At 70.4% G+C, this 55991-nt stretch carries 53 protein-coding genes (1 of these 53 running past the window's edge); 33 read left to right on the top strand and 20 right to left on the bottom strand.

The annotated features are described in order from the left end of the window. The 15 genes from VNW53_RS11295 to VNW53_RS11365 all read left to right on the top strand — a co-directional run. Positions 1–1267 (top strand): carotenoid oxygenase family protein (locus VNW53_RS11295; protein WP_325555752.1); only part of this gene is annotated, 1267 nt, incomplete at its 5' end. A 65-nt stretch (positions 1268–1332) separates the two neighbouring features. Continuing rightward, the gene (locus VNW53_RS11300; protein ID WP_325555753.1) at positions 1333–1638 is read left to right on the top strand and encodes a hypothetical protein; all 306 of its coding nucleotides are present in this window, start codon (positions 1333–1335) and stop codon (positions 1636–1638) included. A gap of 361 nt (positions 1639–1999) precedes the next feature. Next, on the top strand, positions 2000–2587 hold the full coding sequence (locus tag VNW53_RS11305; RefSeq protein ID WP_325555755.1) for an XRE family transcriptional regulator: 588 nt from the start codon (positions 2000–2002) through the stop codon (positions 2585–2587). Positions 2588–2821: 234 nt separating this feature from the next. Beyond that, complete coding sequence (locus tag VNW53_RS11310; RefSeq protein ID WP_325555756.1) at positions 2822–4711, top strand: methyl-accepting chemotaxis protein; 1890 nt, start codon at positions 2822–2824, stop codon at positions 4709–4711. Between the two features lie 8 nt (positions 4712–4719). Next, positions 4720–5037 (top strand): STAS domain-containing protein, encoded by a 318-nt coding sequence (locus VNW53_RS11315; protein WP_325555757.1) that lies wholly within the window; start codon positions 4720–4722, stop codon positions 5035–5037. Between the two features lie 4 nt (positions 5038–5041). Next, positions 5042–5407 carry a response regulator gene (locus VNW53_RS11320; protein ID WP_325555758.1) on the top strand — a complete coding sequence of 122 codons (366 nt, stop codon included), beginning with the start codon at positions 5042–5044 and terminating at the stop codon, positions 5405–5407. A 17-nt stretch (positions 5408–5424) separates the two neighbouring features. Continuing rightward, a complete protein-coding gene (locus VNW53_RS11325) occupies positions 5425–7593 on the top strand; it encodes a chemotaxis protein CheA (RefSeq protein ID WP_325555759.1) in 2169 nt (722 codons plus the stop codon). A 5-nt stretch (positions 7594–7598) separates the two neighbouring features. After that, positions 7599–8078 carry a chemotaxis protein CheW gene (locus VNW53_RS11330; protein ID WP_325555761.1) on the top strand — a complete coding sequence of 160 codons (480 nt, stop codon included), beginning with the start codon at positions 7599–7601 and terminating at the stop codon, positions 8076–8078. Next, positions 8075–8965, top strand: coding sequence for a protein-glutamate O-methyltransferase (locus tag VNW53_RS11335; RefSeq protein WP_325555762.1), 891 nt, complete (start codon positions 8075–8077; stop codon positions 8963–8965). The genes VNW53_RS11330 and VNW53_RS11335 overlap by 4 nt, the downstream gene beginning before the upstream one ends. Then, positions 8962–9984 (top strand): chemotaxis response regulator protein-glutamate methylesterase, encoded by a 1023-nt coding sequence (locus tag VNW53_RS11340; protein ID WP_325555763.1) that lies wholly within the window; start codon positions 8962–8964, stop codon positions 9982–9984. The genes VNW53_RS11335 and VNW53_RS11340 overlap by 4 nt, the downstream gene beginning before the upstream one ends. Next, the gene (locus VNW53_RS11345) at positions 9984–10373 is read left to right on the top strand and encodes a response regulator (RefSeq protein ID WP_325555764.1); all 390 of its coding nucleotides are present in this window, start codon (positions 9984–9986) and stop codon (positions 10371–10373) included. Before VNW53_RS11340 ends, VNW53_RS11345 begins: the two co-directional genes overlap by 1 nt. Next, complete coding sequence (locus tag VNW53_RS11350) at positions 10370–10942, top strand: chemotaxis protein CheD (RefSeq protein ID WP_325555765.1); 573 nt, start codon at positions 10370–10372, stop codon at positions 10940–10942. Before VNW53_RS11345 ends, VNW53_RS11350 begins: the two co-directional genes overlap by 4 nt. Then, positions 10942–11346 carry a hypothetical protein gene (locus VNW53_RS11355; RefSeq protein WP_325555766.1) on the top strand — a complete coding sequence of 135 codons (405 nt, stop codon included), beginning with the start codon at positions 10942–10944 and terminating at the stop codon, positions 11344–11346. The genes VNW53_RS11350 and VNW53_RS11355 overlap by 1 nt, the downstream gene beginning before the upstream one ends. 2 nt (positions 11347–11348) lie before the next feature. Continuing rightward, a complete protein-coding gene (locus VNW53_RS11360) occupies positions 11349–11951 on the top strand; it encodes a response regulator (protein ID WP_325555768.1) in 603 nt (200 codons plus the stop codon). After that, positions 11948–12409 (top strand): hypothetical protein, encoded by a 462-nt coding sequence (locus VNW53_RS11365; RefSeq protein WP_325555769.1) that lies wholly within the window; start codon positions 11948–11950, stop codon positions 12407–12409. Before VNW53_RS11360 ends, VNW53_RS11365 begins: the two co-directional genes overlap by 4 nt. 4 nt (positions 12410–12413) lie before the next feature. Here the strand turns inward: VNW53_RS11365 and VNW53_RS11370 are convergent, their stop codons facing one another. After that, entirely contained in the window at positions 12414–12749 is a 336-nt protein-coding gene (locus VNW53_RS11370) for a hypothetical protein (RefSeq protein ID WP_325555770.1), read from the bottom strand. Positions 12750–12888: 139 nt separating this feature from the next. Here VNW53_RS11370 and VNW53_RS11375 point away from each other — a divergent pair, with 139 nt between their 5' ends. The 3 genes from VNW53_RS11375 to VNW53_RS11385 all read left to right on the top strand — a co-directional run bounded on the left by VNW53_RS11375 (position 12889) and on the right by VNW53_RS11385 (position 15960). Beyond that, complete coding sequence (locus tag VNW53_RS11375) at positions 12889–13434, top strand: MarR family transcriptional regulator (protein WP_325555771.1); 546 nt, start codon at positions 12889–12891, stop codon at positions 13432–13434. Between the two features lie 103 nt (positions 13435–13537). Then, the gene (locus VNW53_RS11380; protein WP_325555772.1) at positions 13538–13711 is read left to right on the top strand and encodes a hypothetical protein; all 174 of its coding nucleotides are present in this window, start codon (positions 13538–13540) and stop codon (positions 13709–13711) included. Beyond that, a complete protein-coding gene (locus tag VNW53_RS11385) occupies positions 13708–15960 on the top strand; it encodes an ATP-binding protein (RefSeq protein WP_325555773.1) in 2253 nt (750 codons plus the stop codon). Before VNW53_RS11380 ends, VNW53_RS11385 begins: the two co-directional genes overlap by 4 nt. Here the strand turns inward: VNW53_RS11385 and VNW53_RS11390 are convergent. Further along, positions 15933–17873 (bottom strand): PAS domain S-box protein, encoded by a 1941-nt coding sequence (locus VNW53_RS11390; RefSeq protein WP_325555775.1) that lies wholly within the window; start codon positions 17871–17873, stop codon positions 15933–15935. The genes VNW53_RS11385 and VNW53_RS11390 overlap by 28 nt on opposite strands. A 140-nt stretch (positions 17874–18013) precedes the next feature. Between VNW53_RS11390 and VNW53_RS11395 the strand changes: the two genes are divergently transcribed. Continuing rightward, the gene (locus VNW53_RS11395; RefSeq protein ID WP_325555776.1) at positions 18014–19051 is read left to right on the top strand and encodes an AraC family transcriptional regulator; all 1038 of its coding nucleotides are present in this window, start codon (positions 18014–18016) and stop codon (positions 19049–19051) included. 26 nt (positions 19052–19077) lie between these two features. On the opposite strand, the gene VNW53_RS11400 is transcribed toward VNW53_RS11395, so the two are convergent. From VNW53_RS11400 to VNW53_RS11410, 3 genes are all read right to left on the bottom strand, one after another. Continuing rightward, entirely contained in the window at positions 19078–19776 is a 699-nt protein-coding gene (locus tag VNW53_RS11400; RefSeq protein WP_325555778.1) for a response regulator transcription factor, read from the bottom strand. Between the two features lie 90 nt (positions 19777–19866). Next, positions 19867–20637 (bottom strand): response regulator, encoded by a 771-nt coding sequence (locus tag VNW53_RS11405; RefSeq protein ID WP_325555779.1) that lies wholly within the window; start codon positions 20635–20637, stop codon positions 19867–19869. Between the two features lie 244 nt (positions 20638–20881). After that, positions 20882–21484 (bottom strand): TetR/AcrR family transcriptional regulator, encoded by a 603-nt coding sequence (locus tag VNW53_RS11410; protein WP_325555780.1) that lies wholly within the window; start codon positions 21482–21484, stop codon positions 20882–20884. A 203-nt stretch (positions 21485–21687) separates the two neighbouring features. Between VNW53_RS11410 and VNW53_RS11415 the strand changes: the two genes are divergently transcribed. Both VNW53_RS11415 and VNW53_RS11420 read left to right on the top strand, forming a co-directional pair. After that, positions 21688–22602 carry a haloalkane dehalogenase gene (locus VNW53_RS11415; RefSeq protein WP_325555781.1) on the top strand — a complete coding sequence of 305 codons (915 nt, stop codon included), beginning with the start codon at positions 21688–21690 and terminating at the stop codon, positions 22600–22602. Further along, entirely contained in the window at positions 22602–23018 is a 417-nt protein-coding gene (locus tag VNW53_RS11420; protein WP_325555782.1) for a DUF1330 domain-containing protein, read from the top strand. Before VNW53_RS11415 ends, VNW53_RS11420 begins: the two co-directional genes overlap by 1 nt. A gap of 51 nt (positions 23019–23069) precedes the next feature. On the opposite strand, the gene VNW53_RS11425 is transcribed toward VNW53_RS11420, so the two are convergent. Continuing rightward, on the bottom strand, positions 23070–23507 hold the full coding sequence (locus tag VNW53_RS11425; RefSeq protein WP_325555783.1) for a hypothetical protein: 438 nt from the start codon (positions 23505–23507) through the stop codon (positions 23070–23072). Positions 23508–23524: 17 nt separating this feature from the next. After that, positions 23525–25204, bottom strand: a complete 1680-nt coding sequence (locus VNW53_RS11430) for a sulfatase-like hydrolase/transferase (RefSeq protein WP_325555784.1) — start codon at positions 25202–25204, stop codon at positions 23525–23527. A 163-nt stretch (positions 25205–25367) separates the two neighbouring features. Between VNW53_RS11430 and VNW53_RS11435 the strand changes: the two genes are divergently transcribed. Further along, positions 25368–26429 (top strand): hypothetical protein, encoded by a 1062-nt coding sequence (locus VNW53_RS11435; RefSeq protein WP_325555785.1) that lies wholly within the window; start codon positions 25368–25370, stop codon positions 26427–26429. A gap of 56 nt (positions 26430–26485) precedes the next feature. Here the strand turns inward: VNW53_RS11435 and VNW53_RS11440 are convergent, their stop codons facing one another. Together VNW53_RS11440 and VNW53_RS11445 are read right to left on the bottom strand one after the other, a co-directional pair. Further along, on the bottom strand, positions 26486–27829 hold the full coding sequence (locus VNW53_RS11440; RefSeq protein WP_325555786.1) for an amidohydrolase family protein: 1344 nt from the start codon (positions 27827–27829) through the stop codon (positions 26486–26488). A gap of 71 nt (positions 27830–27900) precedes the next feature. Then, complete coding sequence (locus tag VNW53_RS11445; RefSeq protein ID WP_325555787.1) at positions 27901–29046, bottom strand: aminotransferase class V-fold PLP-dependent enzyme; 1146 nt, start codon at positions 29044–29046, stop codon at positions 27901–27903. Between the two features lie 73 nt (positions 29047–29119). On the opposite strand from VNW53_RS11445, the gene VNW53_RS11450 reads away from it, so the two are divergent. Both VNW53_RS11450 and VNW53_RS11455 read left to right on the top strand, forming a co-directional pair. Further along, on the top strand, positions 29120–30502 hold the full coding sequence (locus VNW53_RS11450) for an amino acid permease (RefSeq protein WP_325555788.1): 1383 nt from the start codon (positions 29120–29122) through the stop codon (positions 30500–30502). Positions 30503–30509: 7 nt separating this feature from the next. Then, positions 30510–31304 carry a helix-turn-helix domain-containing protein gene (locus tag VNW53_RS11455; RefSeq protein ID WP_325555789.1) on the top strand — a complete coding sequence of 265 codons (795 nt, stop codon included), beginning with the start codon at positions 30510–30512 and terminating at the stop codon, positions 31302–31304. 14 nt (positions 31305–31318) lie between these two features. Here the strand turns inward: VNW53_RS11455 and VNW53_RS11460 are convergent, their stop codons facing one another. Continuing rightward, the gene (locus tag VNW53_RS11460) at positions 31319–32257 is read right to left on the bottom strand and encodes a hypothetical protein (RefSeq protein WP_325555790.1); all 939 of its coding nucleotides are present in this window, start codon (positions 32255–32257) and stop codon (positions 31319–31321) included. After that, a complete protein-coding gene (locus tag VNW53_RS11465; protein ID WP_325555791.1) occupies positions 32254–32868 on the bottom strand; it encodes a TetR/AcrR family transcriptional regulator in 615 nt (204 codons plus the stop codon). Before VNW53_RS11465 ends, VNW53_RS11460 begins: the two co-directional genes overlap by 4 nt. Before the next feature lie 228 nt (positions 32869–33096). On the opposite strand from VNW53_RS11465, the gene VNW53_RS11470 reads away from it, so the two are divergent. Together VNW53_RS11470 and VNW53_RS11475 are read left to right on the top strand one after the other, a co-directional pair. Further along, positions 33097–35907, top strand: a complete 2811-nt coding sequence (locus tag VNW53_RS11470; protein WP_325555792.1) for a M14 metallopeptidase family protein — start codon at positions 33097–33099, stop codon at positions 35905–35907. Between the two features lie 2 nt (positions 35908–35909). Continuing rightward, a complete protein-coding gene (locus tag VNW53_RS11475) occupies positions 35910–37232 on the top strand; it encodes a sugar MFS transporter (RefSeq protein WP_325555793.1) in 1323 nt (440 codons plus the stop codon). On the opposite strand, the gene VNW53_RS11480 is transcribed toward VNW53_RS11475, so the two are convergent. From VNW53_RS11480 to uraH, 6 genes are all read right to left on the bottom strand, one after another. After that, positions 37229–37720 (bottom strand): ureidoglycolate lyase, encoded by a 492-nt coding sequence (locus VNW53_RS11480; RefSeq protein WP_325555794.1) that lies wholly within the window; start codon positions 37718–37720, stop codon positions 37229–37231. The genes VNW53_RS11475 and VNW53_RS11480 overlap by 4 nt on opposite strands. Before the next feature lie 144 nt (positions 37721–37864). Then, entirely contained in the window at positions 37865–39055 is a 1191-nt protein-coding gene (locus tag VNW53_RS11485) for a urate hydroxylase PuuD (protein WP_325555795.1), read from the bottom strand. Between the two features lie 10 nt (positions 39056–39065). Then, on the bottom strand, positions 39066–40028 hold the full coding sequence (xdhC, locus tag VNW53_RS11490) for a xanthine dehydrogenase accessory protein XdhC (RefSeq protein WP_325555796.1): 963 nt from the start codon (positions 40026–40028) through the stop codon (positions 39066–39068). Further along, the gene (gene xdhB / locus VNW53_RS11495) at positions 40021–42348 is read right to left on the bottom strand and encodes a xanthine dehydrogenase molybdopterin binding subunit (protein WP_325555797.1); all 2328 of its coding nucleotides are present in this window, start codon (positions 42346–42348) and stop codon (positions 40021–40023) included. The genes xdhC and xdhB overlap by 8 nt, the downstream gene beginning before the upstream one ends. Further along, the gene (gene xdhA / locus VNW53_RS11500) at positions 42341–43792 is read right to left on the bottom strand and encodes a xanthine dehydrogenase small subunit (protein WP_325555798.1); all 1452 of its coding nucleotides are present in this window, start codon (positions 43790–43792) and stop codon (positions 42341–42343) included. Before xdhA ends, xdhB begins: the two co-directional genes overlap by 8 nt. A 2-nt stretch (positions 43793–43794) precedes the next feature. Further along, positions 43795–44136, bottom strand: a complete 342-nt coding sequence (gene uraH, locus VNW53_RS11505) for a hydroxyisourate hydrolase (RefSeq protein ID WP_325555799.1) — start codon at positions 44134–44136, stop codon at positions 43795–43797. 81 nt (positions 44137–44217) lie between these two features. On the opposite strand from uraH, the gene puuE reads away from it, so the two are divergent. The 4 genes from puuE to VNW53_RS11525 all read left to right on the top strand — a co-directional run bounded on the left by puuE (position 44218) and on the right by VNW53_RS11525 (position 47750). After that, positions 44218–45129, top strand: coding sequence for an allantoinase PuuE (gene puuE, locus VNW53_RS11510; protein ID WP_325555800.1), 912 nt, complete (start codon positions 44218–44220; stop codon positions 45127–45129). 147 nt (positions 45130–45276) lie between these two features. Beyond that, entirely contained in the window at positions 45277–45765 is a 489-nt protein-coding gene (gene uraD / locus VNW53_RS11515) for a 2-oxo-4-hydroxy-4-carboxy-5-ureidoimidazoline decarboxylase (protein WP_325555801.1), read from the top strand. 13 nt (positions 45766–45778) lie between these two features. Then, positions 45779–46765 carry an allantoicase gene (gene alc / locus VNW53_RS11520; protein ID WP_325555802.1) on the top strand — a complete coding sequence of 329 codons (987 nt, stop codon included), beginning with the start codon at positions 45779–45781 and terminating at the stop codon, positions 46763–46765. A gap of 118 nt (positions 46766–46883) precedes the next feature. Further along, positions 46884–47750 (top strand): alpha/beta fold hydrolase, encoded by an 867-nt coding sequence (locus VNW53_RS11525; RefSeq protein ID WP_325555803.1) that lies wholly within the window; start codon positions 46884–46886, stop codon positions 47748–47750. Here the strand turns inward: VNW53_RS11525 and VNW53_RS11530 are convergent. The 3 genes from VNW53_RS11530 to VNW53_RS11540 form a co-directional block, all read right to left on the bottom strand. Beyond that, on the bottom strand, positions 47747–50446 hold the full coding sequence (locus VNW53_RS11530) for a PAS domain S-box protein (RefSeq protein ID WP_325555804.1): 2700 nt from the start codon (positions 50444–50446) through the stop codon (positions 47747–47749). The genes VNW53_RS11525 and VNW53_RS11530 overlap by 4 nt on opposite strands. 167 nt (positions 50447–50613) lie before the next feature. Continuing rightward, the gene (locus VNW53_RS11535) at positions 50614–50976 is read right to left on the bottom strand and encodes a response regulator (protein WP_325555805.1); all 363 of its coding nucleotides are present in this window, start codon (positions 50974–50976) and stop codon (positions 50614–50616) included. A gap of 150 nt (positions 50977–51126) precedes the next feature. Further along, complete coding sequence (locus VNW53_RS11540) at positions 51127–52152, bottom strand: glutathione S-transferase N-terminal domain-containing protein (RefSeq protein ID WP_325555806.1); 1026 nt, start codon at positions 52150–52152, stop codon at positions 51127–51129. Between the two features lie 142 nt (positions 52153–52294). On the opposite strand from VNW53_RS11540, the gene VNW53_RS11545 reads away from it, so the two are divergent. The 3 genes from VNW53_RS11545 to VNW53_RS11555 form a co-directional block, all read left to right on the top strand. Next, entirely contained in the window at positions 52295–54247 is a 1953-nt protein-coding gene (locus VNW53_RS11545; RefSeq protein WP_325555807.1) for a DUF3604 domain-containing protein, read from the top strand. A gap of 24 nt (positions 54248–54271) precedes the next feature. Then, positions 54272–55258 carry a glutathione S-transferase family protein gene (locus VNW53_RS11550; protein ID WP_325555808.1) on the top strand — a complete coding sequence of 329 codons (987 nt, stop codon included), beginning with the start codon at positions 54272–54274 and terminating at the stop codon, positions 55256–55258. Positions 55259–55358: 100 nt separating this feature from the next. After that, on the top strand, positions 55359–55991 hold the start of the coding sequence (locus tag VNW53_RS11555) for a TonB-dependent receptor (RefSeq protein WP_325555809.1). 1704 nt of this gene lie beyond the right edge of the window; only the first 633 of its 2337 coding nucleotides appear in the window; its start codon is at positions 55359–55361; its stop codon lies off the right edge, out of view.

The raw sequence follows: 55991 nt of genomic DNA on the forward strand, positions 1-55991 counted from the left end.
CGGCGACGGGATGCTGCACCAGATGGCCTTCCGGGACGGCCAAGCCAGCTACCGCAACCGCTTCGTCCGCACCAAGGCCTTCGAGGCCGAGCAGGCGGCGGGCGAGGCCCTGTGGGCGGGCCTTGCGGAGCATCCGGCCAAGTCCAGGCGGCCGGGCTGGGGCGCGCAAGGGTCCCTGAAGGACGCCTCGTCCACCGACGTCGTGGTGCACGCCGGCAAGATTCTCTCGACCTTCTACCAGTGCGGCGAGGGCTACCGGCTGGATCCCTACAGCCTGGAGCAGCACGGACCCGAGGCCTGGGTCCCCGCCGAAGGCGTCTCCGCCCACGCCAAGGTCGACGAGGCCACCGGCGAGCTGCTGTTCTTCAACTACTCGAAGCGCGCGCCCTACATGCACTACGGCGTCGTGGGCGCCGACAACCGGCTGAAGCACTACGTCCCGATCCCTCTGCCCGGGCCGCGCCTGCCGCACGACATGGCGTTCACCGAGCGGTTCTCGATCCTGGCGGACCTGCCGCTCTTCTGGGACCCCGAACTGCTGCCGAAGGGCCACCACGCCGCGCGGTTCTATCGCGACCTGCCGACCCGCTTCGCCATCCTGCCGCGCTTCGGCGGCCCGCAGGACATCCGCTGGTTCGAGGCCAAGCCCTGCTTCGTCCTGCACTGGATGAACGCCTACGAGGAGGGCGACGAGATCGTCCTCGACGGCTATTTCCAGGAGGATCCGCAGCCGCCGCCGCTGGAGGGCTACGGGCCGCGGCTCGGCCAGGTGATGGCCTATCTCGACGAGCATTCGATGAAGCCCAGGCTCTATCGCTGGCGCTTCAACCTAGCGACCGGCGAGGTCCGCGAGGGGCCGCTCGACGACCGCATCCTGGAGTTCGGCTCGTTCAACCAGAAGACCGCCGGCCGCAAGGGCCGCTACCTCTATTCGACCACCGCCAAACCGGGCTGGTTCCTGTTCACCGGCATCGTGAAGCACGATCTGGAGACCGGCGCCTCGTCGACGTTCGAGTTCGGCCCGGGCCGCTACGGCTCGGAGGCCCCTTTCGCGCCGCGGATCGGGGCCCGGGACGAGGACGACGGCTACCTCGTCAGCTTCGTCACAGACATGGCCGCCGACCTCTCCGAATGCGTGCTGATCGACGCCAAGGACATCGCGGCAGGCCCGGTGTGCCGCATCCGCCTGCCGCACCGGATCTCGTCCGGCGCCCACGCGACCTGGGCCGGCGGCGAGGACATCCGCAAGGCCCAGGCGGCGGCGTAACCGAATGGTTCAGCTTGTCGAATAGTCTGCAGGGCCTGCGAAGGGTCCGCATCGGAGGGCGAGCGATGACCACGGTGAACTATCCAAGCCCGATCACGGTCAACGGCTATTCCTGCAAGAACTGCACGGACGTCGACTACGCCAAACAGCACATCGACCCGCAGCATCCCAAGGACGGGCCCTTCGGCGTCAACGCCAAGGACCATGCGCCCTCGACTCTCACGCCGAAACCCGTCTCGGCCGGCGATGCGGCCTCCGCCGACCGCGCGCCGGCGGTCACATTTGGCGGCGCACTGGCCGGCGCGTCGCCGGGGCCGGCGCCGGGGGCTCAGCCCTCGGTCCCAGCGCAGCGTCTCGATATCCTGGCCTAGGTTGAAGACCCAATCAGCCGATTGAATTTATTTGATTACGTCGTGGCCCGGCTTGTCCGGGCCACCCGCGGTCTCGGTATCGAAGGGCATTGCGCGGCGGCGCAGCGGGCCTTTCCGACGCATCGTTGTTCATGGGTCGCCCGGTCAAACCGGGGCGATGACGATCGAGAGGGGGAGATGATCGAGCGTTCAGCCTAGGGCTTGGGGGCGCCGGCCGCCCGGCCACGGATGAGGTGGCAGGCCGGCCGCCTGGCTACCGCCATCGGGATCGCCCGCGACCGGCGACTGCGCGAATCTGTCGCGCTTTGTGGGAAATCGCCCTAACTTCCCGCGAACGGCGATGATTTGGGAATCACCTGGGATGCGGTCGCGACTGTCGGACAAGACCGGGGCGGCTATCCGCAAACTTCGGCTCGCGCGCGGCTGGAACCTGGCGACGCTCAGCGAGGAGAGCGGCGTGCCGATCTCCACCCTGTCGCGGGTGGAGCTGGGCCAGAACGCGCTCAACTACGACAAGCTGATGCGGCTCTGCCGGGCCCTGGAGGTCGACCTCGAAGGCCTGATGACGCGCGAGGCGGAAGGCGCGGCCGCGCCTTCCGGACGCCGCGCAGTGATCCGGGCGGGCGAGGGCGAGCCGGTGCGCGTCGGGCCGGCCGGCGGGCGCGCGGCCGCGGCCGACCTGCTCTCCAAGAGCTTTTCGCCGACCATCCTGGAGGTGACGGCCGAGACCCTGGACGCGCATGGCCCGCCGGTGGTCCAGCCGGGCGAGGCCTATGTCCTGGTCCTGGGCGGCGCGGTGGAGTTCCACAGCCACCTCTACGCGCCCCTGGCCCTGGCGAGCGGCGATGCGGTGCATTTCGACGCCGCCTCGGGCTATGCGCTGCTGGCCCGCGGCGGACCGGCCCGGGTCCTGCTGGTCACCACCGGCGACCTGCCGCCCGCAGCCTAGACTGCCCACCCTGACGCGCTCTCGGCGCATGGGAATTCCCATTTTCTGAGATTCGCCCGACGCCCGCCAGGGCGGCTGGGTCTGCGCGTCCGTCCTCGCGGCCGCCGCCGCCCAGGGCCGGCGCGGGCGAAAATCCCCGCCGACCATTCCCAGTCTTAACCAATATTTCAGCGGTCTCTGGGAAGGTTCCCATGGATCCCGCCAAGATCGGCTGGACGCAGATCGAGACCCGCGATGACCCTCAACAATCTGAACATCTCCCGGAAGCTGACCCTCGGCTTCGCGGTCGTGGTCACGACCGTCGCCATCATGTGCGCGGCGCTGTTCGTCTGCCTGCAGAACATCCGCACCGCTGTGCGCGAGAACGACGCCAGGGTCGCCCGGGTCCAGACCGCCGACGCGATCCTGATGTCGATGGTCGAGCGCCAGAACGCCACGCGCGGCTTCGTCGCCACGGGCGACAAGTCCTATCTCGAGAAGCTCGACCAGCAGGCGAAGATCTTCGACGGCAAGCTGACCGAGCTGGCCCAGATCTCGCCGGAGCACATGGCCGAGATCCAGGCCATGCGCGCCTCGGGCTCGCTGGCCAACGCCGAAGAGGACGCCCAGGTCGCGACCAGCCGCGATCCGGCGCACCATGCGGAGGCCGTGGCGTCCCTGCTGACCACCGGCCGGCTGTTCAAGATCCGCGACCAGATCAAGGCCTACAACGAGCGCGAGGGCCTTGCGCTGAAGGCCTGGTCCAGGAAGCAGGCGGCGAGCCAGGACTTCGCCTCGACGGCGCTCTGCGTCGGCGCGGGCCTGAGCGTGCTGCTCTCGATCCTGATGGGTTGGCTGCTCAGCCGCGGGATCGCCGCGCCGATCAGCAGGATGACCGACGCCATGGGCAAGCTGGCCTCGGGCGACCACGCGGTGGACGTCCCGGCGGCGGGCCGCAAGGACGAGGTCGGCCGGATGGCCGACGCGGTGCAGCACTTCAAGGACGGGGCCATCGAGAAGGTGCGCCTGGAAGCCGAGGCCGCCGAGCAGCGGCGGCAGGCCGAGGCCGAGCGCAAGACCGCCGAGGCCGAGCGCGCCGCCACCGCCCAGCAGCAGACCCAGGTCGTCGACGGCCTGGCCCGGGGCCTGGAGCGCCTGGCCGGCGGCGTGCTGACCTTCCGCCTGAACCAAGCCTTCGCGCCCTCCTACGAGAAGCTGCGCGCCGATTTCAACGCCGCCATGGAGCGGATGCAGGGGACGATCTCCGAGGTGGCCGCCAACTCCGCCGGGGTGCGCTCGGCCTCCACCGAGATCAGCCAGGCCTCCGACAACCTGTCGCGGCGGACCGAGCAGCAGGCGGCGAGCCTGGAAGAGACCGCCGCGGCTCTGGACCAGATCACCGCGACCGTCCGCAAGACCGCCGAGGGCGCTGGCCAGGCCCGCGACGCCGTGGGCTCGGCGCGGGCCGATGCGGAACGCTCCGGCGTGGTGGTGCGCGACGCGGTCGCGGCCATGAGCGAGATCGAGAACTCCGCCCAGCAGATCAGCCAGATCATCGGGGTGATCGACGAGATCGCCTTCCAGACCAACCTCCTGGCCCTGAACGCCGGCGTCGAAGCCGCGCGGGCCGGCGACGCGGGCCGCGGCTTCGCGGTGGTCGCCTCCGAGGTGCGGGCGCTCGCCCAGCGCTCGGCGGACGCGGCCAAGGAGATCAAGGTGCTGATCTCGGCGTCGAGCCAGCAGGTGGACCGCGGCGTGAACCTGGTCGGCGAGACCGGCAAGGTGCTGGAGCGCATCCTCACCCAGGTCACCCAGATCAACGGGGTGGTCATCGAGATCGCGGCCTCGGCTGAGGAGCAGTCCACCGGGCTCCAGCAGGTCAACACCGCGGTCAACCAGATGGACCAGGTGACCCAGCAGAACGCCGCCATGGTGGAGGAGGCGACCGCCGCCTCCCACGCCCTGACCAGCGAGGCCGACACCCTCGCCAGGCTGATCGCCCGCTTCGACGTGGGCGAGCCGCCAAGGGCGCAAGCGGCCCACCCCACCCCGCCGCCGCCCCGCACGGTCACCGCCATGAAGACGGTCGGCCCGCGCGGCGGCGCCGCCCTGGCCGCCGATGAAGACCGCTGGGACGAGTTCTAGGACCGGACATGACCACGACCTCCGACGACACCGATTCCGCCCCGCTGGTGCTGGCCGACAGCCTGGACCTGACGGCGGCGGCGCCCCTGGCGGCCGCCCTGCTGGCCGCGCGCGGCAAGCCCGCGACCCTCGACGCCTCCGGCGTGCAGCGGCTGGGGGCGCAGTGCCTGCAGGTGCTGCTCGCCGCCCGCGCCCTCTGGTCGAGCGACGGCCTGCCCTGGCGGGTGGTCGACCCCTCGCCGGAGTTCGCCGACGCCGCGGCCCTGATGGGCTGCCCAAATCTCGGATTCGATGACCTCGCCCTCGCCACCGCTGTTCAGGACTGACCCCATGAGCATGACTGTTCTCACCGTCGACGACTCCCGGACCATGCGCGAGATGCTGCGCCTGGCGCTGACCGAGGCGGGCTACCGCGTGCTCCAGGCCGAGGACGGCCTGCACGGGCTCGAGGTCCTGGCGTCGGAGACCCCCGAGGTCATCGTCACCGACATCAACATGCCGCGCATGGACGGCTTCGGCTTCATCGAGGAAGTCCGTTCCGACCCGCTGCACCGCGGCGTGCCGATCCTGGTGCTGACCACCGAGAGCGACGCCGAGAAGAAGAACCGCGCGCGGATGGCCGGCGCCACCGGCTGGATCGTCAAGCCCTTCAACCCCGTGAAGCTGGTGGACGCGATCCGCCGCGTCGCCGCCTGAGCCGGGACGAGACCGTCATGGATCCCCTAGCGGCTATTCGCGAGACCTTCTTCCAGGAGTGCGAGGAACAGCTCGCCGAGCTGGAAAGCGGCCTGCTGGCCATGGAGGCCGGCGACACCGACCCGGAGACGATCAACGCCGTCTTCCGCGCGGTGCATTCGATCAAGGGCGGCGCCGGGGCCTTCAGCCTCGAGGCCCTGGTCCGCTTCGCCCACGTCTTCGAGACCGCGCTGGACGAGATGCGTTCCGGCCGGCTGGCTGCGACCAACGAGGTGCTGAAGACCCTGCTGCGGGCCGCCGACGTCCTGGCCGACCACGTGCGCGCCGCCCACGACGGCTCGGCCGTCGACGAGGCCCACACCGCCGAGTTGGCCGAAGAGCTGAAGGCGCTCGACCCCAACGCCGCGGCCGGCGGGGAAGCCGAGTCCGAAGAGGATTGGGGTGACTTCGAGTTCAAGCCCATGGCCGTGGCCGCGCCGGAAGCGCCGCCCGCGGCGGGCGGCTGGCGCGTGCGCTTCGCGCCGCGCGCGGACCTCTACGCCAAGGCCAACGAGGCCGCCCTCCTGCTGCGCGAGCTCGCCCGCCTGGGCGAGACGACGGTGGAGCTGGACGTCTCCGCCCTGCCGGCCCTGGCCGACCTCGACCCGGAGGCCGCTTACCTGGCCTGGACCGTGACCTTGACCGGCGCCGCCGACGAGGCCGCGGTGCGCGAGGTGTTCGAATTCGTGGACGGCGACTGCGAACTGGAGGTGAGCCGCCTGGCCGCCGCCGGCGCGGACGACGCCGCGCCCCTTGTTGAAGATACCGGTGAGACCCTGGACATCGGCGCCCTCCTGGCGCGGGTGCAGGCCGTGGCGGATCCCCCCCCGCCGCCGCTCGAGGCTCCGCCGGCCGCGCCGGCCCCGGCTGCCGTGGCGACCCCCCAAGATCCGTCATCCCCCCCCGACGGACAGGGTCAGCCCCGCAAACCGGAGGCCGGCGCCACCATTCGCGTCGACCTGGAGCGCGTCGACCGGCTGATCGACCTGGTCGGCGAGCTGGTGATCAACCAGGCCATGCTGTCCCAGCGGGTCATGGAGGCCGGCTTCGCGCGGGCCTCCGGCGTGGCCATGGGCCTGGACGAGCTGGAGCAGCTCACCCGCGAGATCCAGGACAGCGTCATGGCGATCCGCGCCCAGCCGGTGAAGTCCGTCTTCCAGCGGATGCCGCGCCTGGTCCGCGAGGTCGCGGCCATGACCGGCAAGCCGGTCCGCCTGGTCACCGACGGCGAGGGCACCGAGGTCGACAAGACGGTCATCGAGCGCCTGGCCGATCCGCTGACGCACATGATCCGCAACGCCATCGACCACGGCCTGGAGAGCCCCGAGAAACGCGCCGCGGCGGGCAAGCCGGCGGAGGGCGTGGTGCGCCTGGCCGCCGCCCACCGCTCCGGGCGCATCGTCATCGAGGTCGCCGACGACGGCGGCGGCATCAACCGCGAGCGGGTCAAGTCGATCGCTATCGAGAAGGGCCTGATCGCGCCGGAGGCCGCGCTGAACGACGAGGAGATCGACAACCTGATCTTCATGCCGGGGTTCTCCACGGCCAGCGAGATCAGCGACATCTCCGGCCGCGGCGTGGGCATGGACGTGGTGCGCCGCTCGATCCAGGCGCTGGGCGGGCGGATCACCATCTCCTCGCGCCCCGGCAAGGGCTCGACCTTCACCATGAGCCTGCCGCTGACTCTGGCGGTGCTCGACGGCATGGTGGTCTCGGTCCAGGGCCAGACCCTGGTCGCGCCGATCACCGCGATCGTCGAGACCCTGTTGCCCAAGCCGGGCGACGTGCACAGCCTGGGCGGCTCGGCCCGGGTGATCGCCATCCGCGACACCTACGTGCCGCTGATCGACGTGGGTCAGGCGCTGGGCTACCGCGCCGGCCCGCTGGACGCGACCCAGGGCGTGGCCCTGCTGATCGAGGGCGAGGGCGGCGCGCGCGCGGCCCTGCTGGTCGACGCCATCCAGGGCCAGCGCCAGGTGGTCATCAAGTCGCTGGAGGCCAACTACCAGCAGGTCCCGGGCGTGGCCGCGGCCACCATCCTGGGCGACGGGCGCGTGGCCCTGATCCTCGACATCGACACCATCGTCGCGGTCTCCCGCGGCGCCGACTCTCTCCGCGCTGAGAAGCGCCTCGCGGCGACAGGCTGAACAGCATGACCCAGACCCATTCCACCGTGGCCGGCGCCCAGGCGGGCGGTTTGCGCGAGCTGATCTCCTTCCGGATCGGCGCCCAGGAGTTCTGCGTCGACATCATGGCCGTCCGCGAGATCCGCGGCTGGACCGCGGCCACCGCCCTGCCGCAAGCCCCGCCCTTCGTCCGCGGGGTGATCAACCTGCGCGGCGCCGTGCTGCCGATCGTCGACCTGGCCGCGCGCCTCGGCTTCGAGTCCTCGGAGACCACCGACCGCAACGTGATCATCGTCGCCCAGATCGGCCAGCAGGTCGTGGGCCTGCTCGTGGACGCGGTTTCCGACATCCTCACCGTCACCGACGACGTGATCCAGCCGACGCCCGACGTCGCCTCCGACACGGCCAAGCTGTTCGTCCGCGGCCTGCTGGCCGTCGACGGCCGGATGATCAGCCTGATCGGCCTGGAACGCGTGATGCCCGATCTCGAGCTCGAGGCCGCATGACCGCCTCAGCCGCCTTGAAGCCCCGGACGCCCGCGCCGATGGTGGAGGGCGAGTTCCTCTTCACGGAGGACGATTTCCGCAAGATCGCCGCCATGATGCACGGCGAGGCGGGCATCGCCCTGCACGAGACCAAGGCCACCCTGGTCTATTCGCGACTGGCCAAGCGGCTGCGCGCGCTCGGCCTGTCGAACTTCCAGGACTACTGCGCCCTGGTCGCCGGCCCCGACGGGCTCGACGAGCGGCAGAAGATGCTGGCGGCGCTCACCACGAACGTGACCCGCTTCTTCCGCGAGCCGCATCACTTCGAGCACCTGCGCGACAAGGTGCTGCCGCCGCTGCTGGCGGCGGCCAAGTCGGGCGGCAAGGTGCGGCTGTGGTCGGCGGCCTGTTCGAGCGGGCAGGAGCCCTATTCGGCGGCGATGACGATCCTGTCGCTGGCGCCCGATGCGGCCAATCTCGACATCAAGATCCTGGCCACCGACATCGATCCCAACGTGGTCGCCGACGCCCGCACCGGGATCTACGCCGAGAGCCTGCTGACCGGCATCCCGGACGACTACCGCCGACGCTGGACCACGCCGCTCGCCGCCCGGCCGGGTTCGGTGCAGATCGCCGACGAGGCGCGCGCGCTGATCACCTTCAACGAGCTGAACCTGATCGGCGACTGGCCGATGAAGCGGCGCTTCGACGCCATCTTCTGCCGCAACGTGGCGATCTATTTCGACGACGAGACCCAGGCGCGCCTGTGGAGCCGGTTCGCGCCACTGCTGCCGCGCGGCGGGCGGCTCTACATCGGCCACTCGGAACGCATCGCCGGCCCCGCCGCCGCCTGCTTCGAGCCCGACGGCATCACCACCTACCGCCTGGCCCGCGAGCTCGCCCGATGATCCGCGTCCTGATCGTCGACGACAGCGCCACCATGCGCAAGTTGATCGCCGCATCCCTGTCGACGGATCCCGAGTTCGAGGTGGTCGGCGAGGCCGCCGATCCGCTGCAGGCGCGCGACGCCATCAAGGCGCTCAACCCCGACGTCATCACCCTGGACGTCGAGATGCCGAACATGAACGGCCTCGATTTCCTCGAGCGCGTGATGCGGCTGCGGCCCATGCCGGTGGTGATGGTCTCGACCCTCACCACCCGCGGCGCGGAGGTGACGCTGGCGGCCCTGGAGCTGGGCGCGGTCGACTGCGTCGCCAAGCCGACGGCGGCCACGCCTCGCGCCTTCGACGCCCTGCCCGACAAGGTGCGCGCCGCCGCCGGGGCGCGGGTGCGCGCGCAGCGCGCGGCGGCCGCCGCCGCCGAGCCGGACGCCCAATTCACGCCCGGCGACCATCTGGTGGCCATCGGCTCCTCCACCGGCGGCGTCGAGGCCCTGTTGTCGATCATCGAGCGGCTGCCGGCCAACTGCGCGCCCACGGTGATCACCCAGCACATGCCGGCGACCTTCACCAAGAGCTTCGCCGAGCGCCTGAACCGGGCGTGCCGGGCGGAGGTGCGCGAGGCGCGCGACGGCGACGCCCTGGCGCCCGGCAAGGTGTTCCTGGCCCCCGGCGGCGACAGCCACCTCGAGGTCGACGGGGTCAGCCACCTTCGATGCAGGGTGAGCCCCGGCCCGGCGGTCAGCGGCCACTGCCCGTCGGTCGACCGCCTGTTCGAATCCGTGGCGCGCGCCGCCAAGGGCCGCGGCGTCGGGGTCATACTGACCGGCATGGGCCGCGACGGAGCCCGCGGGCTCCTGTCCATCCGCGAAGCCGGCGGCCGGACCCTCGGGCAGAACGAAGCCACCTGCGTGGTCTACGGCATGCCCAAGGCCGCCTTCGAAATCGGCGCCGTCGAACGCCAGCTACCGCTGGAAAAGATCGCGCCGGCGATCCGTCAACTCACCAACCGGGAAGGGCCGCGCTGATGCCTGCCGCAGCGACCATCACATGTCTCGTCGTCGACGACCAACAGACCATCCGCTCGCTCGTGCGCAGCGGCCTGCAGGAACTGGGCTTCAAGACCGTCCATGAAGCCGTGGACGGCGAGGAAGGCCTGCGCCAGTTGCTGAACCGGCCGGTCGGCCTGGTGATTTCCGACTTCAACATGCCCAAGCTGGACGGCCTGGGCCTGCTGCGCGCGGTGCGGGCCCACCCGCCGATCCAGAAGACGGCCTTCATCATGCTGACCGGCCGGGCCGACAAGGACCTGGTCCAGCGCGCCGTGCAGTTCGGGGTCAACAACTACCTGGTCAAGCCCTTCACGGTCGCCACCCTGAAGGAGAAGATCGAGGCGGTCTTCGGCGTCCTCGCATGACGCTGGCCGCCGGCGACTGGGAGGCCGAGCGCGCTCAGGCCGAGCCCCGCAAGGTCCATGTGATCCAGGGTGAGTTCCACGTGTCCGACGATGCGGACGTGGTGCTGACCACGATCCTGGGCTCCTGCGTGGCCGCCTGCGTGCGCGATCCGGTCGCCGGCGTCGGCGGCATGAACCACTTCCTGCTGCCGGGCGAGAGCGGCGGCGAGGGGCTGCGCTACGGCGTGCAGTCGATGGAACTGCTGGTCAACGCCCTGCTGCGCCGCGGGGCGCGGCGCGACCGGCTGGAGGTCAAGCTGTTCGGCGGGGCGCGGCTGATCGACGGGCTCACCGACGTGGGTTCGCAGAACGCCGCCTTCGCCGAGCGCTTCGTCCGCGACGAAGGCCTGGTGGCGGCGGGCGGGTCCCTGCGCGGCCAGTGCGCGCGGCGCATCCAGTACTGGCCGGTCAGCGGCCGGGCCCGCCAGGTGCTGCTGGAGGCCGCCGGCTCCCGCGTCTTCGCCGCCGAGCGCCCCCGCGCCGCGGCGCCGCCGCCTACCGAACAATCCGGCGCCCTGGAGCTCTTCTGATGGCCTCGCCTTCCCCGACGCACAGTGGGCCGACCCTGCGCCCGCTGGCCGAACCCCTGCAACTGGCGGCGATCGAGCTGGCCGACCTGGCGCGCCTCAGCGACCGGCTGCAGAAGTCCGTCGCCCGCCTGACCGCCGACCTCGGACCGCCCGACGCGGCGTTCCTCACCGAGGTCCAGGCGATGGACCTGCTGAGCCAGCGCCTCGACGGCATGGCCGCCTTCCTGCGCGTGCTGGCCGCCTCCGCCCCGACCCATGTGAAGACCGACGTGCACGCCGCGGTCATGGGCCTGACGCTTGCCGAGCAGGCCCGCCGGCTGTCCGGGGCGCAGGCCGAGCCGGCCGAGGCGGCCGAGGCGGCGGAAGTCGGTGAACTCCAGCTCTTCGGGGACCTCGGGGACTAGCCATGTCGACCGTTCCGTTCCGCCGCCAGGAGCGTGTCAACCTGTCGACCGCCGAGGTGCTGATCGTCGGCGGCGACGCCGACGGCGTGGAGATCCTGGCGCAGATGTTCGCCGGTTTCGGGGTGCATACCCCGCGCCGCTGCGCCTCGGGCGCCGAGGCCATGACGATGGTGGGCGAGCGCGAACTGAACCTGATGGTGGTGGACAGCCAGCTTGCCGACACCGACGGCTATGATTTCATCAACTGGCTGCGCCGCTGCGGCTCGCCCAACGCCTGGGCGCCGGCCATCCTGGTGACCGGCCACACGACCTCGGCGCAGATCTTCCGGGGTCGCGACGCCGGGGCAAGCTTTGTCGTGCGAAAGCCGGTCCCGCCGCTGGTCATGATGCAGCGCATCATCTGGCTGTTGTCCGACCCTCGCCCCTTCGTGACCTCGCCGGGCTATTGCGGCCCGGACCGGCGGATCCGCTCGATCGGACCGCCCGTGGGCATGAAAGGCCGCCGCCACGACGACCTTTCCGTCGAGGTCGGTGCGGCCAAGACCCCCAATCTCGAACAGGACGAAATCGACGCCCTGTTCCAACCCAAGGCGGCCCTCAGATGACCGATGCGCGTGTGTTCAAGGTTGAGAACAAGCTGGCCAAGATCGCCCGCCTTCCGGGCGGCAAGAACATCAACGAGGCCGTGCACAGCGCCGAGAAACGCATCGAATCGGTGCGCGAGCAGTGCGTCGCGGCCCTGGCGCCCAAGGCCGACCAGCTCGTCCAGGCCGCGGCCGGCGATCGCGCGGGCGGGGCGCACGCGACGCTCGAGCGGCTGTACCACATCAGCAACGCGATCTTCGGCGTGGCCAGCGTCTACGAGCTGGGCGCCCTCGCAGAAGCGGCGTGCAGCCTGTGCGACCTGCTGCAGGGCTTCCGCAACGGCGAGACGGTCAACTGGTCGGCGGTGGACGTGCACGTCGACGGCATCCGCCTGCTGGCGACGGGGCGGTCCGACGGGGCGATGTCGGTGCTGGCCGGCCTGCGCAAGGTGCGCGCCAGGTTCGCGGCTCCGGAATAGGCGGTCAGGCGACGCGGGCGGCCGGCAAGGGAAGGGCGTCCGCGGCCTGGACCAGGACGCGCTCAAGGGCGCGTGCGATGCGCGCCTCGGCGGGGGTGTGCTGCAGGCCCAGGCGCGCCTCCTCGACGATGTCGAGCGTCCTTTGCGGGGCGGCGCGCTCGGCGGCACGGGTTGCCTCTTCCTCGAGCGCGGCCTCTGCGGCGGTGTTCAGCAGGGGCGAGAGCGCGGCCAGCGCCCGCAGGGTCGCCCGGCTGAGCGCAAGCGAGGCCTGCAGGTCGGCGTCGAGCCCGTGCAGGACATTGCGGTCATGTTCGGCCTCGGCCAGGATTTCGCGCACCACGCTCGTCTCTCTAGGGATGATCTGGTGACGGCTTAGCCGTGGCTGGTTAATCGAAACTAAAAATGTGCATTTGCACATATTGTTTCTAGAAAATATCCCGTTTGCACATTCCCTGGGATTGGCCTTGAGTGCGACGGCCATGTCAGCCGCCCGCCCGCCCGGCCCGCCGCCCAACTCCGTAGACCCCGAAGGCGAGTTCCCCTTGGGCGCGCCGGAGTATTTCTTCTACCTGTTGTTCCAGGCGGCGCGGCAGCGGGACCTCTACTTCGACCGGGCGCTGGAGCCGGTGGGCCTCAACATCGCGCAATGGCGCTCGCTGGCGATCATCCGGCGGCTGGAATCCTGCACCATGACGGCGCTGGCCCGCTACAGCACCGTTGAGCGCACCACGCTCACCCGGGCGGTGGACCAGCTCGCCGCGCGCGGCCTCGTCGACCGCTCGGTCCCCGACCGCGACCGGCGCCAGGTCAACCTGGCCTTGAGCGACCTGGGCGCGACGGTCTACGCCCAGGCGGTCGAGATCCTCAAAGAGCGCAACCGGACGGTGTTGGCCGAGGTGGACGCCGAGCGCCTGCGCGCGGCCACGCGGGTGCTGCAGGAGACCCTGCTCAAGCTGGCGGGCGGTGGCGACCTGGCCGCGGATCTGCTGAATTTCGGGAACGCCGCGCCGCTGCCGGACGGCTAGGCCCGCGCGTCTCGCGGCGCCTGGATTCCCACGAATTCCCACTTTTAACGATGGATTATTCCGGATGGTGCAGCTTTAGCGCGAGCCCATCGGGAGATCTTTCGTGCCCTACAACCTGGGTCGCCGCCTGGCCCTGACCAACGCCGTTGCTTTCGTCCCGGCCGGCGCCAGCGCCGGCGCGGCGGTTACCGGTAAGGCGGCGACCGAAGAGGGGCGCGACCGCTGGGTCACGCCGCTGCGGGTGCGCGTGGCCCTGATGGGGGAATCCCTCAGATGATGTCCCCCCTGCTCCGGGCGATCGCGGCGGCGCCGGGCGACGCGTTCGAGCGCGTCCTGGCCTGGCGCGCGCGCAATGTCTGGCAGCGCACCTTGCAGGCGACCCTGGTCGGCCTGCTCTGCTGGCTGGGCGGCGATCATCGCTTCGTCGCTCTCTGGGCCGCGGTGACGATGACGGCCGGCGTCGTCGACGGCCAGCTCAGCCGATGGCTGCTGTATCGGCCCCGCGCGAAGGCGGCCGTCGCCCTGGTCGCGGCCAGCTATGCGGTTTCCGCCGTCAGCTTCGCGGCCTGCGCCCTGGTGCTGTCGCGGCCGCCCACGCCGGCGCACCTGGCCGAGGCGGTGCTGGTGCTCTGCGCGGCCTGCCTCAACAACGCGATGATGTGCAGCGGCTCGCGCCTGGCGACCCTGGTCCTGGTGGGCCCGGCCTCGGCCATGCTGATCGCCGGCCCGGTCCTGGCGCGCCTGGCCGGCTATCCGGTGGCCGCCGCGGACCTCCCCGTCATGGCGATCGCCAGCGTGGTCTTCACGGTCTTCATCGTGCGCACGGCCAACGCCTTCCACGCCCGCGGCCAGACGCTGAAGGCCGCCCTCGACGACCTGGCGAGTGCGGGACAGGCCGCCCAGCTCGACCGGCAGCGCTGGCAGATGATCTTCCGCCACAGCCCGATGGCGCACCGGTGCGTCGACGCCTCGTCGCTCTACCGGCTGCTGCACGCCGAGGGCGGTCCAACCGCGACCGGCCTCGGCGATCGTCTGAAGGCTATGGTCAATTCGGTCGACGACATCGCCGTCCACATTCAGGTGGTCGAAGCGAATGAGGCAGCCGAGGCGATGTTCGGCGGCAGGGGGACGCGGCCGAACTTCACCGAAGCCTCGCTGGACGCGTTCTTCGAGGCCCTGAACGGCGTAGGCGAAGATGGTGTCCTACCCATGTTCGTGGCCCAAGTGGTTCGGACCGATGGCGAGACAATTGAGGTTGAGGTCCACCATCGCGTGGCCCCGGGCGCCGGTGCGCCCTGGAGCCTGTGCATGGCGACCTATGTCGACGTCACCGAGGCGCGGCGGGCGGCGCGCGAGCAACGCGAGGCGCTGGAGGCCGCCGAGGTCGCCAACCGCGCCAAGAGCGACTTCCTCACGGTGATCAGCCACGAGATCCGCACGCCCCTGAACGGCGTACTCGGCATGGCCCAGGCCATGGCGCTGAGCCCGCTCTCCAAGCTGCAACGCCAGCGGCTGCGGGTGATCGGCGAGAGCGGTTCGGCCCTGCTCGCCATCGTCGACGACCTGCTCGACCTGTCCAAGATCGAGGCCGGCGGACTCGAGATCGTGCGCACGGACTGCGACCTTGCCGCCCTGGTCGAGAGCGTCCATGCGGCCTATTCGGCGGAGGCCGCCTCCCGGGGCCTGGCCTTCGTCCTCGACCTCGACCCGGCGGCGTCCGGGCTCTACGAGGCCGACGCCGGGCGCGTGCGGCAGATCCTCGGCAACCTGATCTCCAACGCCCTCAAGTTCACCCACGAGGGCGAGGTCAAGGTTCGCCTGGCCCGCACTGGGCGCGGGGTGCGGCTCGAGGTGAGCGACACCGGCATCGGGATCGCGCCCGACCGCATCGCGGCGCTGTTCGAGACCTTCGCCCAGGCGGATTCCTCGGCGACCCGCCGCTATGGCGGCGCGGGCCTGGGCCTGGCCATCTGCCGCCGGCTGGCGCAGGCCATGGACGGCGACATCAGCGCCTGCAGCCTGCCGGGCCGCGGCAGCGCCTTCACGGTCGATCTGCCGATGGCTCCCTGTCAGGCGGCGGCCGGCGGCGGGCCCCTGGGGTCGACGCCGAGCGGCAAGCCGCTGCGCGTGCTGGCGGCCGAGGACAATCCGGTGAACCGCATGGTGCTGAAAGCCCTGCTCGCCCAGATCGACATCGAGCCGGCGTTTGTCGAAAACGGCCTGGAGGCGGTCGCGGCCTGGGAGGCGGCCGACTGGGACATCATCCTGATGGACGTGCAGATGCCGCAGATGGACGGCCCGACGGCGACGCGCCGGATCCGGGCCCGGGAGGCCGAACTGGGCCGTGCGCCGACCCCGATCGTCGCGATCACCGCCAACGCCATGATCCACCAGGTGGCCAGCTACCGCGCGGCGGGAATGACCGAGGTGGTCTCCAAGCCGATCAGCGTGGAGGCCCTGTTCGCCGCCCTGCTGTGCGCCGTGACCGCCCCGAAGGTTCAGCCGCTGATGGCCGCGACGGGCTGATCGGCGAACGCCGCGGCCAGCTCGCGCGCCAGGTCGGCGCGCCGGTAGGGCTTGCCCAGGAAGCCGGCGCGGCCGTCCATCCGCAGGGCGCGGATCGAGGGCTCGTCGGTGTGGCCCGAGGTGAACAGCACGCGCAGGTTCGGGTTCAGCATCCGCGCCTGATCGGCGAGCTGGCGGCCGTTCATGCCGCCGGGCATGACGATGTCGGTCATCAGGAGGTCGATGTCGGGACAGGCGTCCAGCCGGCGCAGGGCGTCGTGGCCGTTGCGCTGGGCGGTCACCCGGCAGCCGAGCGAGGCCAGTTGCCGCTGGACCTGGTCGCGCAGCAGGTCGTCGTCCTCGACCAGCAGGATATGGCGCGGAGCCGCGGGCGCTGCGGCGCTTTCCGCCTCCTCCTCCGCATCGGGACCCGCGTCACCGGGCGCATCGGTCAGCGGCAGGTAGATGCGCACCTGGGTGCCACGGCCCGGCTCGGAGTCGATCTCCAGGCGGCCCCCCGACTGGCTGGCGAAGCCGTGCACCATGCTGAGGCCGAGGCCCGAGCCCTGGCCTTCGGGTTTGGTGGTGAAGAACGGCTCCAGGGCCTGACCGCGGGTCTGCGGCGACATGCCCTCGCCGGTGTCCTCAACCGACAGCACCACGAAGCCCGCCCCGTCGCCCTCCGCGGCCGGCTCGCGGGCGGCGCGCAGGGTCAGCCGCCCGCCGCCCGGCATGGAATCGCGGGCGTTGATGCAGAGGTTGAGCATGGCCGAGGTGAGCTGCGTGCGGTCGGCCAGGCAGAACAGCGCCTCGTCGCCGGCCTGCGCCTCGATGATCACATGGCTGTTGATCGTGCGCCGCAGGATCGGCAGCAGGTCGCGCAGGAAGCCCGCACAGTCGACGGCCCGCGGGGCGAGCGGCTGGGTGCGCGCGAAGGCCAGCAGCCGGCTTACCAGCTCCGCGCCGCGCTCCGCCGCGTCCAGCGCCAGCCGCGCCAGGGCGCGCAGCTCCGGCGCCTGATCCAGCCCGTCGGCCAGGCTCTCGGTGGACCCGATGACCACCGTCAGCAGGTTGTTGAAGTCGTGGGCGATGCCGCCGGTCAGGCGGCCGATCGCCTCCATCTTCTGCGCCTGGCGCAGCTTTTCCTCGGCGGCCATGTGCTCGCGCATGTCGCGGCCGATGCTGATGACCGTGTCCTCGGATTCCGACCGGACCGCCGACCACATCACCGGGATCACCGTGCCGTCCTTGTGCAGGTGGCGGTTGACGAACGGCGCCACCGTCACGCCCCGACCGACCTGGCGAGCCAGCTCCGCGCCCCTGGCCCGGTCGTCCGGATGCAGGAAGTCCTGATAGCAGCGGCCGATCATCTCCTCCGGGCGATAGCCCCACAGCCGCTCGGCGTGGCGGTTGACCTGCTGGAAGCACCCGTCGAGGCCGACCACGCAGATGATGTCGTGGGAATTGTCGAAGATCGCCTGGGCCGCCTCCAGCGCGGCCTTGAGCTGCTCGCGGCTGGCCCGCAGCTCGTCGGCGGCCAGCTTCTCGACCGTGACCTCGTGGCCCTGGCAGAAGACGCCATAGACCTCGCCCTGGGCGTCGCGCAGCGGCTGCAGCACGAAGTCGGCGTAGGCCTCCTCGTCGGGGCCGCCGGGGCAGCGGTTGATCAGCAGCTTGGTGGCCCGCTGCATATGGGGCCGGCCGCTGCCGTAGACCTGATCGAGCAGCCGGCCGAAGCCGCGGGAATAGCCGCGGGGCATGGCGACGCGCGCCGGCTGGCCGACGATCGACGGCTCCAGGCCCGTGAACGCCAGGTGCGCCGGGTTGGCCATCTGCACCACATGGTCGGGGCCGGTGAAGACGATCATGCAGCCGGGCGCCTGGTCGAACAGCTCCCGGATCCGCTGCACCTCGGTGTCGGAATGCGAGGCCACGCGGCTGTGACCTATGGGCGCAGGGGGCGCGGTTTCGGGGGGAAGCGGCGGGATCATCTCGGGCGCCCCTCGCGGCTGGGCTTGATTTCGGGGGACATTGGGGGGTTCATTTCAGGAGAGGCGTCGCCCGAGGGGGCCCCATGTCGCATCTCGCCCGCGCGGCCGGGTTGACCGGCTTTGTCGAACTGGCGCTCTTGCTGGGTGTCGATCCCTATAAGGTCGCCGCTGACGCGAACCTGCCGGCCGCCGCCTTCACCGACCCGGACCTGAAGGTCTCCGCGCGGGCCCTGAGCCTGATGTACGATCTGGCGGCGGAGCGGTCGGGCGCGGAGGACTTCGCCCTGCGCATCGCCGAAAAACGGCGGCTGTCCAACCTGGGCCCGCTGGCGCTGGCGGTGCGCGAGCAGCCGACCCTGCGCAAGGCTCTGGCGCAACTGGCGCGCTACATCTGGCTGCAGAACGACGCCTATTCGCTCCACCTGGAGGAGACCGGGGACCTGGCGCTGATGCGCATTGCCGCCCCGGCCTGGATGGCGCGCCAGGGCGCCGAGCTCAGCCTGGGCGTCGCCATGACCGTGATGCGCGACCTGCTGGGCGAGGCCTGGCGCCCGCAGGAGGTCTGGCTGCCGCACGCCGCGCCGGCTAGGCTCGACGTCCATCGCCGGCTGTTCGGCGTGACGCCGCGTTTCGAGCAGGACTACGCGGCCCTGCTGTTCGACCGCGCCGACCTGGAGCGCCCGATCGGCCGCGCGGACCCGGCCTTGGCCCGGCAGATGGTCCGCTACCTGGAGCAGATCGCGGAGGGCCGCGGATCGAGCTTCGGCGACAAGGTGCGCGAGATGATCCCCATGCTGCTGCCCAACGGCGACTGCACGGTCGAGCGGGTGGCCCAGCGGATGGGCATGGACCGCCGCACCCTGCATCGGCGCCTGGCCGCCGAGGGACTGACCTTCTCGGGCCTGCTGAACACCGCGCGCCGCGAGGTCTCCGAGGCCCTGCTCACCCGCAGCGGCCGCTCGTTCCAGTACGTGGCCGAGCTCGCCGGCTTCTCCAGCCTGAGCGCCTTCGCCCACTGGTTCCGGCGCCAGTTCGGCTGCACGGCCAGCGACTACCGCGCCAGGCGGACGAGCGGCCCGGCCGCCGCGGTGGCCGGCGAGTCGCCCATCGCCGTCGGCTGAAGCCCGCGCCGCGCCGGCGGCCCGGGTCATGCGGCCCGCGTGGCGAGGACGTCGTCGGGGTCGCGCATCACATAGCCGCCGCCCCAGACGGTCTCGATGTGCTGGCGGTCGGAGGCGGTCGCCAGCTTCTGGCGCAGCTTGCAGATGAACACGTCGATGATCTTGCCGCCGGGTTCGTCCATGCCGCCGTAGAGGCTGGTGAGGAAGACGTCCTTGTGCAGCGTCTTGCCGCGCCGAAGCGCGAGCAGCTCGAGCGTCTGGTATTCCTTCCCGGTAAGATGCACCCGCACGCCGTTCACGTGCACGGTGCGGGCGTCGAGGTTGAGGGTGACGTCGCCCACGGTGATCGTCGAATCCGCGTGGCCGCTGGAACGTCGGATGACCGCGCGCGCCCGGGCGGTGAGCTCGTCCTTGTGGAACGGCTTGACCAGGTAGTCGTCGGCCCCGCCGGCGAAGGCGCGCACCTTGGCCGCCACCTCGCCGGAGCCGGTCAGGATGATCACCGGCGTCTGGACCTTGGCGCAGCGCAGGGCGCGCAGCACGTCCTGGCCGCTCATGTCCTGCAGGTTCAGGTCGAGCAGGATCAGGTCGAAGCCGTAGGCCTGGGCCAGGTCGAGGCCGTGCTCGCCGGACCCGGCGATCTCGACATTGAACCTCTCGGCCGTGAGCATCAGCTCGACGCTGCGCGCCGCGGCGCGGTCGTCTTCGATCAGCAATACGCGCATCCTGGTCTCCTTGGTTTTTCTGGCGTTGGGCAGGCGGAAGGGGTCGGCGCCGCGGACGCGGTCGCCGGGTCGGTGCGACGGCGGGGGGCCCTACGGCGCGATGGCGATCCCGGGCCCGTGGGCGGCTTCGGCCTCGTAGCCCGGCGGCCCGGACGGCGGCCGGTCGAGCACCACCCGGGCGGCGGTGATCAGCGAGGACATACGGAACGGCTTGGCCAGGACCTCATCGGCGCCCAGCTCCTGGGCCCAGACCAGGAAGTTCTGGCTGCGCCCGTAGTGGCCGCCGCCGGAGATGGCGATGACCCGGGTGTCGGGCGCGACGCGGCGCGCCTCCATGATCGTGCCGATCCCCTCCATCTCCGGCATGACGATGTCGGTGACCATGAGGTCGGGCTGCAGCGCCTGCAGCAGCTCGACGCCGACGCGGCCGTTCCTGGCGCAGTAGGTCTGGAAGCCTTCGCGGACGAAGGCCGCGGTGAGCAGCAGGAGCAGGTCGGGGTCGTCCTCCACCAGCAGCACCCTGCGCGCCCGCTCCTGGCCCTGGGGCGGCATGTCGTCTACGGGCAAGGCCTGGGACGTCGCCGGGCCGTCGCCGGCCGAGCCGCTGTCGAGCCTGAGGCCGGCCAACAGGCCCGCCGCGCGGTCGGCGGCGAGCATGCCCACCCGGGCCAGCTCGGCGTGTTGTGGCGAGGCCTTCAGGTTCTTCGCCAGGGACTCGCAGACGCCGATGACCACGGCCAGCAGGTCGTAGAGGTCGCGTGCCCCGCCGGCCGCCGCGGGCGCCGCTTTGGGGTTTGCCAGAGCCGTCGACGGGCTTGAAAACGCGTCGGAAACACGGTCATGGAGAAACTCTGGGCGCATTTCGGTCGTCGATTTCGAACTAGGGTTTCCGAGAACGATCACCCTGTGAAGGAACCGTGGCCGGGCGGCCGCCGGTTCAGTCCCCGAGGGGGTGATTCGCGGCGGTTCCCCTACATGGTTAACGGCGGCCAAGCTTGCTCTGAGGGGACAGAAATTTGATTATCCGGGACAGGTATGTGCATTTGCACCTATATCGCCGGCTTACCTTGTAAACCCGTGGCGCGCAGCCGCGCCGGTCCCGCCCTCAGTCGACGATCCGGCGCAAGGCGGCGGCCAGGGTCTCCTGCGCGCGCTTGGGCGACAGCCCCTGTTCGTTGCGCAGTCGCGACCAGGTTTCGAAGCTGAGCAGCAGGTCGAGGATGTCCAGCTTGAGCTGGTCGCGCGCCACGGCCGGCGGCAACTGGCGCTTCAGGATCTCCCGCTGCGCCGTCACGAACTGGGTGTGGTCCGCCTCCAGGTGCTTCGACCGATGGCGGAAGATGGTCGAGGCGCGCAGGAAGGGCGCGATCTTCTCGAAGGCGTAGGCCCGCCGCTCGACCAGCTCCAGCACCCGCCCGCGCCAGTCCTGCGCCTTGAACGGCCGCTCGGCCCAGGCGCGGACCTCGGCGGAAATCACCCCGGACATCTCGCGGTAGAGGCTGTCCATGTCCTGGAAGTGGCGGAAGACGGTGCGCAGGCCGACGTCGGCGCGCGCGGCCACCTGCTCGGCGCTGGGCGCCATGTCGCCGGAGTGGATGATCTCCAGCATGGCCGCGACGATCCGGGCGCGGTTGTCCTGCCCGCGCCGGCGGCGGCCGTCGCTCGAGGCGTCGGCGGGCGCGGGAGAGAGGGCGACGGGATCGGTCATGCGCATCTCTCCTCGGGCCCGGCGGATGGGGTTCAAGCGTCGGTCAGGTTCGGCGCGTCGCCATCATGGCCCAATCGGAGGGTCCCGTGGAAGCGTCTCGGATGCCGCTCAGCCGGAGCTCTCCCGAAAGCTTGACGGCAGTCGGGGATAGTGACACGCATATTGCCACTATATTCCAAGGCGTCAACTGGAGGAGCCGCGAGGTGGAGACCCTGAGAACCCCCGACGAGCGTTTTGAAGGCCTCGTCGACTGGCCCTTCGCGCCGCGCTACGCCACCCTGATCGATGCGGACCGCACGCCGCTGCGGCTGCACTTTGTGGACGAAGGGCCGCGGGACGGGCCGGTGGTGCTGCTGATGCACGGCGAGCCGTCCTGGGCCTACCTCTACCGCAAGGTCATCGCGAACCTCGCTGCCCAAGGTCGCCGGGTCATAGCGCCGGACCTGATCGGCTTTGGCCGCTCCGACAAGCCGGCGGCCCGCGGGGACTACACCTATGAGCGGCATGTCGCCTGGATGAGCCAGTGGTTCGCCCTGATGGATCTGAGCGACGTGACCCTCTTCTGCCAGGACTGGGGCGGACTGATCGGGTTGCGCCTGGTGGCCGCCTTTCCGGAAACGTTCGCCGGGGTGGTCGTGGCCAACACCGGCCTGCCCACCGGCACGGGCTGGACCGAGGGCTTCAGGGCCTGGTGCGACTTCAGCCAGCGGGTCCCCGAACTGCCGATCGGCTTCATCCTGAACGGCGGCTCGGCCCGCGACCTCAGCCCCGGCGAGATCGCCGCCTATGAGGCGCCGTTCCCGGACGAGCGCTACAAGGCCGGCGCGCGCCAGTTCCCGACCCTGGTGCCGGTCACGCCGGAGCACGCCTCGGTGGCCGAGAACCAGGCGGCGTGGAAGGCGCTGGAGGCTTTCGACAAGCCGTTCCTGACGGCCTTCAGCGACGGCGACCAGGTGACCCGCGGCGGCGAGGCGGTGTTCCAGGCCCGCGTCCCCGGCGCCAAGGGCGAGCCGCACGTGACCCTGCACGGCGGGCATTTCCTGCAGGAAGACAGCCCCGACGAGATCGCCACGCTGATCGACGGCATGATCGCCCGGCGCGTGAAGGGCTTCGCCTGATGGAGGTGGTCAACCAGGTCATGCCGACCGCGGCGCGGGCCATGGCCTTCTTCGGCGGCGCCGAGGACGGGCCTTTCGTCATGGTCAACCTGCTGAAGTTCAAGGCGCAGGCGGAATATGCCGACGGCTCCGGGGCCGGCCTCACCGGCGCCGAGGCCTACGCCCGCTACGGCGCGGGCGTGCGCAAGCTGGTGGAGGGCCTGGGCGGCAAGGTCCGCTATTCGGGCGCGGTCACGGGCCTGATGCTGGGCGAAGTCGAGGAGCTGTGGGACCTGGTCGCGCTGGCCGAATACCCCTCGCTGGCGGCGTTTCGGGCCATGGCGATGTCGCCGGAGATGCACGCTATCGAGCATCACCGGAAAGCGGGCCTCGCCGGCCAGCTCAACATCCGCACCAAGCCGGGCAAGGGGTTCTGAGGTGGGTCTCCCGATCAAGGCGCCAAAAAAAGAGGTGATGGAATGGCTATCTTAGCTGGCCTTCCGCGGCCTCAGCGACAGCGCCAGGAAGACCGCCGCCAGCACCACCGTCACCGGGCTCCCATAGTGCTCCGGCGGGTGGTGGCCGTTCGCGGGCGGCCGCAGGACCCAGCCCTGCAGGCTCATCAGGCCGCGCTCGACGATGACCAGGGCGAGGAACAGCGGCGTCAGCGGCTGGTAGCGCCAGACCACCGCGGCCATGCCCAGCCCGAGCGCAAGCTGGGTGGCGCCCTCCCAGCCGAAGACGCCGATCACCAGGCTGCGCTGCGCGCCGAGATCGAGCCCGGCGATCCCCTCGGCGCCGCCGCTGGGCGCGAAGCTGTGGATCAGGCCCGGGATCAGGGTCAGCACCGTGGCCAGGCCCAGGAACCAGACTGCGGAGCGCGCCCCGCGGTACTGCCCGTTCGTCGAGGGTGGCAGGAAGCTCATGGCAGCGTCCTCAGAGGTCAGTTGTCCCACAGGATGTATTCCTCGCCCCGCCGCTGCGGGACGCCGCTCGGATGGTCGATGAAGACCGGGCCTTGCAGGAGCGACGGCCACAGGGGCTTGACGCTCTGGGCGTCCTGGGCGGCGATCAGCGCCAGCATGGCCTTGGTCCGCGCCGGCTGGAGCGCGGACAACTCGCGCCGCTCGGTCGGGTCGTTGGCCATGTCGTAGAGCCAGACCTTGTGCTGGCCCTCGCTCGACTGCAGCTTCCAGTCGCCGTCCAGCACCACCTTGTACTGGCCGGAGCGCCAGAACAGCGTCTGGTGCGGCCGCCCCTGCGCCTTGCCCTGGATGTAGGGCAACAGGTCCACGCCATCGATCACCCGGTCCTTCGGAACCTGCGCGCCGCCGGCCGCCGCGGCGGTGGCGAAGATGTCGATGTGGCCGACCGGATAGCTGTAGCGGGAATTGGCCGCGATGACGCCGGGCCAGCGCATGAAGAACGGCGCGTGGATACCCCCTTCGAAGAAGGTCGACTTCCACCCGCGGTAGGGCTTGTTGATCTCGGGAAGGCCGATGTAGCCGGCGCCGCCGTTGTCGCTGGTGAAGATGACGAGCGTGTCCCGGTCGAGGCCGTCGGCCTTCAGCTCGGCGAGGATGCGGCCCACGTTCCGGTCGAGGTTGCGGACCATGGCGCCGTAGACCCTCAAGCGGTGGTCCCTGATCTGCGGCAGGGCGTCGTAGTCGGCCTTGGTCGCCTGCAGCGGCGTGTGGATCGCGTTCGGCGCGAAGTACATGAAGAAGGGCCGGTTCCTGTTGGCCCGGATCGCCTTGACCGCCTCGTCGGTGAGGTAGTCGGTCATGTAGCCCTTCGGCGCGAACATCGGACTGCCGTTGAACTGCACCGCGTAGGGCAGGTTCGGCCACAGGAACCTGTCGATCGGATCCCAGGGCTGCTTGGAATTCACCACGCCCGGATCGTGCTCGGGCAGGTACATCGAGGCGCCCGGAATGAAGCCCAGGCTTTCGTCGAAGCCCTGGTCCTCGGGCCGCGACCCTTTGATCCCGCCCAGGTGCCACTTGCCCAGGTGCACGGTGTGGTAGCCGCGGGTCTTAAGCACCTCGGCGATGGTGATCTCGCTCGCGGGCACGCTCAGCATGTTGACCGCCGAGGTCGAGGCCGCCGTGGAGCCGGGCGGCATCTGGGCCAGGCGGTCCTTGAAGAACTTGGGTCCGACCACCGCGTGCGGCTCGGCCTCGGTCCCGACCATCCTCTCGAAGGCCACCGGCGCGGGCGTGAACTCGAAGCCGAAGCGGGTGGGATAGCGGCCGGTCATGATCGCCGCGCGCGAGGGGGCGCAGGTGGCGTTGCCGCAGTAGCCGTTCAGGAAGTCGACGCCCTGATGGCCGATGGAATCGATGTTGGGGGTCGGGACGGCGCCCCGCGCGACGCCGCCGCCGTGGAAGGTGATGTCGTTGTAGCCCATGTCGTCGGCCAGGATGAACAGCACGTTCGGCGGCCGCCGGCCGGGCGGGGCGCCGGGCGGGCCCTCGTTCCAGTCGACCTCGTGGTTCGGCTCGACGTGCGGCAACCGTGCGTGGGCGACCATGGCGAAGATCGTCGCCTTGTTGCCCCACGCGACGCCCAGGGTCGCCACGATGACCAGGGCGATCGCGCCCAGCCAGGTCCACAGCTTCATGGCGCCCCCCACGGCGTCGCTCGACGACGGGAAGCCTATATAGTGACATTCACAATGTCGATAGATGTCGGCGAACGCCGGTCGGGGGCGAGGCCTTGCTCCAGGGCCGCGGCCCGCTAGCATCGGCGCGAAGCCGGCGGCCGGGTCTCTTGGGGAGTTTGGAATGGTTCTGGGACCCGGCGAGGTTCAACTGCCCTGCGCGGACCTCGCGCCCGCCCTGGCGTTCTTCACCGGCGAGCTGGGGTTCCGGGTGGAGACCATCTTCCCCGCCGACGATCCGCAGGTGGCGGTGATCTCCGGCCACGGCCTGCGGCTGCGGCTCGCGCCCGGCGAGGGCGATCCGGGCGTGATCCGGCTGGCCGCCGATCCGCGGCCGGAGCCGCCCATACTGACCGCGCCCAACGGCACGCGGATCGAGTTCGTCGATCCCGACCCGCCGGTCGAGGTCCCGCCGCCGGCGCCCGAGTTCGTGCTGACCCGCCGGGCCGACAGTCCCGGCGCCGGCGAGGGCCGCGCGGGCATGCTCTACCGCGACCTGATCCCGGGCCGGCTGGGCGGGCGGTTCATCGCCTCGCACATCGCCATCCCCGACGGCGGGCCGGTGGCCGACTGGGTGCATTTCCACAAGGTCCGCTTCCAGATGATCTTCTGCCGGCGCGGCTGGGCGAGGCTGGTCTACGAGGATCAGGGGCCGCCGTTCCTGATGCAGGCCGGCGACTGCGTGCTGCAGCCGCCGCGCATCCGCCACCGGGTGCTGGAAAGCTCGCCCGGCTTCGAGGTGGTGGAGATCGGCTGCCCGGCCTTGCACGAGACCCTGGCCGACCACCAGATGGAGCTGCCGACGGCGGCGCTCCGGCCCGATCGGGACTTTGGGGGCCAGACCTTCCTGCACAGCGTGGCCGCCGAAACGCCCTGGACGCCGCTGGGCGCGACCGGTTTCGAGGCGCGGGAAAGCGGCATGGCGGATGCGACGAGGGGCCTGGCCGACGTGCGGGTGATCCGGCCCGCCGGCGCGCCCGGGTTCGTGGCGCCGCCGCACGACGCGGAGTTCTTCTTCGGCTTCGTGCTGGAGGGCTCCGTGACCCTGAACCGCGCCGGCGCCCACCCGCTCGGCTCCGCCGACGCCTTCGTCATTCCCGCGGGCGAGGCGTGGGGGTTGAGCAAAGCGTCGGAGGATCTGGAATTGCTGGAGGTCGTGCTGCCCGCCGGCGCTTCGGCCGCCTGACTTTCCTCTTGTCGCTCATCCCGCTTTCGCGGAGGGGAGCGGAATGGGGGTGGAGATCAGGGCGTGAAGCGCCGCTTCTGCGGGCCGCCGGCCAGGGGCAGTTTGCTTTCGTCGACGATCTGGCCGCCCTTCATCACGAAGGCGATCTTCTTGACGTTCTCGATGTCGGCGGTGGGATCGGCGTTGAGCAGCAGCAGGTCGGCGAACTTGCCGGGCTCGATGGAGCCCAACGTATCGGCCTTGCCCAACAGGACCGCGCCGTTGTGAGTGGCGATGGTGAGCACGTCGAAGGGCTTGATGCCGGCCTGGACCAGCAGCTCCAGCTCACGTTGCAGGGCAGGCCCGCTCGACTGGTCCGTGCCCGCCGCGACGACGCCGCCGGCGGCCCAGACCTTGCGAATATTCTCCTCGGCGACCGGGGTCATCAGCTTCATCCAGGCGGTCCACATGCGGGCCTGGTATTCGGCCCGGACCTTGGTCTTCAGGGTCTGGCGATCGGCGGGGCTGAAGGTCGCCGCATAGAGCGGCTGGTCGAGAAATTCCGGGTGTTCGGCCAGGCGGCTGTAGTTCTCGCCGATGGTCAGCGTGCTGGCGAAGGGCGTCTTCTTGGCCGCCATCAGCTTGACGAAGCTGTCGCTGACCGGGCCCTGGATCACCGGGTGGGCGAGGCTGTCGGTCCCGGCGAAGATCGCTTCCTCGGCGCGCAGCTCCGACGACACGTGGATCGTCGTGCGGATGCCGTGCAGGTTGTAGTAGCGGATGATGTCCCGGAGCAGCGGTTCCGGCATCAGCGTGATCATCGGCCGTGCGCCCCAGCCTTCTTCCTCCAGGGTCAGCTTGACGACGTCGGGCTGCTGCTCGGCGATGTGCCTGTCGAGCTTGTCCTTGTCCTTCTCGAAGTCCTGGACGTTCACCGCCATGCCCGTGCCGTGGCTACCCGGATAGGTGATCAGGTTGCCGGTGGCGAAGATGCGTGGCGAGGCGATCCTGCCCGCCCGCTCGGCGGCGCGGAGCGGCAGGATGTTTTCGGTCTGGTTGCCCGCGTCGTAGATGGTGGTGACGCCGGAGTAGAGATAGCCGGCCAGGGCCTGGGTCCGGGTCTCCGCCGTGTCGGTCTGCTGGTCGACGCCCCCGTGCAGGTGGATGTGGACGTCCATCAGGCCCGGCATCAGGTATTTGCCGTGGGCGTCGATCATATGGCCCTTGGGCGACTTCGCGAGCGCGCTGGGCGTGACCGCGGCGATCCTGCCGCCGTCGACGGTCACCGTCATGTCGGGCTGCGGCGCGTGGCCGGTCCCGTCGATGAGGGTGACGTGCTCGATCGCCCAGGCCTCGGCCCGCGCGCTGAGGGGCGCGAACGCCACGGCCACGCAGGCCGCCAGAAGCGCTGCTCGTTTCATGATGCTGATCCCCGATACTGTGGCCGCGACCTGCGGCCATCCCCGAGCGGCACCTTAGCGGCCCTGCGACGTCAGGCCAGCAGTTCCCGGTGCGCCGTCAGGCCCTCGACCAGGGCGCCTATGTCGGAGACATCGTTATAGGCGTGGAACATCGCCCGCACGTTGCCGTCACGCCACGAGGCGATCACCCCGCGTTCGGCCAGCCGCTCGGTGAGCGCCGCCGCGTCGGTCGAGCGGATCGCCACCTGCGGCCCGCGGCGGGCGTCCTCGCGCGGGGTGGCGAGCTTGCAGCCGGCCTCGGCCAGCCGGTCCATGGCCTCGCCAGTCAGGTCGCGGATGCGGGCCTCGATGGCCGCCACGCCGACCGCCTGGATCAGCCCGACGCCCGCCTCGGCGGCGTAGCAGTTCATCACCGGCGGGGTGCCGGCCTGGAAGCGCGCGGCCGTGGGCGAGGGGTCGTTGGCGAAGATGTCCATGGCGTTGGTGTCGGCCTGGGCGAACCAGCCGCCGACGGTGGGGACCATCTCGGCGATCCGGCGGCGGTCCGCGTAGAGGAAGCCGATCCCCGCGGTCCCCAGCAGGTACTTCAGCATCCCGCCCACCGCGAAGTCGACGCCCAGCGCCTTTACATCGACCTCCAGGGCGCCCACCGACTGGAAGCAGTCCAGCAGCACCAGCACGCCGCGCTCGTGGGCGATCCTGGCCACGCCCGCCACGTCCAGCCGCTGGCCGTTGCGGTAGCAGACGTGGGTGACCTGCACGAGCTTCGTCCGCTCGTCGATGGCCCGCTCGAAGTGAGCCAGCGGGATGCCGCCGTCCGGGCCTTCCGGCACATGCTCCACGACAGCGCCGCGCCGTTCCTGGGCGTGCCAGATCTGCGCCCCCGTGGGGAACTCGAAGTTGGACACCACCACCTTGTTGCGGGCCCCTGAGACGTCGAGCGCGCTGGCCAGGGCATTGATGCCCGCCGAGGCCGAGGCCGTCACCGCGATCTCGTCGGCGCCGGCGTTCAGCAGGGCCGCCATGCCGTCGCGCACCGCCTCGGCCCTGGCCACCCAGCCACCCCAGTCGGCGCCCTTCTCCAGCCGGTCTTCCATATAGCGCCGGATCGCCGCCTCGACCGGCGCGCCCAGCAGGCCATAGGAGCCGCTGGCCAGATAGGCCTTGTGTCGAAGGGTCGGGAACAGCGCGCGGAAGGCCGCCCAATCGGCGCTCACGCCGCGGCGCCCGCTCTTGTGCGCGTCTGGAATCCTGCGTTCATGAGGCGGGGACTGTCCGGGGGGCTGACTGTTGGGCGACGAAGACGCGATCATCGAGCGCGAGGCGGGACTGAGCAAGGGCCTGACTCGCGCCCAGATCACCATGATCGGCCTGGGCGGCGCCATCGGCACGGGCCTGTTCATGGGCTCCGGCATCGCCATCGGCTACGCCGGGCCCGCCGTCGTCGTCAGCTACGCCATCGCCGCCTTCATCGCCGTGGTCATCGTGCTCAGCCTCTCGGAGATGGCGGTGATGCACCCGGCGGCGGGCTCGTTCGGGGTCTACGCCGAGACCTACCTCAGCCCGTGGATCGGCTTTCTCGTGCGCTACACCTACTGGTTCGCCCAGGTGATCGCCATCGGGGGCGAGGCGGTGGCGGCCGGGACCTACATGGGCTTCTGGTTTCCCGGCGTGCCGGTCTGGGTCTGGGCCATCGCCTTCGCCGTCGGCATCGTGTTCATCAATTCCCGCTCGGTGAAGAACTTCGGGACCTTCGAGTACTGGTTCGCGACCATCAAGGTGACCGCCATCCTGCTGTTCATCGTCCTGGGCGGGGCGGCGATCCTCGGCGTCGGCCAGGCGGCGGTGGGTTTCCACAACCTCACCGGCCTGCCGGGCGGCTTCGCCCCGCATGGGCTCAAGGGGATCTGGATGGGGGTGATCATGGGGATCTTCTCGTTCACCGGCATCGAGCTGATCGCGGTGACCTCCGCCGAGACCCCGGACCCGAAGGCGGCGATCCCGGCGGCCCTGCGCTCCATGGCGCTGAGGCTCGGCCTCTTCTACCTGCTCGCGCTCACCATCGTGGTCAGCTTCATCCCCTGGACCGACACCGGCGCGAAGATCGTCGAGCAGAGCCCGTTCGTCCGGGTTTTCGCCCACACCGGTGTGCCCTACGCGGCAGGGGTGATGAACTTCGTGGTGCTGACCGCGGCGCTCTCCAGCATGAACGCCAACACCTATCTCGCCGGGCGGATGCTGTTCTCGCTCTCGCGAGGCGACTATGCGCCCAGGCGCCTGGGCCGGCTCAGCGCCGCCGGGGCGCCGACCGCGGCCATCGTGGTCTCCGGCGCGGCGATCCTGGCGGCGGCCGCGCTGTCGAGGTTCACGCCGCTGGCCTACAACGACCTCTTTGGCGTCGCGACGTTCGGGGCGATCTTCACCTGGATGACCATCCTGTTCAGCCACCTGGCCTTTCGCCGCCGGAACAGGGCCGAGGACCTGCCGGTGCGGATGCCGTTCTTCCCGTGGATGCAGATCGCGGGCCTTGTCCTGCTGGCCGCCATCCTGATCACCATGGGGCTCGACACCGAGTTCTGGAACATCTCCTGGATCGTCGGCGCGCCCTGGCTGGTCCTGCTTTCCCTGGCCTATGTCCTCCTGCGGCGAGGCCACCGCGTCCAGCCAGCCTGAGGCGACCATGGAGAAGGACTTCGTCCAGTCGCTGACCCGGGGCCTCGCGGTCATCGAGGCCATGAACCGCAGCCGGGTGAGCTCGCTCTCGACCCTGCATTCGATCACCGGCCTGCCGAAGTCGTCCCTGGTGCGCCTTCTGGAGACCCTGATCGAGGCGGGCTACGTGGTGCGGGTCTCGCGGCGCGAGGGCTATTGCCTCACCGACGCGGTGCTGCGCCTGTCCTCGGGGGTGCGCCACCGCGACCTGGTGGTCGACGTCGCGCGGCCGCTGATGGAGGCCTTCACGCGCCGCCACAAGTGGCAGGTGTCGCTGGCCACCAGCGAGACGGACAGCATGCTGGTCCGCTTCTCGACCCGCCACATCAGCCCGTTCGCCCGGGAGGAGAACTTCCTGAACCGGCGGGTCGGCATGCTGCAGAGCGCGGTCGGCCGCGCCTATTTCGCCTGGTGCTCGGACGACGAGCGCAGCTTCGTGCTGAACGTCCTGCGCGCCGCCGGCGACGCGCTCGCCCTGCCGGAGCGGCGCGTGGAGCTGGACGCCCTGCTGGCGCGGGTGCGGACCGACGGCTACGCCACGACCGAGCGGCCGCGCACCAACCCGACGCGCAGCTTCGCGGTGCCGGTGATGGAGCCGGGCCAGGACGGGCCGTTGGGCGCGCTGGCCTTCTTCTACTACCGCTCGACCATGACCGAGGCGCAGGCGACGCGCCGCTACCTGCCGCTGGTCTCGGCCCTCGCCGACGAGATTTCCGCCGGCCTCGAGGCGGCTCGCGCGCGCACCGAGCCCGCCGGTCCCTAGAGCCGGGACAGGATCTAGGCCAAGCCGTAGGGCTGCTCGTCCGGCTTCCAGTCGTTGATCATGCCGACCATGGGGCGGCCGCCGACATCGGCGCGCACCACGCGGCCGTACCAGCGCCGGCCGAAGATCGGCACCTCGTAGCGCTGCACCGTCTCGGCCGAACCCTCCACCCGCCGGCCGTCCTTCAGCACGGCGACGAAGCGGCGGGTGGGCGCCCATTTCTCGATCCGGAACGCGGCGAGCGGCGTGTCGACCCCATCGGCGTCCAGGTCGCCATAGCCCCGCGCGGGGCTCAGGAGCCCGATCAGGCCAGCGTCGGCGCTCCACAGCATGGCGTAGGTGAAGGGGGCGGTGAACCGCGGGTTGGTCTGGGTCTGCTCGTGGGCCTTGCCGACCCCGGAGAGCCGCACCGTCCTGCCGCCCGCGCGCACGGTGGCCTCGACCCGGCCGGTGCGCTCGAAGCGCCCGGCGGGCGAGCCCGCGTGCAGCGGGCCGGGATGGAACACGCCCTCCACCTTGACCGGGCTGCGGCCCGGGCCGTCGGTCCCGCTCGCGCCGCGGTGGGCCATCAGTTCGGCGCTGAACGACATGGCCTTCAGCTCCGCCGACGGGCCGAGCCGCGAGATGCTCACCTTCAGCCCGGGGCAAGGATAGATCGCCGTCGGCTGCTCGGCGGTGGTGTGCTCGGGCGAGCAGGGCACGGCGCTGTCGGTGAATGCGTAGAGCTCCCCGTCCACCAGCAGGTGCAGCCAGACCCAGGTCGCGCCGCGGTCCGGATAGCGCGAGATGCGCAGCGACAGGCCGTTCCTCAGCTCGGGGTCGAAGTAGAGGACCATCGCCGACTCGCTCCAGGTCGGCTGGCCCTCGACCACCCCGCGCGCGCCGGCGGTCCGCGCCGAGGTTGCCGCGAGCCCGAGCAGGCCCGCGGTGGCGAGGCGTCTGTCGATCATCATTCTGCGTCTCCCTTGGCGGCCGCGAGGCCGCCGGCGATGAAGCGGGCGAAACGGCGGGCCTGGGCGGGCGCGGGCTCCGGCGCGTCGGCGATCTTGTCCCCCAGGCGCGACAGGGCGCCGATGCACAGGGTGGCGAGCGTCTGGGCCGCGCCGGGCGCGACGCCGTGGGCCTGGGCCAGGATGGCGGCCAGGTCCCGCGTCCGCCGGTCCAGCCGTTTGCGCCAGGCCTGGAAGACCACCGGATCGCCATCGGCGACCGCCAGCAGCTTGCGGATCCGGTAGCGGTCGGAGGCCATGGCGACCAGATAGTGCTCGACCCGCTCGACGACCGAGGCTTCGAAGTCCGGACCGCCGCGGAAGATGGCGTCGAGATCGGTGTCGATCTCCGCCCAGCGGCGCTCCAGCACCGTCAGCAGAGCCTCGCTGGCGTTGGCGAAATGGCGATAGACCACCGGCTTGGCGACGCCCGCGACGTCGGCGATCCGCTGCATGGTGACCGACGCCAGGCCCTCGCCGAGCGCCAGCTTCTCCACCACGTCGAGCAACTGCACGGCCCGCGCCGGATGGGCCATGCGCGCGCCGCGCGGAGGGGCCTGGAGGGTCGTCTGCATGGCGCGCCTTGGCTCCCGAGGACTTGCTACGTTACGTAACAAAAGGCCACCTGCCAAGCCGTCCGAAGCGTCCGCCCACGAACGACCGTCACCGCTGTTTCCAACCCGCAATCAAAGAGTGGCGTTGTGCTGACGCTTAGGGCTCGACTCGCGCCAGCGGCGAGCTAGGGTCGCCGCATCCTGCGGGGCCGGCTGTATCGGAACCCGCGTGTCGGATGGGGGATCTGCATGAAATCGGCGTTGTTCGCGGGCGTGGCCCTGGCCCTGGCGTGGCAGAGCGCGGGGGTTGCCCAGACGCAGCACATCACCACGCCCAAGCAGGCGTTCAACGGCTCCGAGCCGGGCGACGACTACTTCCTGGCCAACTACGACCAGACCACCGCCTACTGGAAGAAGCTGGCCGCCGAGAGCGACCGCATGAAGCTGGTCAGCCTCGGCAAGAGCGTCGAAGGCCGCGAGATCTGGATGGCCGTCGTCTCCTCGCCGCAGAACCTGAAGAACCTCGACCACCTTCGCGAGATCTCCCAGAAGCTGGCGCTGGCCAAGGGCCTGAGCGATGAGCAGGCCCACGCCCTGGCGCGCGAGGGCAAGGCCATGGTCTGGATCGACGGCGGCCTGCACGCCAGCGAGGTCTCGTCCGCCCAGTCGCAGATCCAGATCGTCTACGAGATGCTGTCGAAGAACGACCCGGAGACCCTGCGTCTGCTGAACGACGACGTCACCCTGTTCGTCCTGCCCAACCCGGACGGCCAGCAGCTTGTCGCCGACTGGTACATGCGAAAGGCCGACCCGAAGGCGCGCAGCCTCGCCGACCTGCCGGTGATCTACCAGCGCTACGTCGGGCACGACAACAACCGCGAATACTACATGTCGAACCAGCCCGAGACGACGGCGATCAACCGAGCGATGTTCAAGGACTGGTTCCCGCAGATCGTCTACAACGAGCACCAGACCGGCCCGCTGGGCGCAGTGGTCTTCGTGCCGCCGTTCCGCAATCCGTCGAACTACCACTTCGACCCGCTGGTGCTCAGCGAGCTGGACGGGGTCTCGGCGGCCATGCACGGCCGGCTGATCGCCGAGGACAAGCCGGGCTCGGCGGAGCGGTCGGGCGCGCCCTATTCGACCTGGTTCAACGGGGGCCTGAGGACCACCGGCTATTTCCACAACGTGGTGGGCATCCTGACCGAGATCATCGGCAGCCCGACCCCGATGCAACTGCCGTTCGTGCCGTCCAAGCAGCTCTCCAACCAGGACGAGCTCTATCCCGTGGCGCCGCAGACCTGGCACTTCCGCCAGACCGTCGAGTACGTGAAGACCATGAACCGGGCGGTGATGGACTATGCGTCCAAGAACCGCGAGGACGTGCTCTACAACCGCTACCTGATGGGCAAGAACTCCATCAAGCGGGGCAGCCAGGACAACTGGACCGTGACGCCCAAGCGGGTGGCCGCAGTGGTCGAGGCGGCCAAGGCCGCCGGGCCCGCGCCGCGCGCCCGGGGCGGCGACGGCCTGGCCGGCAACGGCGACCAGAGCACGGTGGTGGACGCCAAGCTCTACGACACCGTCCTGCACGATCCGGCCGAGCGCGATCCGCGCGGCTACATCCTGACCCCCGACCAGCCGGACATGCCTACGACGATCAAGTTCCTGAACGCGCTGATCAAGTCGGGCGTGGTGGTGGACAAGGCCACGGCGCCCTTCACCGTCAAGGGCAAGACCTATCCGGCCGGCAGCTATGTGGTGCTCTGCGACCAGGCCTACCGGCCGCACGTGCTCGACATGTTCGAGCCGCAGGACCACCCGCAGGACTTCGAGTACCCGGGCGGCCCGCCGATCAAGCCCTACGACATCACCGGCTATAACCTGAGCTACCAGATGGGGGTGAAGTACGACCGCATCCTCGACGGCTTCTCAGGCCCCTTCCAGCCGATCACCGAGGTCATGGCGCCGCCGCCGGGCAGGATCGTGGGCTCCGGCGGCGCGGGCTGGATCCTGGACCACAGGACCAACAACAGCTTCACCCTCACCAACCGGCTGCAGAAGGCCAAGGTCCCGGTCTATTGGGTCAAGGACGCCGTCACCGCCGACGGCCAGTCGTTCGGGCCGGGCTCGGTCTGGGTTCCGGCCACCGGCGCGGCCAAGGCCATCGTCGGCAAGAGCGTCGCCGACCTGGGCATCAACGCCTACGCCATGAGCTCGGCGCCCAAGGGCGAGAAGATCGCGCTCAAGACCCCGCGCATCGGCATCGTCGACAGCTACGGCGGCCTGATCACCTCCGGCTGGATGCAGTGGGTCGTGGAGCAGTTCGAGTTCCCCTACACCCTGGTCTATGCGCCCGAGCTGGACGCCGGGAACCTCAACGCCAAGTACGACGTGCTGCTGTTTGTCGACGGGGCCATTCCGGGCGGCGACAGCCGCTACGGCGGCGGTGGCGGCGGGCGCGGCCTGCCCACGGCCGAAGAGGTGCCCGAGCAGTATCGCAAGATGCTGGGCCGGGTGACGGCGGAAAAGACCCTGCCGCAGGTCCAGGCCTTCATCGACAAGGGCGGCACGGCGGTGGCGCTCGGCAGTTCGACCCGGCTTGGCGAATATCTGAAGCTGACCGAGAACGGCCTGGCCGCGCCCGGCAAGGACGGCAAGCTCGCGCCCCTGCCGTCGACCAAGTTCTACATCCCCGGCTCCATCCTCTCGGCCAAGGTCGACAACAAGGAGCCGCTCGGCTTCGGCTTCGCCGACAAGGTCGACGTCTTCTTCGATAGCAGCCCGGTGTTCAAGATCACCGCCCCGGACAAGGCCCGGCAGGTGTCCTGGTTCGAGGGCGCCGACCCGCTGCTCAGCGGCTGGGCCTGGGGCCAGAAGGCGCTGGACGGGACGGTGGGCGTGGTCGACGCCAACTACGGGAAGGGCAAACTCTTCCTGCTCGGGCCGGAAGTCGCCATGCGCGGCCAGTCCTACGGCACCTTCAAGTTCGTCTTCAACGCCCTGGAATACGGCCCGGCGGCGGCCGGCAAGGCGCCCGCCGGGGCGCACGGCGACTGACCATGGCGGACAGCGCGTCCGCACCCGGCCGGTCCGACCCGACCCTCGGGCGGTCGATCGCGATCGCGGGCGCGCTGTTCTTCGTCACGGGCTTCGTGACCTGGCTGAACGGTCCGCTGATCAGCTTCGTGCGGCTGGCCTTCGATCTGGACGAGGTGAACTCGTTCCTGATCCTGATGGTCTTCTACCTGTCCTATTTCGTCCTGGCCCTGCCGGCGTCCTGGATCCTGCGGGGCACCGGCCTGAAGAAGGGCCTGGCGTTGGCCCTGACGGTGATGGCGGCCGGGGCCGGCGCCTTCGGGGAGTTCGCCACCCGGCGCTGGTATCCCGGCGCGCTCGCCGGCCTCTTCACCATCGGCGGCGGCCTGGCGCTGCTGCAGACGGCGATCAATCCCTACGTCAGCATCCTGGGCCCCATCGAGGGGGCCGCGCGGCGCATCGCCCTGATGGGCATCTGCAACAAGCTCGCCGGCATCGCCGCGCCCCTGGTGATCGGCGCCCTGGTGCTGCACGGGATCGGCGACCTGGCGGACGCCCTCAAGGGGCTGAGCGGGCCGGCGCGCGAGGCGCTGCTCGACCGCTTCGCGGCCAAGATCCATCTGCCCTACCTGGCCATGGCCGCCATTTTACTTGCCGCCGCTGTCGGGGTGCTGAAATCGCCGCTGCCGGAGCTGAAGGCCTCGGAGGCCAACGCTTCGGCGCACGACGCCGGCGGGCCCGCGCCCAGCATCTTCCGCTATCCGCACCTGTGGCTGGGGGTGCTCTGCCTCTTCGTCTATGTGGGCGTCGAGGTCATGGCCGGCGACGCCATCGGCGCCTATGGCCGCGGCTTCGGACTGCCGCTCGACCAGACCAAGTTCTTCACCGCCTTCACGCTCGCGGCCATGCTGCTGGGCTATCTGTCGGGCCTGCTGCTGACGCCGAAGGTCGTCTCGCAGGAGACCTATCTGCGCGGCTCGGCCCTGCTGGGCGTGGCGCTGGCGGCGGGCGCCTTCGCGACCCATGGCTATGCCTCTGTGGCCTGCGTCGCGGCGCTGGGCTTCGCCAACGCCATGATGTGGCCGGCGATCTTCCCGCTGGCGATCCGCGGCCTGGGCCGGGCGACCGAGACCGGATCGGCGCTGCTGGTGATGGGCATCGCCGGCGGGGCGATCATCCCCCAGGCCTTCGCGGTCCTGAAGCAGCACTTCGATTTCCAGGCGGTGTTCCTGGCCCTGATGGCGCCCTGCTACCTCTACATCTTCTTCTACGCCTGGCGCGGCCATCGGACAGGCCGGCTCATCGCGACGCCGGCCGTCTTGGCGGCGGGCGCGGGCGGGCCTTAGACCACCAGGATCCAGTCGGCTTCGGTGAGTTCGACCTCGTCGAGGTTCTGGCCCGGTCCGGCGCGGTCGATGACCAGGAAGTCGCTCTCCGCCTCCAGCGGCAGCAGGAAGTGGTGCCAGACGCCCTTGCGGTAGTTCACCCCCTGGTGCGGGCCGGCGCGGAAGACGCGGACCGCGGCGGGGTCGAAGTCGCCCGCCGGCGCCGCCGCCGCCAGGAACGGACGGCCCTGCAGCGGCGTGAAGCTCTGGCTGCCCAGCGGATGGCGCTCGAAGATCTTCAGCACCGGAGGCGCCAGGGGCCGGGCGCGGAACAGGCTGACGACCGCGCGGCCGCCCTGGTCGCCGACGTCGATCGCGGCCAGGTCGTTGAAGCGGGTCGTATAGCCATAGTTGATCGCGACCTGCTCGGCTCGATCGGAGGCCTCGATGACGTCCCCGAAGGGCGCGAAGGCTTCGGCGGTCAGCGGTTCGGGGGTGAGATTACGCATCCGAATACCTCCAGATCGCCATCCTCCGGTCAGCCGCAGGCTGATCCGGGGGACTCAAGCCGACTCGCGAAATCGCGACCTCAGCCTGGGTCCCCCGGATCGCCTCTTCGGGCGACCGGAGGATGACGAGGCTGGTGGATGGGTTCACGATCCCACCTTCGCGCCGGCCTTGATCCAGGCGCCCAGGCTGGCGCGCTCGGCGTCGGTCATGTGGGTCTCGTTGTTGAGCGGCATGGAATGGGTGGCGACGGCGCGCGCGTAGACCTTGGCGGCGTTTTTGGTCAGGCCGTCGTCGGTGGCGAGGATCACCCCGTTGGGCGGGGCGCTGACCCCCTTGTGGGTTGGCGAGGCCGCGTGGCAGGCGACGCAATGCCGGTCCACCAGGGCGCGCACCTCGGCGAAGGGCGGTACGGGAACGGTGGCGGGCGGCGGCGGCCTGGCGGTCTCGTTGAGCACCGCGACGGTGACGAAGGCGAGCGCGCCCAGCAGCAGGACGTCGTAGCGGACCTGGCCGGCGTTCCTGAGGTTGAAGAAGTGGCGGATGGTCCAGCCGACCACGCCCAGGCCCGCCAGCCACAGCCAGTTCAGGGGCGCCGAGACGATCATCGGATAGTGGTTGCTGATCATGATCAGCAGCACCGGCAGGGTCATGTAGTTGTTGTGGATGGACCGCTGCTTGGCCTGCTTGCCGAGGCTGGGGTCCGGCGTCTCGCCAGCCAGGACCTGGGCCACGACCTTCCGCTGATTGGGGATGATGACCAGGAAGACGTTGCCGGCCATCACCGTGCCGACGATGGCGCCCAGGTGCATCACCGCGCCCAGGTCGGAGAAGATGCGGGTCAAGCCCCAGGCCGCCACCGTGAGGATCAGGAACCAGGCCACGCCGAAGGCCCGCAGGTTGGCCCCCAGGGGCGAGCGGCAGAGGCCGTCGTAGACCAGCCATCCCACCGCCAGCGAACCCACGCCCACGCCGATCGCCTGCCAGCGGGTCAGGGCGAGCCGGGAGGCGTCGATCAGGTTCACGTCGGCGCCGACGTAGAAGATCAGCGCCAGCAGCAGGACGCCGGAGATCCAGGTTGTGTAGGCCTCCCACTTGAACCAGTGCAGCTCGTCCGGCAGGCCCTCGGGCGCGACCATGAACTTCATCTGGCGGTAGAAGCCGCCCGAATGGACGCTCCAGAGTTCGCCGGCGACGCCTTTTGGCGGGTTGGTCGGCGGCTTCAGGTGGCTGTCCAGCCACATGAAATAGAACGACGAGCCGATCCAGGCGATGCCGGCCGTCAGGTGCAGCCAGCGGATCGCCAGGTTCGCCCAGGCCCCCCATTCGAACGTCATCTGGCGAACCTCACGCCGCCGGGTCCCGCGTCAGTTGCAAGAGCTCCGCGGCCAGGGCCACGGCGATCACCGCCGGCGCCTTGCCCGGCAGGCCGGGGATGCCGATCGGGCAGGTGAGGCGCGCGAGGTCCGCCTCGGTGAAGCCGTCTGCCTTCAGCCGGTTCTCGAACCGGACGCGCTTGGTGCGCGAGCCGATCAGGCCGAGGTAGCGGAAGTCGCCCCTTGCCAGCACGGCCCTGGTCAGCCGGTAGTCCAGGTCGTGGCTGTGGGTGAAGATGGCGAAGAGCGTCCCGGCCGGCGCGGCCTCGATACAGGCCTCCAGCTCGTCCTCGCCGAGGATCTCGGCGTGGGTCCCCCCGGCCTCTGGGCGCAGGTCCTCGCGGCTGGCCAGCCAGGCCAGGTCGAAGGGCAAGGGCGCGAAGGCCCGCGCCACCGCCTGGCCCACGTGGCCGGCGCCGAAGATCGCCAGCCTGGGCCTGGCGGGCCGCATCAGCTCCGACAGGCGGCGGACCTCAGGGATCGGGGTGCGTGGGCTGTTGTCGGCGGGGTCCTCGCCGGCGGCGGGCTGCACGGAGCGACGCAGGTGGGAGCTCTCGATGTCGGCCTGCAGGCGGAAGGGCGTTCGGGCCTGGCGAGCGCGCTCGGCCTCGGCCAGCCAGCGGCGGCTGTCGCCGTCGATCCGTTCCACCAGCAGGCGCACGCGGCCGCCGCAGCACTGGCCCAGCATTGGGCCCAGCGGATAGTCCTGCAGGGCGTGGCGGCGCGCGTCCTGGGCCAGCAGCCTGCGCGCCTGGTCCAGCGCCTGGCGCTCCAGCGAGCCGCCGCCGATGGTGCCGGTGAAGCGGTCCGGCCAGATCAGCATCCGCGCCCCGATCTCCCGCGGCGTGGAGCCCTGGGCGCCGACCACGGTGGCCATGGCCAGCGCCTCGCCGCGGCTCACCGCCTCCAGGGCCTCGGCGATCCACTCACTCATGGGCGGCTCTCCGGCGCACGTCCTCGACCGCCGTCAGGATACGCTCAGGCGTGGCCGGGGCGTCGAGCCTGGGCAGGATCTTGTGGTCGGCGGCGCTGGCGACGGCGTCGGTGAGCGCGCTGAACACCGAGATCGCCAGCATCAGCGGCGGCTCGCCCACGGCCTTGGAGCGGTGGATGGTGGCCTCGCGGTTTTCGCCCCGGCTCCAGATCGACAGGTTGAAGGCGTCGGGCCGGTCGCCGGCAGCGGGGATCTTGTAGGTGGACGGGGCATGGGTGCGGAGCGCGCCGGTCCCGTCGAACACCAGCTCCTCCGTGGTCAGCCAGCCCATCCCCTGGATGAAGCCGCCCTCGATCTGGCCTGCGTCGACCGCCGGGTTCAGCGAACGGCCGCAGTCGTGCAGGATGTCGACGCGGGTGACCCTGTTCTCGCCGGTCAGGGTGTCGACGACGACCTCCGAACAGGCCGCGCCATAGGCGAAGTAGTAGAAGGGCCGCCCCTGGTGGCGCGCCCGGTCGTAGTGGATCTCCGGGGTTCGATAGTAGCCGGTGGCCGAGAGCGAGACGCGGCTGAAGTAGGCGCGGCGGACCAGTTCGGTGAAGCTCAGGGTCGTGGCGCCGGCCTGGACGCCGTCGGAGCCGAAGATGACGGCCTCAGGCGGGCACCGGAATTCCTCGGCGGCGAAGGCGACCAGCCGCGCCTTGATCGTCTCGCACGCCGCTTGCGCGGCCATGCCGTTGAGGTCGCTGCCGGAGGATGCGGCTGTGGCCGAGCTGTTGGGCACTTTGTCGGTCCGGGTGGCGCTGATCTTCACCGTCTCCAGCGGGACCTGGAACTCGTGGGCGACCACCTGGGCGACCTTGATGTTCAGTCCCTGGCCCATCTCGGTCCCACCGTGGTTCAGGTGGATCGAGCCGTCGGTGTAGACGTGCACCAGGGCGCCCGCCTGGTTCAGATGGTTGGCGGTGAAGGAGATGCCGAACTTCACCGGCGTCAGCGCCAGGCCGCGCTTGAGGATGACGTTCCGCGCGTTCCAGGCGGCGACCGCCTCGCGCCGCGCGCGGTAGGCGCAGTCCTCCGCCAGCTCGGTCATGATCTCGAAGGCCACGGCGTCGGTGACGGTCTGGCCGTAGGGCGTCTGATCGCCGGCCACGCCGTAGAGGTTGGCCAGGCGCACATCCAGCGGGTCCTTGCCGAGGCGCCAGGCGATGGCGTCCATGGCGCGTTCGACGCCCATCATCCCCTGCGGCCCGCCGAAGCCGCGGAAGGCGGTGTCGGAGACAGTGTTGGTGCGCAGGCGGTGGCTGACGATCTCGGCGGCCTGCAGGGCGTAGGCGTTGTCGCAATGGAACATCGCCCGGTCGTTGATGGCGATGGACAGGTCGGCGGAGTGGCCGCAGCGGGAGGCCAGTTCGAAGGCCGCGCCGCGCAGCCTGCCGTCGGCGTTGAAGCCCACCTGCCAGTCGACGGCGAAGGCGTGGCGCTTGCCGGTCATCACCATGTCGTCGTCGCGGTCGAGGCGGATCTTGGCCGGGCGGCCGGTCTTCCGGACGGCCAGGGCCGCGAGCGCCGCGTAGTGGATAGACTGGGTTTCCTTGCCGCCGAAGCCGCCGCCCATGCGCCGCACCTCGACCACCACGGCGTTGTCGCGCAGGCCGAGGCACCGGGCGATCAGGTGCTGGGTCTCGGTCGGATTCTGGGTCGAGGACCAGACGTGCAGGTCGCCGTCCTCGCCGGGCATGACCAGGGCGACCTGGCCTTCCAGGTAGAAGTGGTCCTGGCCGCCGGTGGCCAGGGTCCCGGAAAGCGCGTGCGGCGCCGCGGCGATGGCGGCGCGGGCGTCGCCCAGCCGCATGGCCTGGCTGTCCTCGATCAGGGCGTTGGCCGCCCGGGCCGCCTCGATGGTGAGCAGCGGCGGCAGGTCCTCGTACTCGACCACGGCCAGGGCGGCGGCGGCGCGGGCCTTGGGCAGGCTCTCGGCGGCGACGGCGAACAGCGGCTGGCCCACGAAGCGCACGACGCCTTCGGGCAACAGCGGCTCGTCGTTCACCACCGGGCCGATCTCGTTCCTGCCGGGCACGTCGGCGGCGGTCAGCACGCAGGCGACGCCCGGCGCGGCGGCGACGGCGGAGAGGTCGAGCCGCATGATCCGCGCGTGGGCCCGCGCGCTCTGGCCGACGAAGAGGTGCAGCAGGCCCACCGGCTCGGGCAGGTCGTCGATGTAGAGCGCCTCGCCGGAGACGTGCTTTTCGGCGCTGTCGTGGGCGATGGCGCTGTGGACGGCGGAAAGCGTGCGAAGGGCGTCTCCGGCGTCAGCCATGGGCCACCGCCTCGGCTTCGAGGACGCGGAGCGGCGCGCCGGGGCCGCTCTCCAGCCAGGCGCGGATCAGCAGGTTGCCTGCCGCCTGCAGGCGATAGGCGGCCGAGGCGCGCAGGTCGTCGATGGGCTGGAAGTCCTCGGCCAGGGCCTCGGCGGCGGCGCGGACGGCGGCTTCGCTCCAGGGCTGGCCGGTGAGCGCGGCCTCGCAGGCCGCCGCGCGCCTGGGCGTCGTGGCCATGCCGCCGAAGGCGATGCGGGCCTCGGTGACGCGGCCGGCCTCGACGCTGATCGAGACGCCGGCGCAGACGGCGGAGATGTCCTGGTCGAAGCGCTTGGAAAGCTTGTAGGCGCGGAACACCCGGGCCGCCGGGATGCGCGGCACGACCACCGCCTCGACGAACTCGCCCGGGCGCCGGTCCTGTTTCCCGTAGGCCAGGAAATAGGCCTCCAGCGGCAGCGTCCGCCTTTCCTCGCCGCGGCGCAGCACCAGGGTCGCGCCGGCCGCGATCAGGGCCGGGGGCATGTCGCCGATCGGCGAGCCGTTGGCGATGTTGCCGCAGATAGTGCCCAGGTTGCGGACCTGCAGGCCGCCCAGCCGGCGCAGCAGGTCGCCGAATTCCGGATGGAGGTCGGCCAGGGCGGCATGGGCGTCGGCGTACCTCACGCCCGCGCCGACGCGGATGGCGTCCGCCTGGTCGTCGATGCGCCGGAGCTCTTCCGCCTCGTTCAGGGAGATGACCACGGCCAGGTCCCGGTGCTGCTTGGTCACCCACAGGCCGACGTCGGTGCCGCCGGCGAGGATCACGGCGTCGGGGTTCCGTTCGACCGCGGCGGCGAAGTCCGCGGCCGTGCGGGGGGCCAGGAAGCGGCGGCCCCGGTGCTCGACCTCCAGGCTTTCGGCCCGCCGCAGGCCCAGGAGAGCCGCCGCCAGCGCCCCGGTCTCTGCCGCTTCCGGATCGCCGCCCATGGCCTGGCCCGCGGCGAGGATCGGGCCGTAGCCGGTGCAGCGGCAGAGGTTGCCGGCCAGCGCATCCTTCAGGGTGGCGCTGTCGGTGGCGGCGCCGGAACGCTGGTGGGCGTAGAGGCTCATGACGAAGCCCGGGGTGCAGAAGCCGCACTGCGAGGCGTGACAGGCGACCACGGCCTGCTGCACGGGATGCAAGGCGCCGTCCGGCCGCTTCAGGCTCTCGACGGTGAAGAGGGCGCGGCCGTCCAGCATGGGGGCGAACAGAAGGCAGGCATTGACCGCCCGGAAGGCGACCTTGCCGTCCGCCAGTTCGCCCAGCACGACCGTGCAGGCGCCGCAATCGCCCTCGGCGCAGCCTTCCTTGGAGCCGGTGCGGCGCAGGTCGTAGCGCAGCAGGTTGAGCACGGTCAGCGTCGGGTCAGCGTCCGCCAGTTCCCGAACCTCGCCGTCCAGCAGGAATCGGATCGGGCGGCCCATGGTCAGCTACCGCGATAGGTGGAATAGCCGAACGGGCTGACCAGCAGGGGCACGTGATAGGGCTGGACCGGCTCGGCGATCCCGAACTCGAGGGCGACGGTGTCCAGGAAGGCCGGATCGGGCAGGGCGACTCCGAGCGCCCGGAAGTAGGGGCCGACGTCGAACTCCAGCCGATAGGCGCCGGCCGTCAGGGCCTCGCCGGCCAGGAGGGGCGCGTCGCACCGGCCGTCGGAATTGGTCCGCGTGCTGACCAGAACCTGACCGCCCCGCAGCAGGCGCACGGCCATGCCGGCGGCGGGCCTGCCGTTCGCCGTGTCCAGCACGTGGGTGGTGAGACCGCTCATTTGCCTTCCGGGACCGCCAGCCGCCCAGAGTCGGTCCAACCCCATGCAATTGCAACTCTTTGGCCTAGTATGCGGTCCGACATGAGTGACGACGACTATCCACGCGATCTCGTCGGCTACGGCCGCGGGCCGCCGCACGCCCACTGGCCTGGCGGGGCGCGGATCGCCGTGCAACTGGTGCTGAACTACGAGGAGGGCGCGGAGATGAGCGTCCTGCACGGGGACGCCTCGTCCGAAACCTTCCTCTCCGACCTGATCAACCCCGCGCCCGTGTTCGGCGCGCGGCATATGAGCATGGAACAGATCTACGAGTACGGCAGCCGCGCCGGGGTGTGGCGGCTCTTGCAACTGTTCGCCCGCCGCCATGTGCCGGTGACGGTGTTCGGGGTGGCGATGGCCCTGGAGCGCAATCCCGCCGTGGTCGAGGCCTTCCTGGAGGCGGGCCACGAGATCGCCTCGCACGGCTGGCGCTGGATCAACTACCAGGACGTGCCCGAGGCGGTGGAACGCGAGCACATGGCCCGCGCCATCGAGGTCCACACCCGGCTGACCGGCGACCCGCCGCTGGGCTGGTACACGGGGCGGACCAGCCCCAACACCCGCCGGCTGGCGGCGGAGGCGGGTGGCTTCCTCTACGACGCCGACGACTATTCCGACGACCTCCCGTTCTGGACGCAGGTCGCGGGGCGGCCGCATCTGATCGTGCCCTACACCCTGGAGGCCAACGACATGCGCTTCTCCGGCGGCGGCCTGGTCACCGGCGACGATTTCTTCGCCTACCTGAAGGACGCCTTCGACGTGCTCTATGCCGAGGGCGAGACATCGCCGAAGATGATGTCGGTGGGCCTGCACGGCCGCCTGGCCGGACGGCCGGGCAAGATGGCCGGGCTGGAGCGGTTCATCGCCTACGCCCAGGGCCACAAGGACGTCTGGTTCTGCCGCCGCGTCGACATCGCGCGCCACTGGCGCGAGCGGCATCCCCATGAAGGATGAGGCGTCCCCAACCCCCGTCATCCTCCGGTCGTCCGAAGAGGCGATCCGGGGGACCCGAGCTGAGTTGGCCATTTCGAAGATCAGCTTGGCTCCCCCGGCTCAGCCTGCGGCTGACGGAAGGATGACGACAGCGTTTGGGGCTCAACAGTGAAGCCCAGCTCTCTTTCCCACGCCCAATTCCTCGCCGTCTTCGGCCCCGTCTACGAGGCCTCGCCGTGGGTGGCGGAGGGCGTCTGGCCGGCGGCAGAGGCAGGACGGCTGGATGCGCCGGGGGCGCTGGCGCAGGCGATGCGGGCGCAGGTGGACGCCGCGCCGCAGGAGATGCGGCTGGCGCTGATCCGCGCGCATCCGGAGCTGGCGAGCCGCGCGCGGATGGCGCAGGCCTCGGTGCGGGAGCAGTCCGGCGCGGGGCTGGACCAATGCGACGCCGAGGAGTTCGCGGCGTTCCAGCGGCTGAACGGCGCCTATGACGCACGCTTCGGTTTTCCCTTCATCGTCGCGGTGAAGGGCATGACGCGGGCCGACATCCTGGCGGCGTTCGAGGCGCGGCTGGCCAACGACCCCGAGACGGAGTTCGCCGCCGCCATCGACCAGATCCACCGCATCGCCGGGTTCCGGCTTGCCGAGCTGACCTGAGAGGGACCGCGCCATGTTCGACGACCTGCGCCGCCGTTACGTGGACCTGGCCCAGCCCCGGCTGGGGTCGCAGGTGGTCTACGCCACCGACGACTTCTTCGCCGACAAGGCCCGCCTCATCTCGCCGGACGCGCCGGTCTGGATCGACGGCAAGTACGACGACAACGGCAAGTGGATGGACGGCTGGGAAAGCCGCCGCAAGCGCGTGGAGGGCCACGACTGGTGCGTGGTCCGCCTGGGCGTCCCCGGTGAGGTGGCGGGCTTCGAGATCGACACCGCCTTCTTCACCGGCAACTACCCGCCGGGCGCGATGCTGGAGGTCGCGCGGTCGGAGGCGGAGATCCCGCCCGACGAGGCCTGGACGGCGGTGACGCCCAAGCTGGAGCTGAAGGGCGACGACCGGGTCTGGGTCGCGATCGGCCATGCCGAGCCCGTCACCCATGTACGGCTGCACATCTATCCGGACGGCGGCGTGGCGCGCTTGCGCGTCTGGGGCCGGGTGCTGCCGGACTGGACCAAGGCGCCGGCCGACGAGGCTATCGACCTCCTGGCCGTGGCGAACGGCGGGCGCGGGATTATCGCCAACAACGAGCACTATGGCGCGGTCGCCAACCTCACCGCGCCCGGCCGGGGTGTGAACATGGGCGACGGCTGGGAGACGCGCCGGCGCCGCGAACCTGGGCACGACTGGGCGGTGCTGGAGCTGGGCGCCTTCGGGCGGATCGAGGAGGTCACGGTGGACACCGCCCACTTCAAGGGCAATTACCCCGACCGCTGCTCGATCCAGGCGTCGGCGCGCGCGCACGGCTCGCCCGAGGAAATCGCGGCGCAGGCCGAGGGTTGGCCGGTGTTGCTGCCGGAGGTGAAGCTGGCGGCCGACACGGCGCACCTGTTCCGCGACGAGCTGGCGACGCTGGGGCCGGTGAAGTTCGTGCGCCTGAACATCTACCCTGACGGCGGCGTCAGCCGGCTGCGGGTGATGGGGAAATTGGCGCGCTGAGTCGGCTCTCCCTCGGCTCCGCGCGGATCGGCGGCTCGCAAGGCGTTCGGCCGGCGCTTTCCGTTTCGGTCCGGATTGGGCAGATACTGGCGGCCTGTAAGCTTTCGGAGGTCCGCAGATGTCCGCCCTGTCCCGCAGATCCGCCCTGACGCTGGCCGTCGCCGCCGCTCTGGCGCCGGCCATGGCCCAGGCCCAGGCCGTGCGCACCTTTTCCCGCACCGACGCCAAGGGCAAGGTGACCATCGCGGCCACGGTGCGGGGCAAGGGACCCTTGGTGGTGCTCGTGCCCTCGCTCGGGCGCGGCGCGTCGGACTTCGACGACCTCGCCGCGCGGTTGGCGGCGGCCGGCTACCAGGTCGCCGCGGTGGATCCGCGGGGCCTGGGCCAGAGCCGCGGGCCCATGACCGGCGTGACCATGTTCGACCTGGCCGACGACTTCGGCATGGTCGCCCGGGGACTGTCGGACAAGCCGGCGGTGTTCATCGGCCACGCACACGGCAACCGCATCGTCCGCGCGCTCGCCTCACGCCGGCCCGAGCAGGTGTCGCGGCTGATCCTGCTGGCCGCCGGCGGGCAGGTGAAGATGGAGCCGGAGGTGCAGACGGCCCTGCAGAACGTCTTCGTCGAGACGCTGTCGGCGGAGCAGCATCTGGCGGCGGTGAAGACCGCCTTCTTCGCGCCCGGCAACGACCCTTCGGTCTGGCGCGGGGGCTGGTATCCCGACGTGGCGGCCGGCCAGACGGCCGCCGGCGCCGCGACCCCCAACGGCGAATGGCTGGACGGCGGCCACGCGCCGATCCTGATCGTTCAGGCCGCCAACGACCGCGTCGCCGCCCCGACCAACGCCGAGGCCCTGAAGCAGGCCCACCCCGACCGGGTGACGGTGGTCACCATCCCCAACGCCGGCCACGCCATGCTGCCCGAACAGCCGAAGCTGATCGCCGACATCGTCATCGGCTATCTGAAGACGGCCCCGCCGGTCTAGGCTACCGTCTCGAGCCGGGTCAGATAGCGGGAGAGCTTGGCGACCCATTTGCGCGAGGCGTCGGCGTCGGACTTCTCCGCGGCGTCTTCGAGGCCCGCGCCGATGTCGGTGATGGCCGGGAAGCCGAAGCCGCCGCCCGAGCCGCGCAGATTGTGCCCCAGGACGGTCACCGCCTCGAAGTCGGCGCGGTCGAGGGCGTCGTCCATGTCGATGACGTTCTGCCGGCAATTGAGCAGATAGGCGGGCGTTCGCTCGGCGAGCCTGCGGTCCGTCCGCGTGGGCGGGTTCTCCGGGTCCGCCGCCGGCCTGGCCGCGGAATAGTCGGCGATCGCCTGCAGCAGGACGTCCTGCTTGATGGGCTTGCTCAGATAGGCCGTGCAGCCGGCGGCCAGGCAAGTCTCCCGATCGCCCTTCAGCGCCGAAGCCGTGAGCGCGATGATCGGGGTCGGAGTCCGGCCGTTGGCCTCTTCCCAGGCCCGCAGGGTGCGCGTCGCGGTCAGGCCGTCCATGACCGGCATCTGGCGGTCCATGAGGACCAGGTCGTAGCGGCCGGCAGTGAACATCTGGCAGGCGATGGCGCCGGTCTCGGCGACGTCGATCCGGTAGGGCGTGTGCTCGAGATAGGCGAGCGCGATGGTGCAGTTGTCGGGCGAGTCCTCGGCCAGCAGGATCCTGAGCGCCGGAAGCTGTCCCTTGGGCCCGGCGCCCGCCGGCGCCGCCAGGGGTCGGTTGGCCTCGGACCAGACCTCGAAAGGCACGGCGAAGCTGAAGGTGCTGCCTTCGTCCAGGACGCTCTCCACCCAGATCCGGCCGCCCATGAGCTCAACCAGCCGCTTGGAAATCGTCAGGCCCAGGCCCGAGCCTCCGAACCGGCGGGTCGTGGAGGAGTCCGCCTGGGTGAAGCGTTCGAACACCCGGCTGAGCTTATCGCCCGGGATGCCGATACCGGTGTCCGACACGGTGAACCGCAGGGCGGTCGGCACGGCCTTGTCCCCGTCGGGCTCGACGTTCAGCGAAACGCTTCCGCCCGGCGTGAACTTGATCGCATTGCCGAGCAGATTGAGCAGCACCTGGCGCAGTCGCGTCGGGTCGCCGACCAGGTCGTTGCTGACGCCAGGCGCGATTTCCCACACCAGCGTCAGGCCCTTTTCCTGGGCGCGGGGCGCGACCATCTCGATCACCTTCTCGAGGTGGTCGGCCAGGGAGAATCCGGTGCGCTCCAGGTCGAGCTGGGAGGCTTCCACCTTGGAGAGGTCGAGGATGTCGTTGATCAGGTTCAGGAGGTTGTCGCCGGAGCGGCGGAAGATCTGAACGTACTTGTCCTGCTGCGGCGTGAGCTCGGTCTTGGCCAGCAGGTCGGCGATGCCCATGACCGCGTTCATCGGCGTGCGGATCTCGTGGCTCATGCTGGCCAGGAAGTCGGACTTGGTCCGACTGGCGCTTTCGGCCGCCGCCTTGGCCTGCTGCAGTTCGCGCTCCACCCGCTTGCGCTCGGTGACGTCGCGGGCGGCGGCGAATACGCCCTGCAGGGTGCGGCTGCGGTTGTAGAAGGTCGTGGCGTTGTAGGAGACCACGGTCTGCTTGCCGTCGCGCGCGCGGGCGGTGAGCTCGTAGTCGGTCACGGACTTTTCGCTGAGCACCCGCTTGATACCGGCCTCTGCGCGTTCCGGATCGGTGAAGCACTCCTTGAACGGCGCGCCGATCAGCTCGTCGCGGGTGCAGCCGGTGAGCGCCTCGGTCTGCTTGTTGACGTCGGTGATGATGCCGGCGGGGTCGATGGTCATCAGGGCGTCGATGTTCGATTCGATCAGCGAGCGGGTGTAGAACTGCTGGTCCCTCAGCCGCTGGTCAGACTTCTTCTGTTCTTCCTCGACCAGCTTGCGCGCGGTGTTGTCGGTGCCGATCAGCAGATAGCCGATGATCGCGCCCAGCGGATCGCGGAGGGCGGTGACCGACACGACCGCCGGGAAGCGCGTGCCGTCCTTGCGGATCTTGGTCAGCTCATAGATGTCCTCGATGCCGCGCGAGGCCTTGAATACCAGGGCCTCGAACCCTGGGGTGATCGGGGTGGCCAGCTCGACGCTGAGCGCTTCGGCCCGGGCGATCAGCTCGCGGGGATCGGAGAACTCCGCCGGCGTGATCTTGTTCATCACCTCGGCGGCCGTGTAGCCGAGCATTCGCTCGGCCCCGACGTTGAAGATCTGGATCACCCCCTGGGCGTCGGTGGCGATGCTGGAGAAGTTGGCGCTGTTGAAGATCGCGCTTTGCAGGGCCCCGGCCTTGATCAGGGCTTCCTCGGCCTGCTTGCGCGCGGTGTTGTCGGTGCCGATCAACAGGTAGCCGATGATCTTGTCCTGCGCGTCGCGGAGCGCGGTGACCGAGACCACCGCGGGAAACCGGCTCCCGTCCTTGCGGATATAGGTGAGCTCGTAGATGTCCTCGATGCCGCGCGAGGCCTTGAACACCAGGGCCTCGAACCCCGGGGTGATCGGGGTCGAAAGCTCGGCGCTGAGGGCCTGGGCGCGGGCGATGAGTTCCTGCGGGTCGGAGATGTCGGCCGGGGTGATGGTGTTGATGACCTCGGCGGCCGTGAAGCCGAGCATCCGCTCGGCGCCGACGTTGAAGATCTGGATCACGCCCTTGGCGTCGGTGGCGATGCTGGAGAAGTTGGCGCTGTTGAAGATCGCGCTCTGCAAGGCGCTGGCCTCGACGATCGACTCTTCGGTCTGGCGATGGGGCGCGTTCTCAGAAGCCGCGGGGCCGCGGCCGGAGGCGAGCGGCTTCGTTTTTGAAATCCCGATGGGGTTTCCTAGTTCAGGTCTGCGGGGGCGGGCGTTGCGGGGGTTGCAACACATCGCGGCGGCTATTGTAGCAGCTCTCCGAGAGAAAATCCGAGTTGCGCGGCGGAGTAGGGCTTCTGGAGGAACCGGCCGCCTTCGACAAAGCGTTGGCTCATGGTCTCGGCCAGGGGCGTGCCGGAGGTGTAGAGCACCCGCAGGTCAGGCCGGATGCCGACGGCCCGGTCGGCGACGTCGTAGCCTCCGAAGGCCAGGGTGTTGAGGCGGATATCGACAAAGAGCCCGTCGATGGGGGCCGCGCCCGTCAGGTGGGCCAGGGCCTCGGTCAGATCGCCGGCCAGCAGCGGCGTGTGACCCAGGTCCTGGATCGCCCATTCGGCGCTTTGGCGGATGAAGACCTCGTCCTCGACGACCAGGATTGTAGCCATCAGAGCGCCCAAAGGCCTGCGCGCGGTAAGATGGCAATACCCTCCCCGGCGCACCTCACAGGTTTCCCGCGCCGAAGACGCAACGCCCCGATCTGGGATTGGTTCCACCGAGTATCCGCCCAGATGAATTCGAGGTGAGCGGGGAGGGCTCTACGCCGCGATCAGCGCCTCGCATCCGGCGTCCGCCAGGGTCGCCGCCACGCTTGCGCGCTGGCCGGAGTTGAGGGCGGCGTACTCCTCCCGCAGCCAGGCCAGGCACTTGGCCTGGTAGGGGAAGGGCTGCTGGATCCAGGGCTGGCCGCCGATCTCTGTTTCGACCCGCTCGGCGCCGGCCTGCACGGCCTTGGCGTTGGCGATCAGCAGCGGGGCGTAGACGCGGCCGACCTCCGCCAGGATGGCCTTGAGGCTGGCGGGCAGGGCGCTGGGCGAAAACCAGTCGGACGGCGCCGGCTCCAGCCCCGACAGGTCCTCCACCGCGCCGACCCAGGCGAACACCCGTTGCGCGCGCGCCGCGGTGATGGCCATGGGCGTCGGGTCGAACATGGCGAGCTGGGTGAGCTGGCCGAAGGCCCCGAAGTCGCCGCCGCCCGGCCGGGCGCCCAGCAGGAAGGCATGGTCGCGAAGGTGCGCCTCGAAGGCGTCCAGGAAGCGCATGTAGCTGGCCTCGATGACCGGCCCGGTCACCTCGTTCGATCCGACGTAGCGCAGGCGCGGGATCTGGCGCGCGGCGATCGCCTTGCCGGCCTCGGCCAGGGCGGCGTCCGAGGCGCGCCCGCGCCAGGCCGGCAGGACGTCGGAGGCCCGCTTGATGTCGGGCTCGTAGCGCCAGCGGTAGTGGAACATGGCCTTGGTCAGCCACTCGTCGGCGTAGTCCTCCAGGAGGGAGTCGAGGAAGGCCAGGGCCGGGTCTTCGGGCCGGACGCGCCGGGCCGGATGCTCGGCGTCCAGGCGGCGCAGGATCGGCGAGGAATCGGTCACCGCCTGCAACTCGCCGTCCGGGCCGGGGAAGAAAAAGGTCGGCAGCAGGCTCACCTTCGGCATGGGCAGGCCCGGCGCCTCGTGCGAGGCGAGGATCAGCCGATAGGGCAGCCGCCGGTAGCGCAGCAGCGCGAGCATCTTGCGGGTGTAGGGTGAGCCGGGCACGCCCTTCAGCGCGATCGGGGACAATTCGGTCATGGCCTGCTTCCTCGGGTCCGTCGCTCGCCGCCGCGTTGACAGGCGGCCGCGCTTCAGGATTAAGTGAACTGAAATTCCGGTTCCGTTCAAGCGGAACCTCGGCGGCCGTCAGAGCCGCGGGCCAAATCGGGAGGAGGACATCATGGGTGCGCGGATGGGCGAACTGGGGCGCCGCTGGGCGCTCATGGCGACGACCTTGTTCATCGCGGGGTGCTCGGCCCAGGCCGATCCGGTGGCGAAGCCCGCGCCCAAGGCGTCCAACGCGCCGGCGGCCGCCGCGGACCGGCGCGCCTATTTTGGCGAACTGCACCTGCACACCGCCTATTCCTTCGACGCCTGGAGCCTGATGGGCACCAAGACGACGCCGGACCAGGCCCTGAAGTTCGCGCGCGGCGAGACGATCCCGTTCGGCGCGACCCACGCCCACCGGGCCTGGCCGCTGGATTTCGCCGCGGTCACCGACCACTCCGAGAACATGGGGGTGATGAACCAGCTGGATCATCCGCCGAACCCCTTCTCGCTGAGCGAGGTCGGCAAGCGGATCGCCAAGGATCCGGCCTCGGCCTTCTACATCCTCAAGAACGCGGTCGACCGGCGCACGCCAATCCCGGAGATGAACGCCAAGCCGGCGATGAAGAACGCCTGGGAGGCCGAGAAGCAGGCGGCGAACGGCAACTACCAGCCCGGCAAGTTCACGACCTTCATCGCCTACGAATGGTCGTCGATGAACCAGGGCCGCTATAACCTGCACCGCAACGTGATCTTCAAGGGCGACGACGCGCCGCTGCCGTTCACCTCGGCCGACTCGCCGAAGCCCGAGGACCTCTGGTCCTACCTGGAGAAGAACCGCGCCGGCGGCGTCGAGGCTCTGGCCATCCCGCACAACGGCAACGTCTCCGGCGGGTTGATGTACGACTGGAACGACAGCGCCGGCCGGCCGATCGACGAAGCCTACGCCCAGCGCCGCGCGCTGAACGAGCCACTGACCGAGATCGCCCAGAACAAGGGCCAGTCGGAGACCAATCCGGAGCTGTCATCCTCCGACGAGTTCGCCAATTTCGAGATCTTCGACCACCTGCTCACCCACCCCGAGGAGAAGAGCAAGTCGCACGGAAGCTACATCCGCGAGGCCTTCGGGCGCGGCCTGGTGATCCAGCAGAAGGTCGGGGCCAACCCGTACAAGATGGGCGTCGTCGGGGCGTCCGACATCCACAACGGCCTGAGCGCCAGCGACGAGAACGCCATGGCCGGCGGCCCGTTCGGCATCGACCCGAACACCATGCTGCCCGACGTCGAGACCGCCAAGCACCGCCTGAACCTGGTCCCGACGCCGGCGCTCATCGACGAACAGGCCGAGGCGACGGGCGGCGAGCACCAGAACGAGGACCAGACGATCTTTTCGTCCGCCGGCCTGACCGGCGTCTGGGCCGAGCACAACACGCGGGAATCGATCTTCGCGGCGCTCAAGCGCAAGGAGACCTTCGCGACCTCGGGCCCGCGCATCCGCGTGCGGGCGTTCGGCGGGTGGTCCTTCACGCCGTCGATGCTGGCCAGGCCGGACTGGGTGGCCAAGGCCTACGCGACCGGCGCGCCCATGGGCGGCGACCTGCCGGCGGCTCCGCGCGCAGCCAAGGCGCCGACCTTCATCGTCCAGGCGATGAAGGCGCCCGAGAGCGGCAACCTCGACCGGGTGCAGATGGTGAAGGTCTGGCTGGACGGCCAGGGCTACAAGGAAAAGGTGTTCGACGTGGCGCTGTCCGGCGGCCGCAAGGTCGACCCGCGGACCGGCAAGGCCCCGGCGGTTGGCGACACCGTCGACCTGAAGACCGGCAAATATACGAACACCATCGGCGCGCCGGTGCTGCAGACCGTCTGGCGCGATCCCGAGTTCGATCCGGCCCGGCCGGCGGTCTACTATGTCCGGGCGCTGGAAATCCCGACGCCGCGCTGGACGACGCTGCTGGCGATCAAGCGGCATCTGCCGTTCCCCGCGGGCCGCGACAAGACGATCCAGGAGCGGGCCTGGTGCTCGCCCATCTGGTACACGCCGCCGGGGACCAAGGTGGCGCAGATCCCGGGCCCGGATCGGCGATAGGCGGCCCGCGAGCCGGCGCCGTCCATGTACGTGCTCTACGGCTCGCGGCAGAGCCTGTTCACGCGCAAGCTCGAGGCGGCGCTGACCTTTTATGGCGCGCCCTTCGAGTTCGTCCTGAAGCGCGGGCGGCCGGACGCCGAGGAGATCGAGCGGCGCGCCGGGACCCATCAGGTCCCGGTCCTGCTGACGCCCGAGCGCTGGATGCTGGCCGACACCACGCCGATTATCGACCTGCTCGACCAGCGTTTCCCCGACCGGCGGCTGTTCCCGGAGGGCCCGCTCGGCGTCCTGGCGCAGGTGGTCGAGGAATATCTCGACGAGTGGGTGGCGCGCACCATGGTGCACTACCGCTGGCACTACCCGGCCAGCGCCGAGTTCGCCTCGCGCGCCATCGCCGGCGGCGACGAGACGGCCGCTGAGTTCATCCGCGGCTGGGGTCCGCGCGCCTGCCGCGCCACCGGCACCGAGACGGCCTTCCACCAGGCCGCCGCCGAGGCGGAGTACGAGCGCCTGCTGGCCGCCGCCGACGCCCAGTTGGCGCAGACCCGCTACCTGCTGGGCGACCGGCCGAGCGCCGCCGACTGCATGATGCTCGGAGGGTTCCGCGCCCACACCCTTCACGACCCGGATCCGCGCAAGGTCGTCGAGCGCTTTCCGCGGCTGGTCGCCTGGGCCGAGCGCGGCGCCGACGACTGGGACGGCCTGGGCGCCTGGGCGGCCTTCCCGACGTCCACCGCCTTCGCCCGGCACGTGCTGGAAGAAACGGCGAGCCGCTATGCGCCGGTCCTGGCGGCCAACGCCGCGGCGGTGGAGAGCGGGGCGAAGGCGTTCACCGTCGACACCTATGGCGAGCCCGCCAGCTACCTGACGCGGACCTATCCCGTGCAGTCGCGGGACCTGATCCGCGAGCGGATCGGCCGCCGCCTGTTCGGCCGCGAACGGCACGAGGTCGAACGCTGGCTGCAGGACCTGAGCCTGGCCGAGGCGTTCGCGCCACAGTCCAAAACATGAGCCGCCGTTCCGGTTGACAGCCCCGGCGGCCGGGCGGATGCTGAAGCGGAATTCACGTTCGCGTCTAGACGAACGGAACGGCCTTCATAGGGGAACATCCATGATTTCATCCGCGCTCACCCGCAGTCTGCTGCTTGGCGCTTCGCTCGCCGCGATGGCTGCGCCCGGCCTTGCCCACGCCCAGGCGACGCCGACGGCCGCCGCCGCCAGCGCCACCGAGGTCGAGACCCTGATCGTCACCGCGACGAAGCGGGCGCAGGACCTGCAGGACGTGCCGATGTCGGTCTCGGCGTTCAGCGGCTCCAACCTCGAGCGGCAGGGCATCGTCAACTTCACCGACGTCGCCAAGCAGATGCCGAGCGTCCAACTGGTCGCCTCCAACAACAACCGAAACACCACCATCCTGGTCCGCGGCATCGGCTCGTCGGGCACCAATCCGGGCATCGAGCCCAGCGTCGGCATCTTCCTGGACGGCGTCTTCATGCCGGCTGCGGGCCCGATCCAGTCGAACATCCAGGACATCGCTTCGATCGAGGTCCTGCGCGGTCCGCAAGGCACGCTCTACGGCCGCAACACGCCCGTCGGCGCCATCAACATCGTGACCCGCGACCCGACCGCCGCGCCCGAGGCCGGGATGACCGCGGGCGTCGGCAACTTCGACGAATTCCACGTCTCGGCCTATGTCGGCGGCGCGATCGCCGACAATCTGAATGGCCGCCTGACCGCCTGGACG

The sequence above is a fragment of the Phenylobacterium sp. genome (assembly GCF_035569475.1).
In the GTDB taxonomy this organism is placed as follows: Bacteria; Pseudomonadota; Alphaproteobacteria; order Caulobacterales; family Caulobacteraceae; genus Phenylobacterium.

Excerpts from the sequence above, each read along its gene's own strand:
- VNW53_RS11525 (WP_325555803.1), top strand. The coding sequence starts at position 46,884 with ATGTCCGCCCTGTCCCGCAGATCCGCCCTGACGCTGGCCGTCGCCGCC.
- VNW53_RS11425 (WP_325555783.1), bottom strand. The coding sequence starts at position 23,507 with ATGAGCTTCCTGCCACCCTCGACGAACGGGCAGTACCGCGGGGCGCGC.
- VNW53_RS11365 (WP_325555769.1), top strand. The coding sequence starts at position 11,948 with ATGACCGATGCGCGTGTGTTCAAGGTTGAGAACAAGCTGGCCAAGATC.
- VNW53_RS11375 (WP_325555771.1), top strand. The coding sequence starts at position 12,889 with ATGTCAGCCGCCCGCCCGCCCGGCCCGCCGCCCAACTCCGTAGACCCC.
- VNW53_RS11340 (WP_325555763.1), top strand. The coding sequence starts at position 8,962 with ATGATCCGCGTCCTGATCGTCGACGACAGCGCCACCATGCGCAAGTTG.
- VNW53_RS11535 (WP_325555805.1), bottom strand. The coding sequence starts at position 50,976 with ATGGCTACAATCCTGGTCGTCGAGGACGAGGTCTTCATCCGCCAAAGC.
- VNW53_RS11540 (WP_325555806.1), bottom strand. The coding sequence starts at position 52,152 with ATGACCGAATTGTCCCCGATCGCGCTGAAGGGCGTGCCCGGCTCACCC.
- VNW53_RS11325 (WP_325555759.1), top strand. The coding sequence starts at position 5,425 with ATGGATCCCCTAGCGGCTATTCGCGAGACCTTCTTCCAGGAGTGCGAG.
- VNW53_RS11355 (WP_325555766.1), top strand. The coding sequence starts at position 10,942 with ATGGCCTCGCCTTCCCCGACGCACAGTGGGCCGACCCTGCGCCCGCTG.
- uraH (WP_325555799.1), bottom strand. The coding sequence starts at position 44,136 with ATGAGCGGTCTCACCACCCACGTGCTGGACACGGCGAACGGCAGGCCC.
- VNW53_RS11385 (WP_325555773.1), top strand. The coding sequence starts at position 13,708 with ATGATGTCCCCCCTGCTCCGGGCGATCGCGGCGGCGCCGGGCGACGCG.
- VNW53_RS11470 (WP_325555792.1), top strand. The coding sequence starts at position 33,097 with ATGAAATCGGCGTTGTTCGCGGGCGTGGCCCTGGCCCTGGCGTGGCAG.
- VNW53_RS11545 (WP_325555807.1), top strand. The coding sequence starts at position 52,295 with ATGGGTGCGCGGATGGGCGAACTGGGGCGCCGCTGGGCGCTCATGGCG.
- VNW53_RS11485 (WP_325555795.1), bottom strand. The coding sequence starts at position 39,055 with ATGACGTTCGAATGGGGGGCCTGGGCGAACCTGGCGATCCGCTGGCTG.
- VNW53_RS11465 (WP_325555791.1), bottom strand. The coding sequence starts at position 32,868 with ATGCAGACGACCCTCCAGGCCCCTCCGCGCGGCGCGCGCATGGCCCAT.
- puuE (WP_325555800.1), top strand. The coding sequence starts at position 44,218 with ATGAGTGACGACGACTATCCACGCGATCTCGTCGGCTACGGCCGCGGG.
- xdhC (WP_325555796.1), bottom strand. The coding sequence starts at position 40,028 with ATGAGTGAGTGGATCGCCGAGGCCCTGGAGGCGGTGAGCCGCGGCGAG.
- VNW53_RS11320 (WP_325555758.1), top strand. The coding sequence starts at position 5,042 with ATGAGCATGACTGTTCTCACCGTCGACGACTCCCGGACCATGCGCGAG.
- VNW53_RS11420 (WP_325555782.1), top strand. The coding sequence starts at position 22,602 with ATGGAGGTGGTCAACCAGGTCATGCCGACCGCGGCGCGGGCCATGGCC.
- VNW53_RS11480 (WP_325555794.1), bottom strand. The coding sequence starts at position 37,720 with ATGCGTAATCTCACCCCCGAACCGCTGACCGCCGAAGCCTTCGCGCCC.
- VNW53_RS11410 (WP_325555780.1), bottom strand. The coding sequence starts at position 21,484 with ATGACCGATCCCGTCGCCCTCTCTCCCGCGCCCGCCGACGCCTCGAGC.
- VNW53_RS11300 (WP_325555753.1), top strand. The coding sequence starts at position 1,333 with ATGACCACGGTGAACTATCCAAGCCCGATCACGGTCAACGGCTATTCC.
- VNW53_RS11315 (WP_325555757.1), top strand. The coding sequence starts at position 4,720 with ATGACCACGACCTCCGACGACACCGATTCCGCCCCGCTGGTGCTGGCC.
- VNW53_RS11475 (WP_325555793.1), top strand. The coding sequence starts at position 35,910 with ATGGCGGACAGCGCGTCCGCACCCGGCCGGTCCGACCCGACCCTCGGG.
- VNW53_RS11455 (WP_325555789.1), top strand. The coding sequence starts at position 30,510 with ATGGAGAAGGACTTCGTCCAGTCGCTGACCCGGGGCCTCGCGGTCATC.
- VNW53_RS11345 (WP_325555764.1), top strand. The coding sequence starts at position 9,984 with ATGCCTGCCGCAGCGACCATCACATGTCTCGTCGTCGACGACCAACAG.
- VNW53_RS11430 (WP_325555784.1), bottom strand. The coding sequence starts at position 25,204 with ATGAAGCTGTGGACCTGGCTGGGCGCGATCGCCCTGGTCATCGTGGCG.
- VNW53_RS11460 (WP_325555790.1), bottom strand. The coding sequence starts at position 32,257 with ATGATGATCGACAGACGCCTCGCCACCGCGGGCCTGCTCGGGCTCGCG.
- VNW53_RS11435 (WP_325555785.1), top strand. The coding sequence starts at position 25,368 with ATGGTTCTGGGACCCGGCGAGGTTCAACTGCCCTGCGCGGACCTCGCG.
- VNW53_RS11310 (WP_325555756.1), top strand. The coding sequence starts at position 2,822 with ATGACCCTCAACAATCTGAACATCTCCCGGAAGCTGACCCTCGGCTTC.
- VNW53_RS11330 (WP_325555761.1), top strand. The coding sequence starts at position 7,599 with ATGACCCAGACCCATTCCACCGTGGCCGGCGCCCAGGCGGGCGGTTTG.
- xdhB (WP_325555797.1), bottom strand. The coding sequence starts at position 42,348 with ATGGCTGACGCCGGAGACGCCCTTCGCACGCTTTCCGCCGTCCACAGC.
- xdhA (WP_325555798.1), bottom strand. The coding sequence starts at position 43,792 with ATGGGCCGCCCGATCCGATTCCTGCTGGACGGCGAGGTTCGGGAACTG.
- VNW53_RS11550 (WP_325555808.1), top strand. The coding sequence starts at position 54,272 with ATGTACGTGCTCTACGGCTCGCGGCAGAGCCTGTTCACGCGCAAGCTC.
- VNW53_RS11360 (WP_325555768.1), top strand. The coding sequence starts at position 11,349 with ATGTCGACCGTTCCGTTCCGCCGCCAGGAGCGTGTCAACCTGTCGACC.
- VNW53_RS11400 (WP_325555778.1), bottom strand. The coding sequence starts at position 19,776 with ATGCGCGTATTGCTGATCGAAGACGACCGCGCCGCGGCGCGCAGCGTC.
- VNW53_RS11395 (WP_325555776.1), top strand. The coding sequence starts at position 18,014 with ATGTCGCATCTCGCCCGCGCGGCCGGGTTGACCGGCTTTGTCGAACTG.
- alc (WP_325555802.1), top strand. The coding sequence starts at position 45,779 with ATGTTCGACGACCTGCGCCGCCGTTACGTGGACCTGGCCCAGCCCCGG.
- VNW53_RS11440 (WP_325555786.1), bottom strand. The coding sequence starts at position 27,829 with ATGAAACGAGCAGCGCTTCTGGCGGCCTGCGTGGCCGTGGCGTTCGCG.
- VNW53_RS11350 (WP_325555765.1), top strand. The coding sequence starts at position 10,370 with ATGACGCTGGCCGCCGGCGACTGGGAGGCCGAGCGCGCTCAGGCCGAG.
- VNW53_RS11405 (WP_325555779.1), bottom strand. The coding sequence starts at position 20,637 with ATGCGCCCAGAGTTTCTCCATGACCGTGTTTCCGACGCGTTTTCAAGC.
- VNW53_RS11305 (WP_325555755.1), top strand. The coding sequence starts at position 2,000 with ATGCGGTCGCGACTGTCGGACAAGACCGGGGCGGCTATCCGCAAACTT.
- VNW53_RS11335 (WP_325555762.1), top strand. The coding sequence starts at position 8,075 with ATGACCGCCTCAGCCGCCTTGAAGCCCCGGACGCCCGCGCCGATGGTG.